This window comes from Streptomyces sioyaensis, assembly GCF_004122735.1.
Lineage (GTDB): Bacteria > Actinomycetota > Actinomycetes > Streptomycetales > Streptomycetaceae > Streptomyces > Streptomyces sioyaensis.
Genome location: NZ_SDIF01000057.1, coordinates 1 through 41,476 on the forward strand (window position 1 = coordinate 1; position 41,476 = coordinate 41,476).

34 protein-coding genes and 1 pseudogene are annotated in these 41,476 nt (G+C 71.7%); 21 read left to right on the forward strand and 14 right to left on the reverse strand.

The features are described from left to right. Positions 1-120: 120 nt before the first annotated feature. From EST54_RS19875 to EST54_RS19895, 5 genes are all read left to right on the forward strand, one after another. Positions 121-1,089, forward strand: coding sequence for an LLM class F420-dependent oxidoreductase (locus tag EST54_RS19875; RefSeq protein WP_129248985.1), 969 nt, complete (start codon positions 121-123; stop codon positions 1,087-1,089). 143 nt (positions 1,090-1,232) lie between these two features. Beyond that, positions 1,233-2,018: an SDR family NAD(P)-dependent oxidoreductase gene (locus tag EST54_RS19880; RefSeq protein WP_129248986.1), complete on the forward strand. Its 786-nt coding sequence runs from the start codon at positions 1,233-1,235 to the stop codon at positions 2,016-2,018. A 114-nt stretch (positions 2,019-2,132) separates the two neighbouring features. Then, the gene (locus tag EST54_RS19885; protein ID WP_129248987.1) at positions 2,133-3,257 is read left to right on the forward strand and encodes an LLM class flavin-dependent oxidoreductase; all 1,125 of its coding nucleotides are present in this window, start codon (positions 2,133-2,135) and stop codon (positions 3,255-3,257) included. 97 nt (positions 3,258-3,354) lie between these two features. Beyond that, the gene (locus EST54_RS19890; RefSeq protein WP_129249011.1) at positions 3,355-5,094 is read left to right on the forward strand and encodes an N-acyl-D-amino-acid deacylase family protein; all 1,740 of its coding nucleotides are present in this window, start codon (positions 3,355-3,357) and stop codon (positions 5,092-5,094) included. Further along, positions 5,091-6,581 carry an aldehyde dehydrogenase family protein gene (locus EST54_RS19895; RefSeq protein WP_244942566.1) on the forward strand — a complete coding sequence of 497 codons (1,491 nt, stop codon included), beginning with the start codon at positions 5,091-5,093 and terminating at the stop codon, positions 6,579-6,581. Before EST54_RS19890 ends, EST54_RS19895 begins: the two co-directional genes overlap by 4 nt. Positions 6,582-6,768: 187 nt before the next feature. On the opposite strand, the gene EST54_RS19900 is transcribed toward EST54_RS19895, so the two are convergent. Beyond that, a complete protein-coding gene (locus EST54_RS19900; RefSeq protein ID WP_174857472.1) occupies positions 6,769-8,289 on the reverse strand; it encodes a CehA/McbA family metallohydrolase in 1,521 nt (506 codons plus the stop codon). A gap of 172 nt (positions 8,290-8,461) precedes the next feature. On the opposite strand from EST54_RS19900, the gene EST54_RS19905 reads away from it, so the two are divergent. The 3 genes from EST54_RS19905 (at position 8,462) to EST54_RS19915 (ending at position 12,896) form a co-directional block, all read left to right on the forward strand. Continuing rightward, a complete protein-coding gene (locus tag EST54_RS19905) occupies positions 8,462-9,286 on the forward strand; it encodes a TIGR03619 family F420-dependent LLM class oxidoreductase (protein ID WP_129248989.1) in 825 nt (274 codons plus the stop codon). A 426-nt stretch (positions 9,287-9,712) separates the two neighbouring features. Beyond that, positions 9,713-10,114: a VOC family protein gene (locus tag EST54_RS19910; RefSeq protein WP_129248990.1), complete on the forward strand. Its 402-nt coding sequence runs from the start codon at positions 9,713-9,715 to the stop codon at positions 10,112-10,114. Positions 10,115-10,247: 133 nt separating this feature from the next. Continuing rightward, positions 10,248-12,896, forward strand: coding sequence for a bifunctional FO biosynthesis protein CofGH (locus EST54_RS19915; protein WP_129248991.1), 2,649 nt, complete (start codon positions 10,248-10,250; stop codon positions 12,894-12,896). Positions 12,897-12,923: 27 nt separating this feature from the next. On the opposite strand, the gene EST54_RS19920 is transcribed toward EST54_RS19915, so the two are convergent. Continuing rightward, positions 12,924-13,181 (reverse strand): hypothetical protein, encoded by a 258-nt coding sequence (locus EST54_RS19920; RefSeq protein ID WP_040900550.1) that lies wholly within the window; start codon positions 13,179-13,181, stop codon positions 12,924-12,926. Positions 13,182-13,293: 112 nt separating this feature from the next. Beyond that, positions 13,294-13,488: pseudogene (locus tag EST54_RS36245) on the reverse strand (NAD(P)-dependent oxidoreductase); the annotation flags it as partial. 26 nt (positions 13,489-13,514) lie between these two features. Between EST54_RS36245 and EST54_RS36250 the strand changes: the two are divergent. Continuing rightward, positions 13,515-13,664 carry a hypothetical protein gene (locus EST54_RS36250; protein WP_167511575.1) on the forward strand — a complete coding sequence of 50 codons (150 nt, stop codon included), beginning with the start codon at positions 13,515-13,517 and terminating at the stop codon, positions 13,662-13,664. A gap of 229 nt (positions 13,665-13,893) precedes the next feature. Then, positions 13,894-15,012, forward strand: a complete 1,119-nt coding sequence (locus EST54_RS19930; protein ID WP_129248992.1) for an ADP-ribosylglycohydrolase family protein — start codon at positions 13,894-13,896, stop codon at positions 15,010-15,012. Between the two features lie 24 nt (positions 15,013-15,036). Here EST54_RS19930 and EST54_RS19935 read toward each other — a convergent pair whose 3' ends face one another. Further along, positions 15,037-15,822, reverse strand: a complete 786-nt coding sequence (locus EST54_RS19935) for an SDR family oxidoreductase (RefSeq protein ID WP_129249013.1) — start codon at positions 15,820-15,822, stop codon at positions 15,037-15,039. A gap of 166 nt (positions 15,823-15,988) precedes the next feature. On the opposite strand from EST54_RS19935, the gene EST54_RS19940 reads away from it, so the two are divergent. After that, positions 15,989-16,828 (forward strand): hypothetical protein, encoded by an 840-nt coding sequence (locus EST54_RS19940; RefSeq protein WP_129248993.1) that lies wholly within the window; start codon positions 15,989-15,991, stop codon positions 16,826-16,828. A 124-nt stretch (positions 16,829-16,952) separates the two neighbouring features. Here EST54_RS19940 and EST54_RS19945 read toward each other — a convergent pair whose 3' ends face one another. The 3 genes from EST54_RS19945 to EST54_RS19955 all read right to left on the reverse strand — a co-directional run bounded on the left by EST54_RS19945 (position 16,953) and on the right by EST54_RS19955 (position 19,273). Further along, positions 16,953-17,162, reverse strand: coding sequence for a DUF397 domain-containing protein (locus EST54_RS19945; RefSeq protein ID WP_129248994.1), 210 nt, complete (start codon positions 17,160-17,162; stop codon positions 16,953-16,955). Positions 17,163-17,330: 168 nt separating this feature from the next. After that, entirely contained in the window at positions 17,331-18,194 is an 864-nt protein-coding gene (locus tag EST54_RS19950) for a helix-turn-helix domain-containing protein (RefSeq protein ID WP_129248995.1), read from the reverse strand. A gap of 314 nt (positions 18,195-18,508) precedes the next feature. Continuing rightward, positions 18,509-19,273 carry a GOLPH3/VPS74 family protein gene (locus EST54_RS19955; RefSeq protein ID WP_129248996.1) on the reverse strand — a complete coding sequence of 255 codons (765 nt, stop codon included), beginning with the start codon at positions 19,271-19,273 and terminating at the stop codon, positions 18,509-18,511. Between the two features lie 240 nt (positions 19,274-19,513). On the opposite strand from EST54_RS19955, the gene EST54_RS19960 reads away from it, so the two are divergent. The 3 genes from EST54_RS19960 to EST54_RS19970 all read left to right on the forward strand — a co-directional run bounded on the left by EST54_RS19960 (position 19,514) and on the right by EST54_RS19970 (position 25,228). Further along, complete coding sequence (locus tag EST54_RS19960) at positions 19,514-22,456, forward strand: serine hydrolase (RefSeq protein WP_129248997.1); 2,943 nt, start codon at positions 19,514-19,516, stop codon at positions 22,454-22,456. Positions 22,457-22,710: 254 nt separating this feature from the next. Further along, positions 22,711-24,144: a glycosyltransferase family 39 protein gene (locus tag EST54_RS19965; RefSeq protein ID WP_239013495.1), complete on the forward strand. Its 1,434-nt coding sequence runs from the start codon at positions 22,711-22,713 to the stop codon at positions 24,142-24,144. Positions 24,145-24,400: 256 nt separating this feature from the next. Then, positions 24,401-25,228, forward strand: coding sequence for an isocitrate lyase/PEP mutase family protein (locus EST54_RS19970; protein ID WP_129248999.1), 828 nt, complete (start codon positions 24,401-24,403; stop codon positions 25,226-25,228). An 81-nt stretch (positions 25,229-25,309) separates the two neighbouring features. Here the strand turns inward: EST54_RS19970 and EST54_RS19975 are convergent, their stop codons facing one another. After that, positions 25,310-25,594, reverse strand: coding sequence for a hypothetical protein (locus tag EST54_RS19975; RefSeq protein ID WP_129249000.1), 285 nt, complete (start codon positions 25,592-25,594; stop codon positions 25,310-25,312). 407 nt (positions 25,595-26,001) lie between these two features. Between EST54_RS19975 and EST54_RS19980 the strand changes: the two genes are divergently transcribed. Further along, the gene (locus tag EST54_RS19980; protein WP_239013224.1) at positions 26,002-26,655 is read left to right on the forward strand and encodes a hypothetical protein; all 654 of its coding nucleotides are present in this window, start codon (positions 26,002-26,004) and stop codon (positions 26,653-26,655) included. Next, positions 26,652-27,923: a sensor histidine kinase gene (locus EST54_RS19985; RefSeq protein ID WP_129249002.1), complete on the forward strand. Its 1,272-nt coding sequence runs from the start codon at positions 26,652-26,654 to the stop codon at positions 27,921-27,923. The genes EST54_RS19980 and EST54_RS19985 overlap by 4 nt, the downstream gene beginning before the upstream one ends. Positions 27,924-27,960: 37 nt before the next feature. Here the strand turns inward: EST54_RS19985 and recQ are convergent, their stop codons facing one another. Further along, positions 27,961-29,994, reverse strand: coding sequence for a DNA helicase RecQ (gene recQ, locus EST54_RS19990; protein ID WP_174857473.1), 2,034 nt, complete (start codon positions 29,992-29,994; stop codon positions 27,961-27,963). A 474-nt stretch (positions 29,995-30,468) separates the two neighbouring features. On the opposite strand from recQ, the gene EST54_RS19995 reads away from it, so the two are divergent. Further along, a complete protein-coding gene (locus EST54_RS19995; protein WP_275543276.1) occupies positions 30,469-31,317 on the forward strand; it encodes a LysR family transcriptional regulator in 849 nt (282 codons plus the stop codon). A gap of 108 nt (positions 31,318-31,425) precedes the next feature. Here the strand turns inward: EST54_RS19995 and EST54_RS20000 are convergent, their stop codons facing one another. From EST54_RS20000 to EST54_RS20015, 4 genes are read right to left on the reverse strand one after another with little or no spacing between them, the layout of a single operon-like run. Next, on the reverse strand, positions 31,426-32,664 hold the full coding sequence (locus EST54_RS20000; RefSeq protein WP_129249004.1) for an FAD-dependent monooxygenase: 1,239 nt from the start codon (positions 32,662-32,664) through the stop codon (positions 31,426-31,428). Continuing rightward, positions 32,661-32,915 carry a hypothetical protein gene (locus EST54_RS20005; protein WP_129249005.1) on the reverse strand — a complete coding sequence of 85 codons (255 nt, stop codon included), beginning with the start codon at positions 32,913-32,915 and terminating at the stop codon, positions 32,661-32,663. The genes EST54_RS20000 and EST54_RS20005 overlap by 4 nt, the downstream gene beginning before the upstream one ends. Continuing rightward, entirely contained in the window at positions 32,912-33,556 is a 645-nt protein-coding gene (locus EST54_RS20010) for a VOC family protein (RefSeq protein ID WP_174857474.1), read from the reverse strand. The genes EST54_RS20005 and EST54_RS20010 overlap by 4 nt, the downstream gene beginning before the upstream one ends. 49 nt (positions 33,557-33,605) lie before the next feature. Further along, a complete protein-coding gene (locus tag EST54_RS20015) occupies positions 33,606-35,027 on the reverse strand; it encodes an MFS transporter (RefSeq protein WP_203525461.1) in 1,422 nt (473 codons plus the stop codon). Between the two features lie 167 nt (positions 35,028-35,194). On the opposite strand from EST54_RS20015, the gene EST54_RS20020 reads away from it, so the two are divergent. Beyond that, a complete protein-coding gene (locus tag EST54_RS20020) occupies positions 35,195-36,070 on the forward strand; it encodes a LysR family transcriptional regulator (RefSeq protein ID WP_129249007.1) in 876 nt (291 codons plus the stop codon). A 17-nt stretch (positions 36,071-36,087) separates the two neighbouring features. Here the strand turns inward: EST54_RS20020 and EST54_RS20025 are convergent, their stop codons facing one another. After that, positions 36,088-37,893 (reverse strand): class I adenylate-forming enzyme family protein, encoded by a 1,806-nt coding sequence (locus tag EST54_RS20025; RefSeq protein WP_161989312.1) that lies wholly within the window; start codon positions 37,891-37,893, stop codon positions 36,088-36,090. A gap of 714 nt (positions 37,894-38,607) precedes the next feature. Here EST54_RS20025 and EST54_RS20030 point away from each other — a divergent pair. From EST54_RS20030 to EST54_RS20040, 3 genes are all read left to right on the forward strand, one after another. Further along, on the forward strand, positions 38,608-39,372 hold the full coding sequence (locus tag EST54_RS20030) for a hypothetical protein (protein ID WP_129249009.1): 765 nt from the start codon (positions 38,608-38,610) through the stop codon (positions 39,370-39,372). 42 nt (positions 39,373-39,414) lie between these two features. Further along, complete coding sequence (locus EST54_RS20035; protein WP_129249010.1) at positions 39,415-40,116, forward strand: O-methyltransferase; 702 nt, start codon at positions 39,415-39,417, stop codon at positions 40,114-40,116. 112 nt (positions 40,117-40,228) lie between these two features. Next, positions 40,229-41,476: 3-deoxy-7-phosphoheptulonate synthase (locus EST54_RS20040; protein WP_244942568.1), on the forward strand; the 1,248-nt coding region annotated here is incomplete at its 3' end.

Here is a 41,476-nt window from a genome sequence, read left to right on the forward strand (position 1 = left end):
GGTCTGGTGGGATGAGAGTTATATAAGGGAGGGGGGGGCGGGGGTGGGGGGTTGAGACGTCAAGAACGATGTCCCGCGCACGACATATGACGCACCGTCGGATAGGGCTCGGGAGGGCGTATGGACAGCGCGTACGAGGCGGTGTGGCGGCCCGGGGCGGGGCGGCTGGCGTACGGGATGCAGCTTCCGGTGCAGGCGCAGAGCACGCTCTTCGCGGAGAGCTGGGAGCCGGCCGCGGGGCCCGGAGATCTGGTCGCCGTCGCGCGGGCCGCCGACCACCACGGGTTCGCCTACCTCGCCTGCTGTGAGCACATCGCGATCCCGCGGCGGCTGGCCGAGGCGATGAGCACCGTCTGGTACGACCCGGTCGCCACCCTCGCGCATCTGGCCGCCGTCACCGAGCGGGTGCGGCTGCTCAGTCATGTGGCGGTGGTCGGGCTGAAGCATCCGCTGGTCACGGCCAAGCAGTACGCGACGCTGGACCGGCTCTCCGGGGGGCGGCTGATTCTCGGGGTCGGGGCCGGGCACGTCCGGGAGGAATTCGAGGCGCTCGGGGTGGACTTCGAGCGGCGTGGCGCGGTGCTGGACGAGACGGTCGACGCGCTGAAGGCGGTGCTGGGGCCGGAGGAGTTCCCCGCGTTCGCGGGGGAGCGGTTCGCGTTCGAGGGGCTGGGGCAGGCGCCGCGCCCCGTGCAGACGCCGCGGCCGCCGGTCTGGGTGGGCGGCTCCTCGCCCGCCGCCGTACGCCGGGCCGCGGTGCGCGGCGACGGGTGGTTGCCGCAGGGCGACCGGCGGGACGCACTGCCCGGCCAGATCGCGACGCTGCGGCGGCTGAGGGAGGCGGCGGGGATCGAGACGCCCCTCGTGATCGGCGCCCTCGCCGAGCCGCTGTATGTGGGCAGGCCGGGGTGGGTGGTCGGCCGGCGGACGCTGTCCGGCGCGCCGGAGCGGATCGCGGACTCGCTGCGGGAGTACCGGGCGATGGGCGTGGATCAGGTCCAGGTGCGGTTCCGCAGCCGCAGCCGTAGCGAACTGACGGACCAGATGGCGGCGTTCGGGACGGACGTGGCGCCGCTGCTGGGCGGTTGACGGGCCGCCGCCCCGGGACCTGCACGCCGGTGGGGCCACGTACCCCGCCGGCAGGAGCGCACGTACCCCAGGCGTGCCCACCAGCGGAAACGGACGTACGCACCAGCAGGCACAGACGTACTCACCAGCAGAGGAGTGCAGGTATGGGCAAGCTCGACGGGCGGGTCGTCATCGTGACGGGTGCGGCGCGTGGGCAGGGTGAGCAGGAGGCGCGGCTGTTCGTCGCGGAGGGGGCGCGGGTGCTGCTCGGGGACGTGCTCGACGAGCGGGGGAAGGCGCTCGCCGGGGAGCTCGGTGAGCATGCCGCGCGGTACGTGCACCTGGATGTGACGCGGGAGGCGGACTGGCAGGCCGCTGTCGTCGCCGCCAAGGACACCTTCGGGAAGATCGACGGGCTGGTCAACAACGCCGGGATCCTGCGCTTCAACGAGTTGGTGTCGACGCCCTTGGCGGAGTTCCAGGAGGTGGTGCAGGTCAACCAGATGGGGTGCTTCCTGGGGATCCGTACGGTGGCGCCGGAGATCGAGGCGGCGGGCGGCGGCACCATCGTCAACACGGCTTCCTACACGGCGCTGACGGGCATGGCGTTCGTCGGGGCGTATGCCGCGACCAAGCATGCGGTCCTCGGGCTGACCCGGGTCGCCGCGATGGAGCTGGCGGCCAGGAAGATCCGGGTCAATGCGGTGTGTCCGGGGGCGGTGGACACCCCGATGACCAACCCGGCCGCGCTCGACCCGGCCGTCGACCCCGCCGAGTCGAAGCGGGCCGTCGACGAGCTCTACCAGAAGCTGGTGCCGCTGGGGCGGATCGGGCAGCCGGAGGAGGTCGCCAAGCTGGCGCTCTTCCTGTCGTGCGCGGACTCGTCGTACATCACCGGGCAGCCGTTCGTCATCGACGGGGGCTGGCTGGCGGGGGTCAGCATCATCTGATGTGACGTCAGATCATGCGGTGGTGGCCCTTGACGCTCCATGCGCGCGCTGGAACAGTCGGCACATCGAATCTGACGATGCGTCAGAAATAGTCCCAGGGGACGGTGAACCTCCGTGGAATTCGGGCTCTTTGTACAGGGGTACGTGGGCAAGCGGGCCGAGACCGATCCGCTCGCGGAGCACAAGGCGCTGATGGAGGAGACCGAGTACGTCATCCAGGCGGACACGTCCGGCTTCAAGTACGCCTGGGCGTCCGAGCACCACTTCCTGGAGGAGTATTCGCACCTCTCCGCCAATGACGTCTTCCTCGGCTATCTGGCCCACGCGACCGAGCGGATCCACCTGGGGTCCGGGATCTTCAACCCGCTCGCCCAGGTCAACCACCCGGTGAAGGTCGCCGAGAAGGTCGCCATGCTCGACCACCTCAGCGAAGGGCGCTTCGAATTCGGCAGCGGGCGGGGCGCCGGCAGCCACGAGATCCTGGGGTTCCTGCCGGGCATCACCGATATGAACCACACCAAGGAGATCTGGGAAGAGACCATCGCCGAGTTCCCGAAGATGTGGCTCCAGGAGGAGTACCCCGGGTTCCAGGGCAAGCACTGGCAGCTGCCGCCGCGGAAGATCTTCCCCAAGCCGTACGGGGCCTCGCACCCGGCGATGTGGTACGCGGCCGGCTCGCCGTCCTCGTACGCCATGGCCGCGAAGAAGGGCCTGGGCGTCCTCGGCTTCAGCGTGCAGAAGGTCTCCGACATGGAGTGGGTGCTGGAGCAGTACAAGACGGCGATCCGGGACGCCGAGCCGATCGGTGACTTCGTCAACGACAACGTGATGGTGACGTCCACGGCGATCTGCGCCGAGACGCACGACAAGGCGGTGGAGATCGCGGTCAACGGAGGGCTCAACTACCTCCAGTCGCTGGTCTTCCGCTACCACGACACCTTCCCGCGGCCCGACGGCATCCCCGAGTGGCCCGAGCTGCTGCCCGACTACACCGCCGAGGTCATCGAGCTGCTGATCGCCGAGGAGCTGATGATCTGCGGCGACCCGGACGAGGTGCTCGGGCAGTGCCGGCGGTGGGAGCGGGCCGGCGCCGACCAGCTGAGCTTCGGTCTGCCGATCGGGATCTCGTACGAGGACACCATGAACACGATCCGGCTGATCGGGGAGCACGTGATCCCGGAGATCGACACGGATCCGGTGCACCGGACCAGCCGGTTCCGGAAGGCCGCGGGCAGCTGAGGTCCGGCGGCAGGCCCGGGGGCCGATTTCCGCCGAGGAGCGGCCGAATTCCGCCGAGGAGAAGTCGATTTCCGCCGAGGAGAAGGGGATGTCGCCCGTGCTCGACCACCTGATCAGGGGCGCGACCGTAGTGGACGGAACGGGCGCGCCCTCGTACACCGCCGACGTCGGTATCCAGGCCGGCCGGATCGCCGTCGTCGCGCCGGCCGGCACCGTCACCCAGGACGCGACGACCAGCGAGGACGCCACCGGGCTGATCCTCGCTCCCGGCTTCGTCGACCCGCACACCCACTACGACGCCCAGCTCTTCTGGGACCCGTATGCGACCCCCTCGCTCAACCACGGGGTGACGACCGTGGCGGGCGGCAACTGCGGATTCACCCTGGCACCGCTCCACCCCGGGCGGCCCGCGGACGCCGACTACACCCGCCGGATGATGTCCAAGGTCGAGGGCATGTCTCTGGTGGCGCTGGAGCAGGGCGCGCCCTGGTCGTGGAGCTCGTTCGGCGAGTATCTGGACGCCCTGGAGGGGCGGATCGCGGTCAACGCGGGCTTCATGGTGGGGCATTGCGCGCTGCGCCGCTACGTCATGGGGGAGGACGCCGTCGGCGGGCAGCCCACGCCCGCGCAGCTGGAGCAGATGCTGACGCTCTTCCACGAGGCGATGGACGCCGGGGCGTGGGGCTTCTCCACCACCCAGTCCGCCACCCACTCCGACGGCGACGGGCGGCCGGTCGCCTCCCGGTACGCCGAGCCCGCGGAACTGCTCGCGCTGGCGCGGGCCGTCGCCGCGCACGAGGGCACCCAGATCGAGGCCATCGTGGCCGGCTGTCTCGACCGCTTCAGCGACGCCGAGATCGAGCTGCTGGTCGAGCTGAGCGCCACGGCCGGACGCCCGCTGAACTGGAACGTGCTGACGATCGACGCGGCCGTCCCCGGGCGGGTGCCGCGGCAGCTGGTCGCCAGCGAACGGGCCCGGCAGGCCGGCGGCCGGATCGTGGCCCTGACGATGCCGATCCTCACGCCCATGAACATGTCGCTCGGCACCTTCTGCGCCCTGAACCTGATACCCGGGTGGGGCGACGTCCTCGGCCTGCCCGTGCCCGAGCGGATCGAGCGGCTCCGGGACCCCGGCGTCCGGGCAGAGTTGCTGCGGCGGGCGAACAGCAAGGAGGCGGGTGTCTTCCGCCGGCTCGCCCACTTCGGCCGGTATGTCATCGGGGACACCTACTCCACGGCGAACGAGGGCCTGACCGGGCGCGTCGTCGAGGACATCGCGGCCGAACGCGGCCAGGAACCGTTCGCGTGCCTGGTCGAGATCTGCGCCAACGACCAGCTGCGGACGGTGCTGTGGCCGATGCCCAGCGACAACGACCCGGCCTCCTGGGCCCTGCGCGCCGAGACCTGGCAGCACGAGGACGTGCTGCTGGGCGGGTCGGACGCGGGCGCCCATCTGGACCGGATGTGCGGGGCGCCGTATACGACGCGCTTCCTCGGTGACTGCCTGCGGGGCAGGAAGCTGATGGGGCTCGAACAGGCCGTGAAGATGCTCACCGACGACCCGGCGCAGCTCTTCGGCCTGCGGGAGCGGGGCCGCATCGAGGAGGGCTGGCACGCGGACCTCGTTCTCTTCGACCCCGAACGGATCGACGCGGACAAGGCCACGCTGGTGCACGACCTTCCCGGCGACAGCCCGCGCCTGGACTCCCGGGCGATCGGCATCAACGCGGTGTGGGTCAACGGCGTCGAGGTGATCCGCGAGGACGTGGTGACCGGCGCGGTGCCGGGGACGGTGCTGCGCTCGGGGCGGGACACGAGAACGGTGAGTACCAAGTGACGGCCGTGGAACGGCGTGCGCACCAACGGGACGCAGCAGAACGGCTGTTCATCGGCGGAGAGTGGGTCGAGCCCGACGGCGGCCACTACGAGGTCGTCGACCCGGCGACGGAGGCGGTCGTCGGGCTCGCACCGGAGGCGAGTCGGGCGCAGGTGCACGAGGCGGCGTCCGCGGCGCGCGCGGCGTTCTGGGCCTGGTCGCGTACGTCGCCGGAGCACCGCGCCGCGATACTCGACCGGGCCGCGGACCTGATGCAGCGGGACTTCGCCGCGCATGCCGAGCTCGCGCAGGCCGAGAGCGGCGCGACGACCGCCACCGCGCGCGGGATGCAGGTCGCGGTGGGGGTGGCGCGCTTCCGGCGGTATGCGAAGGGGGCGCTGGAGCCCGTCGAGCAGGGGTTGCCGCCGCAGATCAACGAGGCCGGGCCGATGGGCAGGGCGGGGGTGCTGGGCGCGCTGGCCGTACGGCAGCCGGTCGGCGTCGTCACCTGCATCACCTCGTACAACAACCCCTGGGCGAACCCCGCGGGGAAGATCGCGCCGGCTCTGGCGATGGGCAACACCGTCGTGGTGAAGCCGGCTCCGCAGGACCCGCTCTCGGTCTACCGGATGGCGGCGGCGCTGGCGGAGGCGGGAGTGCCGCCGGGGGTCGTGAACGTCGTCGGCGGGGCCTCGGCGGCGGTCGGGGCGGCGGCCGTCGACTCGCCCGACGTGGACATGGTGAGCTTCACGGGCTCCACGGCCGTCGGACAGCAGATCGCCGAGGTCTGCGGACGCGGGATGAAGCGCCAGCTCATGGAGTTGGGAGGCAAGGGCGCCGCGGTGGTCTTCGACGATGCGGACCTGGACGCGGCGGCGGCCGGCATCGGCACCACGTACTCCTTCTACAGCGGGCAGATCTGTACGGCGCCGACCCGGGTGCTCGCGCAACGGCGGGTGTACGAGGCGCTGGTGGAGCGGCTGGCGCGGTACCTCGCACGGCTGCCGGTCGGCGATCCCCGGGCGCGCGGGACGGTGGTCGGGCCAGTGATCTCGGCCGAACACCGTGACCGGGTCGAGTCGTACGTCGAGCTGGGCCGCAAGGAGGGCGCGCGGGTCGTGGCGGGCGGTGAACGGCCGTCCGCTCCGGAGCGCGGTTTCTATGTCGCGCCGACGTTGCTGGCCGACTGCACCCCCGAGATGCGCGTCGTACGGGAGGAGATCTTCGGCCCGGTCGTCGTGGTCGTGCCCTTCGACGAGGAGGACGAAGGGGTGGCGCTGGCCAACGACAGCGACTACGGCCTCATCGACTACGTGTGGTCCGGCGATGTCGCCCGCGCCTTCCGGGTGGCCCGGCAGCTGCGGGCCGGCGGGGTCGGGGTGAACACCGTCGGCCGGAACATGGAAGCGCCGTTCGGCGGCTTCAAGAGGAGCGGAGTGGGGCGGGACGTGGGCTCGTACGCCCTGCATGCGTACAGCGAGCTACAGGCGATCGTCTGGGCGGGGTGAGGCGGGCCGGGCGGTGTCGGGGTGAGGCCGTCGAGTGGGGCGGGCCGACCGCGGGCCGGGCCGGCGGCGTCCTGCTCGCGGCCGTCTTCCGGACCAGGACCTGTTCCCTGGGGCGGGGCAGGAGAGGGCCTGGCCGCCGGGCGCCTGGCGCGCGTTGTTTTGTCCGGCGGGTGTGCCGGGCCCGGACTCAGCCCCAGCGGCCCACGAAGACCGGGTTGGTCATCGCCGCCATCGGGCCCGGGAGACCGGGCGTGGTGGAGGGATGGCGGACCTCCGCGCGTATGTAGGCGGCGTAGTCGGCGGTGGTCTGCCAGGTGAGGGTGCCGTCGCCCGACGGCGGCAGCGGGGCCGCGTACAGCCGCCCCTGGTCCGTGACGAAGGAAGCCGTGCAGCCCGGGGCGCCGGTGACCTTCAGCTGGGCGGTGACCTTGGAGGTACCTGGGACCTCCAGGCGCTCGGCGATCCCGGCGTGTTCGCCGTGCTCGCCGGTGACGGAGAAGGCCAGGTCGATCTTGCCGGACTCGGCGATCCAGACGCGGCCCGCCCGGATGCCGTCCTGCAGGGCGCGGCGCGAGAGGTCGTCGGCGAGCACCACGGTCTGCGGCAGGCCGACGACATCCGGATCGCGGTGGGCGTCGCTGTGGCCGACGGCCGGCAGCCAGTCGGCGCGGCCCTGGACGTGCGCGACCAGGGTGTTGTCCCATTCGGCGAGGGTGACCTCGTCATCGGGGGTGTACGGGCCGTTCCAGACCTCCACCGCATCGGCGTCGTTCAGCCCGAACTTCCAGTTGCAGCCGATGCAGGTGGCGTGCGGATGCGCCGGGATGACCAGACCGCCGGCCCGTCGGACGGCGCGGGCGTACTTGCCGAAGGCGTTGTCGCGGGCCCGGTAGCGCCAGTCGATGAAGACCCCGGGGTCGGTGCCCATCGCCACCACGTGGCCGTTGCGGGTGGTGACTTCCTCGCCGGTGAGGATCAGCAGGTCGTGGCCCCACAGCCCCTCCCAGGCGCGGTGGGAGGAGGTGGTGTTGTGCTCGGTGGTGGTGAGGAAGTCCAGCCCGGCGGCGCGGGCCAGCGCGGCGATCTCCGCGGGCGTGCGCCGGCCGTCGGAGTGGACGGAGTGCAGATGACTGTCGCCCCGGTACCAGGCGCGGCCGCGGCCCCGGGCGCGCTCGGGCGGATACCCGGGAGCCGGGGTGTGGCCCCGCGGGCCGTACCGCACGGTGACCGTGACCTCGTAGGACAGCCCCTGCGGCGCGACCGTGTACGGGCCGAGGGCGATGTGCCAGGTGCCGGCGTTGACGGGGCCCGGGAGGTAGCCGGGGGTGGCCTCGTCGGCACGCAGGAAGAATTCCGTACGCGCCCCGCCCGACCAGCCGCGGAAGCCGGCGCCGCCGAGGTCGGTGCCCCGTTCGTCGAAGATGCCGATGTCGCAGGCATTGCCGGCCGTGCCCTCGGGGACGGGGGGCTTGTCATAGGTGTAGGAGACGGCGATCTCACGGACCCCATGGGGCACTTCGACGGGCAGATACACGAAGTCCGGTGCACCCGTGGGCAGATGGCCGGTGATCCGCCGGGTCCGCTCACCCGGCCCGCCGCCGGGCCGCCCCTCAGCGGGCGCTGCGTCGGCGAAGCTCACACGTCCGAGCGTAAGCGCGCCCGTCGCGCCCGCAACCGCGGAAAGTCTCAGAACCTCGCGTCGTTCCATCCCCGCCCCCCGTGCCGTATGGAGTCCGTTCCGTGTCGCTGCGCGGCCGGCTCGTTGCGCCGCGTGAAAACTGTTGTACGCGGGTGCGACACGGAGCGAAAGGGCTGTGGATAACCGTTGGCCGGTGAGGCACCATGCGGTCACCCACACGTCTGACGGAGGTTTCCCCACCATGCGGATCGCGACCACGATCTTCCTGACGGACGAGACGATCCGGCCGGACCGGCTGGGCCGTGAGCTGGAGCAGCGCGGATTCGCCGGGCTCTATCTCCCCGAGCACACCCACATCCCCGTCAGCCGCGACTCTCCCGCCCCCATGGGCGAACCCCTGCCCCGCGAATACGGCCGCACCCTCGACCCGTTCGTCGCGCTCTCCCAGGCCGCCGCGGTCACCGAGCGGCTCGCCCTGGGCACCGGCATCACGCTCGTCGGCCAGCACGATCCGGTCGCCCTCGCCAAGCAGATCGCCACCCTCGACTTCCTCTCCGGGGGCCGCTTCACCCTCGGCATCGGCTACGGATGGAACGTCGAGGAGGCCGCCGACCACGGGGTGGAGTGGTCGACCCGGCGGGAGCTGACCCGTGACCGGGTGGCGCTGATGCGCGCCCTGTGGGCCGAGGAACCCACCGCGTACCAGGGTGAATTCGGCTCCGTGCGGGCGTCCTTCGCCCACCCCAAGCCGGTGCACGGCGCGCCGCGCATCCTGCTCGGCGGCGCGGCCGGGCCCAAGTTCTTCGGGCAGATCGCGGACTACGCGGACGGGTGGCTGCCGATCGGCGGGCGGGGGCTGGCCGAGACCGTGCCGGCGCTGCGGCAGGCGTGGACGGACGCCGGGCGCACCGGTGAGCCGGTGGTGGTGCCGTACGCGGTCCGCCCCTCGCCCGGGAAGCTGGCGCACTATCGCGAGCTGGGCCTCGGGGAAGTGGTCCTGCAACTGCCGCCGGCCGGCGAGGCGGAAGTACTGCGGACGCTCGACGATTTCGCGCAGTATCTGTGAGGCCGCAGCACCTGTGACGTAGCAGTACCTGTGAGGCAGCAGAACCTGTGACGCAGGGGAGCGAGCCGTAAGGGAGGGGTGACGGCCGGGGCGGCACGGCGCAGGGGACGGCGGCGTGAGGGGCGGCTGCGGGGCGACGGGGACAGGAGCGCGAGGGGCGCCCACCGGACCGACAGGGACCGCGCGGTCACGTCCTAGGACCATCGGCGTACGGTCCCCCGCCCAGGTCGATACCGAAGGCTGTTCCGGGCTCGCCCCTCCGGTCGTAGCGTCGAAGGTGAGGACCCCGCCGACCGGCGACGCGGCGGATCGGCGGGCCGAAGGAGACCGGTCAGCGGCCCCGGAAGAGCAGCGGTCCGACCTGATCCGGCGGCGGATCGGGGGTGGCCTCGCCGCTCGCGGGACCCGAGAGATCAAGGAGATCCCATGCCCCGCCTCGACCACACCATCGTGCACAGCACCGACCGGTTCGCCTCCGCCGGGTTCCTGGCCGATCTTCTCGGCGCACCCGAACCGAAGGCGTACGGCCCCTTCGCCGCTCTCAAACTGGACAACGGGGTGACCCTCGATTACGCCGAGCACGTCGCCGGCGGCAGCGAGTTCGTCCCCACGCACTACGCGTTCCTGGTGACCGAGGAGGAGTTCGACGCGATCTTCGCGCGCATACAGGAGCGCGAACTGCCTTACTGGGCCGACCCCATGCACAACAGGCCGCAGGTGATCAACACCCTGGACGGCGGCCGGGGTCTCTACCTCAACGACCCCGACGGTCACAACATGGAGTTCCTGACCCGGACGTACTCCGAAGAGCTGCTGACCAGCATGTAGGCGTGCGGCGAGCCGCCGCCGGGAAATGCCCCTTGGGGGCTCGGACGGAACCTCCGACCGTAGTGATCAGCGGCACACGGACGGCCGGTTCTTCCGCGGCGGCGCTGTCGGTGGGCGCTCGTATCCTCGGAGAATGACTTCCAGCGCGCAGGGACCTGACCAGGCATATGACCGAGGGACCGACCGCGAAACGACCTCCGGACCCGCCCGGCCGGGCGGGCCCACGGCGAACGCGATGCGCCGCGCGCTCAAGCGGGCCCGCGACGGAGTGGCGCTGGACGCCGGCGAGGCCGCGGTGCTGCTGCAGGCCCGCGGCGAGGACCTGAGGGACCTGTGCGCCTCCGCGGCCCGGGTACGGGACGCCGGCCTGGAGGCCGCGGGCCGCCCGGGAGTCATCACGTATTCGCGCGGTGTCTTCATCCCCCTGACGCGACTGTGCCGGGACACCTGCCACTACTGCACCTTCGTCACCGTCCCCGGAAAGCTGCGCCGGGACGGCCACGGGATGTTCCTGTCGCCCGACGAGGTGCTGGACATCGCCCGTCGCGGCGCCGAAATGGGCTGCAAGGAGGCCCTCTTCACGCTCGGCGACAAGCCGGAGGACCGCTGGCCCGAGGCCCGCGAGTGGCTGGCGGCGCACGGCTACGACGACACCCTCTCCTATGTCCGCGCCATGGCCATCCGCGTCCTGGAGGAGACCGGTCTGCTGCCGCACCTCAACCCCGGGGTGCTGTCCTGGACGGACTTCCAGCGGCTCAAGCCCGTGGCCCCCTCCCTGGGGATGATGCTGGAGACGACCGCCGAGCGCCTGTGGAGCGAGCCCGGCGGTCCGCACCATGGATCGCCCGACAAGGAACCGGCCGTCCGGCTGCGCGTCCTGGAGGACGCCGGCCGCTCCAACGTCCCCTTCACCACGGGGCTGCTCATCGGCATCGGCGAGACGTACGAGGAGCGCGCCGAGTCCCTCTTCGCGCTGCGCCGCATCCAGCGCGCGTACCACGGCATCCAGGAACTCATCATGCAGAACTTCCGCGCCAAGCCGGACACGGCGATGCGCGGAATGCCGGACGCCGAACTGGACGAACTGGCCGCGACGATCGCGGTGGCCCGGCACATCATGGGCCCCTCGACCCGCATCCAGGCACCGCCCAACCTCGTCGACGGCGAGTACGCGCTGCTCATCGGGGCCGGGATCGACGACTGGGGCGGCGTCTCCCCGCTGACCCTCGACCACGTCAACCCCGAGCGCCCCTGGCCGCAGATCGAGGAGCTGGCCGAGCGCTGCGCCACCGCCGGCTTCGAGCTGCGCGAACGGCTCCCCATCTACCCGGAGTTCCTCCAGCGCGGCGAACCCTGGCTGGACCCCCGCCTGCTGCCGCACGTCCGCGCCCTCGCCGACCCGGAGACGGGCCTGGCCATGGAGGACGCCCCCGTGGTGGGCCGTCCCTGGCAGGAGCCCGACGAGGGCTTCACGAGGAACTCCACGGGCCGTACGGACCTACACCACACCATCGACACCGAGGGCCGCACCGCCGACCGCCGCGACGACTTCGACGAGGTCTACGGCGACTGGGAGGCGCTGCGCGAGGCCGCCGCCCCCGGGATGGTGCCCGAACGCCTCGACGCCGACGTACGACAGGCGCTGTCCCAGGCCGCCGACGACCCCACCAAGCTCACCGACGCCGAAGCGCTGGCACTGCTGCACGCCGACGGGCCCGCGCTGGACGCCCTCTGCACGATCGCCGACGAGCTGCGCCGTGCCACGGTGGGCGACGACGTCACCTACATCGTCACCAGGAACATCAACTTCACCAACGTCTGCTACACCGGCTGCCGCTTCTGCGCGTTCGCCCAGCGCCGCACCGACGCCGACGCCTACACCCTCTCCCTCTCCCAGGTCGCCGACCGTGCCCAGCAGGCCTGGGACGTGGGCGCGGTGGAGGTGTGCATGCAGGGCGGCATCCACCCCGATCTGCCCGGCACCGCGTACTTCGACATCGCGCGCGCCGTCAAAGAACGCGTCCCCGGGATTCATGTGCACGCCTTCTCGCCCATGGAGGTCGTCAACGGCGCCACGCGTACCGGGCTGTCGATCCGCGAGTGGCTGACCGAGGCCAGGGCCGCCGGCCTGGACACCCTTCCCGGCACCGCCGCCGAGATCCTCGACGACGAGGTCCGCTGGATCCTCACCAAGGGCAAGCTGCCCACCGCCACCTGGGTCGAGGTCATCAAGACCGCCCATGAGCTGGGCATCCGCTCGTCCTCGACGATGATGTACGGCCATGTCGACCAGCCGCGCCACTGGCTGGGGCATCTGCGTCTGCTGGCGCGGATCCAGCAGGAGACCGGCGGCTTCACGGAGTTCGTCACCCTCCCCTTCATCCACACCAACGCCCCCGTCTATCTCGCCGGCATCGCCCGCCCCGGCCCCACCACACGGGACAACCGCGCGGTGACGGCCATGGCCCGGGTGCTGCTGCATCCGCACATCACCAACATCCAGACCAGCTGGGTCAAGCTCGGCACGGAGGGCGCCGCCGAGATGCTCCGCTCCGGCGCCAACGACCTGGGCGGCACCCTGATGGAGGAGACCATCTCCCGTATGGCGGGTTCGAGTTACGGCTCCTACCGCTCCATCCAGGACCTCATCGCCATCGCCGACCTGGCCGGCCGCCCAGCCCGCCCGCGCACCACGACGTACGGCCCGGTCACCGAGGAACGCCGGACGGCCGCCCTCGCGTCGGACGGCCATCTGCCGGAGCTGCTGCCGGTCGTGGAGTAGTGGGGGGGCGGCCCGGCCGCCCCCCCACTACTCGCCGCCCTCGTACTCGGCCTCGTGCTGCAGGATGCACTGCTGCCACTGCGACAGTGCCTCCTCGCGGTCCCCTCCGCTGTCCTGGGCGGCGACGATCAGTGCGTCGGCGGCCATCGCGGCAAGCCGTACCGCGATATGGCAGACATCGCTCTGAGGGAGCGGACGAAGGAGTTCCACCGCGCCGTCGCTGTCTCCGGAGAGCGCGGAGGCGACAACGGCCATGGTGGTGCGATCCCACTCGTACTCGGACATGGGGACAGCATGCCCAGCGGGCACGGCCGCCATGATCGAACGGTTGACCCCTCTGCTGGGGCGGGACGGGCCGGAGGGACGGGTGGGGCGTCCGCCCGCCCCTCCGGCCCCCTCAGCCCAGTTCGCGGATCGGGCTGCCCGCCAGAAAGGCGGTGATGTCCTCGACGGCCTGCTGGAAGTAGCCCTCGTAGTTGCGGCGGGTGACATAGCCGAGGTGGGGGAGGGCGAGCACGTTCGGGAGGGTGCGCAGCGGGTGGCCGGCGGGCAGCGGCTCCTGGTCGAAGACGTCCAGGCCGGCGCCGGCGATCCTCCAGGAGCGAGGCGGGGAACGGGGTGCGCTCGCGCATCGCGACGACGATCTCGCAGTCGCCGATCGCCGCGGCCACCTCGTCCTCGGAGCCGAAGGGCCGCCGCAGCGTACGGACGTCCACGTCGCCCGCCACTACGGACCAGTCGGCCATCGAGCGGGCGATGTCCTGGTAGTCGTCGAGTACGGCGCAGCGCCAGGTCATGCGGATTCTCCTGGGAAGGAGGGGCGGACGGCCAGGGTGGCCGGATGGTGCTCATCGGGACCGTACCGGCCAAAAGCCTCCTTGCGAGTGACTATTCGCATTACTCTCCTGCGCAAAAATTGATCAATCCTGAACGATTACAGTGCTCCCCCGGGGGGCCTGTGCTAGGCCCCGGAACGCAGTGAGCTTCGGGAGGCGCAGTGAGCGCAGCGGGCGGCGGCGCCATCTGGGGGCGCGCGGAACAGCAGGACTTCCGCAGCCGGGTACGCGGCTGTCTGCTCGGCGGCGCCATCGGCGACGCGCTCGGCGCCGGAATCGAATTCGACTCGCTGGACGCGATCCGTGCGGCGCACGGCCAGGAGGGCGTCACGGATCTCGTGCCCGCCTTCGGGCGGCGCGGCGCGGTCACCGACGACACCCAGATGACGTTGTTCACCGTGGACGGACTCATCCGGGCCCAGGTCCGCCGCGACACCGGCGCCTGGCATCCGCCCACCGACGTCCACCGCGCCTATCTGCGCTGGGCCGCCACCCAGCGCGACTGGGGCCCGGACGAGCGCAAGAAGGAGGACGGCTGGCTCGCCCGCGAGGAGTGGCTCTACTCCCGCCGCGCGCCCGGCCGGGCCTGCCTGAGCGGACTCGGCGACGAGGTGATGGGCACGCTGGAGGCGCCCAAGAACCCGGACTCGAAGGGCTGCGGGGCGGTGATGCGCTCCGCGCCGTTCGGGCTGCTGGTCGGCTGGGAGCCGCAGCTGGTCTTCCAGCTCGCCGTCGAGTGTGCCGCCCAGACGCACGGCCATCCCACCGGCTATCTGGCGGCCGGCGCCTTCGCGGTCATCAGCCACTCGCTGGCCCGCGGCGAGGTGCTCGACGGCGCCGTGCAGAAGGCACTGGCGCATCTGGCCACCCGCCCGGGCCACGAGGAGACCTCCGACGCCCTCAAGCGCGCGCTCGGCGCCGTACGGCAGGGGATGCCGACGCCCGCCCGGGTGGAGTCGCTGGGCGAGGGCTGGACGGCCGAGGAGGCGCTGGCGATCGGGGTGTACTGCGCACTGGTCGCCGAGGACCTCCGGCACGGGCTGCTGCTCGCCGTCAATCACGGCGGGGACAGCGACTCCACCGGCGCCATCTGCGGCAATCTGCTGGGCACCCTGCACGGCGAGACGGCGCTGCCGCCGGACTGGCTGGTCGAGCTGGAGGGCCGGGAGACGATCTTGCAGATGGCCGACGACTTCTCGATGGAGATGACGCAGGGAGCCGCGCTGCACGGCCCGGCCGGATCGGCGCCGGGCTGGCTGGCCCGGTACCCCAGGGCGTAGCGCGCACCCCGGTGGGCCGGCCGCCTACCGCATCAGCTCCCCCGCGTTGACCAGCAGCGACTGCCCCGTGATGGCGCGCGCCCGGTCGGAGGCCAGAAAGACCGCGGTCTCGGCCACATCCGCGTCCGTCGCCAGGTCGGGCAGCGCCATCCGCGCGGTGAGCCGGCCGCGCACCTCGGACTCCGGGACGCCCTCGGTGTGCGCCTGGAACCGTACGTACGCCTCCACCGGCGGGCCCCACATCCACCCCGGCTGCACGGTGTTGACCCGGATCCGGTCCGGTCCCAGCTCGCGCGCCAGTGAGTACATCGCCGAGACCAGCCCGCCCTTGGACGCCGCGTACGCCGCCTGCTGCACCTGCGAGGGCGCGGCGACCGACGACTGGGTGCCGATCATCACCACCGACCCGCCACCGCGCGCCGTGAGCGACGGCAAGCAGGCGCGGGTCATCCGCAGCGTGCCGAAGAGATTGACGTCCACGACGCGGCGCCAGGAGTCGAAGTCGGCGTCCCGCAGGCCCCCGAAGAGCGAGTCCAGCGCCGCGACATGGATCACCGCGTCGATCCCGCCGAACCGCGCGACCGCCAGCGCGGCCAGCTCCGCGCACTGCTCCTCGTCAGCGATATCGGTCGCCCGCCAGGCCGTCCTCCCGCCCGAAGGGTCCAGCTGGGCCGCCGACGTGGCGAGGTTCGCCGCCGTACGGGCGCCCAGCACCACCGAGGCACCGTCCCGCAGGCAGGCCGCCACGACCTGATGCCCGAGCCCGGCCCCTACGCCCGAGACGACGACGGTCTTGTTCCGCAGCAGCATGCGCGCCTCCCGGCCGGGCCGCCCGAGCTTTCCTGATGGGGCGTCAGAATAGGCGCGGGGGTGCGGGAAGGCCAGGGCGAAGCCGCCGCGCATCCCCTGGCGCACTGTCTGACTGAGCGTCAAACTGGCGCCCCTGTCCTGTCCGCGATGCACCAGGAGGACCGTCATGAGTGAGGCCACGGACCTGGAGACCTACGCGCGGCTGGCCGGCACGGGCCCGTACGGCGTCCGTCCGGGGCATGCGCTCATCACGATGGTGGAGCCGCATGCCGGCCAGGAGCGCGCCTACAACCGCTGGTACGAGGACGATCACTTCATCGCCGGGGCCATGGCCATGCCGTGGATGTATGCGGGGCGCCGATGGGTGGCGACGCGCGACCTCCAGCTCCTCCGGTATCCGGCGGAGTCGGCGGTCGCCCGGCCCGTCACCAGTGGGTGTTATATCTCCACATACTGGGTCACGGAGGGGCGCTATTCCGAGCACCTGAAGTGGAGCGTGGGAATCAATCAGCGCCTCCATCGCGATGGCCGCGTCCATCACGACCGGACCCATGTCTTTACGGCGTTCCACGGGCACCTGGCCACGGTGTATCGCGACGGGAGCGACGGCCCGCGTGATTTTCATGCCCTGAATTACCCCTACGACGGTTTGGTCGTGGAGGTTATCGATACCGCCGGCCCGGTTCAGCGCGCGAAACTTCTGGAGTGGCTGTGTGCGCGGCACCTCGGGGCGCGGCTGTCGGGATCACCCGCGGCCATGGTGCTGGTCTTTCGTCCCCACCCATTGCCGGTCGACCGAATGTCATACGTCGAGCAGGTGGCCGGGGTGGATACCAGGCTGACGCTTCTCTGGTTCCTGGAACAGGATCCGCGGATGTGCTGGGACGACCACTTCACGGGGCTCGATTCCCTGGTGGCGGAACACGGTCTCGGCTCCGTCGAATTCGTTGCGCCGTTCATTCCCACGGTTCCGGGAACCGATCGCCATGTCGATGAACTCCGCTGACGCGGGGCGCTCCGTTCCCGGGGGGAGCCGGGCGGGAGCCGGGCGGCGGGCGAGGCTGAGCCCCCTCGGCCAGGACGGCGGACCAGTCGAGAGGGCTCGTATCGCGGTGCGGGTGACGATCGAGTCAGGCGCTGCCAAGGCTTCCGCGGTCGATATCCGAAAGCAAGGCGGTCCACGCCTGTGCCGAGAAGGAGAGGACCGGTCCACGGGGGTCCTTGCTGTCGCGGACTCCGACAACTGAGTCGTCCACGCGGGCGACCTCGACGCAATTTCCGTCCTTACCCGAGTATGTCGACTTCCGCCACATCAGATCGGTACTGAGATTCCTCGTCATTGTGCACTCCCGTGCGTTCAGGTGGGCGAGAAGTGGTGACTTCTCGGGGTGCTGATGACGCTACGCTCCAACATCGCTAACAGGAGGAGCCGCTCACTCGACCGGATGACATATTTCGGAGGGCTCTTCCTTCGGTTGCGGTGGTGGTGTACTTTCCGGCCCGCCGGATCAGGCGGCGTACTCCTTGGCCACATCTGAGATGAATTTGCGCGTCTCGTCCGCATTCAGTGCTTGGGCCCGGAGATGCTCGTACATGATCCCGTACTTGTGGACGTCCCCGTGCTTCTCCAAGTAGAGGTCGCTGGTGACGCCTTCCAAATAGACCGTGGTCGAGTCCGAGGGGTCGTCGAACTCCAGGATGGAGAACGTCCCGGTCATTCCGGGGTGGGACCCCACGGAGTACGGCACCACCTGGAGCGTGACATGGGGGAGCCGGCTCAACTCGACGAGGCGCTCCAGCTGTTCGCGCATCGTCCGGCGGTCCCCGACGACCCGGCGGGTGGCCGACTCGTCGATCACGGCCCAGAAGCGGAGCGGGGCCTCGGCGGCATGCAGCCGCTGCTGCCGCTTGAGGCGTACGCCGACGCGGCTGTCGACGTCTTCCGGGGTGGCCTCGGGCCACATTCCGCGGATCACTGCCTCCGCGTACTCGGGGGTCTGCAGGAGACCGGGCACCAGAAGCGACTCGTAATTCCGCACCGAGAGCGCGTCGGCTTCCAGTCCGATGTAGACGCTGTAGCTCGGGGAGAGGCTCCCGAATGCGTGCCACCAGCCCTGCTGACGGGATTCCTTCGCCATTTGCATCAGAGATTCGACCATGTGCTGGTCGGCCACCTCGTAGACCCCGCAGAGATCGCGCACATCTCGCTGGCTGATGCTGCGACGGCCGTTCTCCAGGCGGCTGATCTTCGATTGGGAGACCAGCAGCCGGTCCGCCACCTCTTCTGCCGTCATGCCTTTGGCCTCTCGAAGCCTGCGCAGCTCCTGGCCCAATCGGCGTCGCCTGACGGTGGGATTGACATTGGACGCCACGCTAAGTGCACCTCCGGCTCCGTACTGCTGTTTTCTGTTCAGCAGACTGCCACCAACGGTCCACATCGCGCTGGCAAATGGCTGGACAAGGTGCTCAGGCTGGAAATTTGGGGCCGGAACCGATAAAGCGCGGCAGAGCAGAAGCGCGGGGTGGCGGGCCGGCCGTCGTCCAAAACGGCCGGCCCGCCACCCCGCGCTGGGTGCTGCGGCTCCCGAACGGGTCTGTGGGTCGGTGGTGCGGTTGCTCCACCGATGCTCTATCGATGTGGGTGCTTGTAGCGGTGGTGCGGGACGTCGTACGGCGTCCGCCGGCGTCAGCGGGCGCCCACCCGGGCCGCCATCCTGCCGTGGCCGTGCCGCGACTGGCTCGGCGCGCCGGCCGGCTCCGCGGTGGCCCGGGCCGCCGGTTGCCGTACGGGTCCCGCGGCGGGGGCCTGCGGCCGCCGGGGCTGGGCCCCCACGCCGTTCTGCACATCCATGACGGCGTGTGCGACCAGCCCGCCCATCGGGTCGTGGCGGATCAGATCCCGGAGACGGGAGCGCGATGACCGCCCTTCGTTGCCGGGGTACAGATGCTTGCCGAGCCCGACCGCATGGGCCAGCGCGGCCAGCGCCGCGGTCCGCGGGTCCGGCGGTACGCCGGTGCGGATCGCGTTGTCCAGCCGGGCCCTGATTTCCCGGCTGATGGCCGTCTCCGTCGCCTGGTAGCGCGTCGTCGGCAGTACCCCGCACATCTGGCCCGCCACGGCATGCACCATGCCGCACCGTTCGAGATGCGTGAGGTAGGTCTGGCGCAGCCCGAGTCGGGGCCCGCCGATCCAGTGGACCGCGCGCACCGGACTGCCGCGTCGGCGCAGCAGTTCGAGCGCGGAGTCCAGTGTTGGATCTCCTGTCGGCCGTGCCATCACCACGGCGATACGATCCCCGTCTGGGGCTATCCGTCCTGCCAGAGCCAGCTCTACTAGCTGGGCCCCGGCCAGGCCGAGGTCGAGCGACTGCGGCTGCGCTGTGGTTCCCGTCGTCGGGTCCAAAGCGAGCAGCAGAAGCTCCTCCGGAATTGTTCTGCGGCTCCTGCCCATCCATGCCTCCCCGCGTGGATGAATGACAGGGTGACCCCTCTCACATTCATCTGTCGAGAGTGCATGGGGGATTCGATAGGGAACCGGTAGGTATGTCGTTCTCGTCTTGCACGTCGGCGACATCTTTCTGTGGGGTGCGGGGCGTCCTGATACGCGTGGCGGCGGGACGGTGCTGTGCAGACACAGGACACTTGGAAACACTGGGTCAGGCAGGCAGTGCGACAAATGAAGGAGACATCGGTGGCGGGCGAGTCCCCCGACAAGTCGGACAAGAAGCAGTCGTCGGGGGAGACGGCGCGGAGCGAACGCGATCCGCGCCAGTCCGCCTTCCGCCGCGAGCCGGACGAGCCGGCGAAGAAGCAGGAAGCGGGGGCGGGGAAGGACGCGCGCCCGCAGGCCGATCCGGAGTCCGCGGACGGGACGAAGTCCGCGGCGAAGCCCGGGACGAAGCCTTCGGCGAAGCCGAAGGCGAAGGCCGACACGGGTGCGAAGCCCGGGGCGAAGTCGAAGGCCGCGGTGACGTCGGGTGCCGCGGCCGGGGCGAAGGTCGTGGATCCGTCCGAGGAGGAGGCTGCGGAGCCGTCCGAGGCGTCCGAGGGGGGCAAAGCGTCCGGCAACGCGTCCGAGGGCGCTGAGGCGTCTCAGCGGGCCGCTGAGGGCGACGGGGGCGAGGGGGGCGGCGACGACCGCCTCCGTGCCGCTGTGGCCGCCTGGGTCGCGTCGACGGACGGCGACGGGGCCGAGGGCGGCAGCGACGAGGGCAGTGCGGGCGGCGGCGACGGTGACGCGGCCGCGGACAAGGGTGCTGAGGCAGCCGAGGGTGCCGCCGCAAAGCCGGAAGCAAAGTCGACGGCTAAGGGTGCCGCCCGGTCGGACGTAAAGGCCGGTGAGAAGGCGGACGGGAAGACGGACGGGAAGGCCGCGGGCGCGGGGGAGCCCGCGACCACGGCGGACGGGAAGGGCGCGGCGAAGGCCGGAGCCGTCTCGGAGGGCGAGGCCGAGGGCGACGCCGAGCCGGCGTCCGCCTCGCTGCCGCAGCAGGCCAAGGCCGTCGATCAAGCGACCGCTGTGTTCAAGACCGTCGGGCCGCAGAAGGGCAAGCCCTCGGGTGCGGCAGGCGCTGCGGGCGAGGGCAAGGGCGACGGCAAGGGTGCGGGCCACGGCGGCGGCGAGAGTGACGCCGACGAGGCGCCGGCCGATGACGCGACCCGAGTGTTTGCTGTGGCGAAGCTGAAGGGGAAGGGGGCGGAAGCCGAGGCCGTCGACCAGGCGACCACCGCCTTCAAGATCAACCCGCCCGCCAAGGGCAAGGACGGGGCCAAGGGCAAGCCCGGCAGCGACAGCAAGGCCGACGCCAAGGACAAGGCCGACGCCAAGGAGAAGGCCGAGGTCGACGCCAAGGACAAGGCCGGCAGCGACGGCAAGACCGACGCCGCGAAGGACGGCGAGGCCAAGAAGGACGGCGACGCCAAGGCGAAGGGCGCCCCCGAGCGTGACTCGGAGCGGACCAGCCAGTTCGTGGCGCTGAAGTCGACGGACGACGGTACGGCGGGCAAGTCGCTGGGCAAGACGGCGCCCAGGACTCCGGCCCGTACGCCCGACAAGGCCGCGGACAAGGCGGCGGACAAGTCCTCGGACAAGGCGGCCGGGAAGTCCGCCGGCGGTGCGGCCGACGACGTGGCCGAGAAGCCGGCGCAGAAGTCGTCCGAGAAGTCGTCGGAGAAGCCGGCGGCCAAGGCTCCCGGCGCGCTGCCTGCCGCCGAGCCCGCCAAGCCGGCCGCGTCGCCCAAGCAGGCCGGCCGGACGGGTGCGGCGCCGGCCGCCGCGGAAGCCACCGGCGCCGCGGCTCCTGCCGCGCTGCCCGAGTCGGAGCGGACCAAGCAGGAACCGCTGCCGCCGCTCGACCTCCTGGCGCAGCTCACCAACACCCCGCCGCCGCCCGAGACCCCGCTGCGCACGGTCGTCCGCCGCTTCAAGATCTGGACCCCGCTGGCGGTGCTGCTGGCGATCGTCTTCGTGGTCGTCCAGGCGGTGCGCCCGCTGCCCGCCCCCAAGCTCACCGTCGGTGCGTCGACCGCGTTCACGTTCAAGGGCGGCAAGCTCTCGATGCCGTGGCCCGACCAGGGTCAGGCCGCCGCCGAGGTCGTCGGCGTCGGCAGCCTGGGCACGTCCGGCCAGGAGAAGCCCGTACCGACCGCGAGCGTCGCCAAGGTGATGACGGCGTACGTGCTGCTGCGCGACCACCCGCTCAAGAAGGGCCAGAAGGGCGAGACGATCACGGTGGACGCCCAGGGTGAGGCGGACTCGAACAAGGGGGACGAGTCGCGCGTTCCGCTCAAGAAGGATCAGCAGTTCAACCAGTACCAGATGATGCAGATGCTGATGATCCCGTCGGGCAACAACGTCGCCCGGCAGCTGGCCCGTTGGGACGCCGGGTCCGAGGCGGCGTTCGTGAAGAAGATGAACGACGCGGCCAAGAAGCTGGGGATGAAGAAGACGCACTACACCGACCCCAGCGGCCTTCTCCAGTCGACCGTGAGCACCGCCGTCGACCAGCTCAAGCTCGCCGAACAGGTCGTCAAGAACGACGTGTTCCGTGAGGTCGTGCGCACCGAGAACGCCCAGATCTCCGGTCTGCCGGACCGGATCTACAACAACAACTCCCTGCTCACGACGATGGCGGGCAAGGTCAGCGGCATCAAGACGGGGTCGAGCACGCCGGCCGGCGGCACGTTCATGTGGTCCGGCTACCGCACCGTCGGCGGCAAGGACCAGATGCTGCTCGGTGTGACGATGGACCAGCACACCAACAGCCCGGACCCCAACGCCCAGCTCGGGCTGGTCCTGCGCAACACCGAGAAGGTGATCACGGCGGCCCGTGACGCGCTGGTCTCGGACACCGTGGTGAAGAAGGGTCAGGTCGTCGGCTACGTGGACGACGGCCTCGGCGGTGAGACGCCGGTCGTGGCGACCAAGGACCTGTCGGCGGTCGGCTGGCCCGGGATGAAGGCGACGTTCTCCATGAGCGACGGCGGCAAGAGCATCCCGCACGCCGCGAAGGCCGGTACGGAGGTCGGTGAGCTGACGGTCGGCAACGGCGAGAGCACGCAGAAGGTGCCGGTCGCCCTGCAGAAGGACCTCGTCGAGCCGACCTTCGGGTCGAAGCTGGTCCGCATCGGGTGAGTGGTGCCGGGGGTTCCGGGCGGTCGGCCCGGGGCCCCCGCACCACCGTCCGGGGCCCGGCTCCCCGTGCCCGCCGGGCCCCCGGACACTCAAGTTCCCCGGCCACCATGCACGTTCCTCTGCTCTTCCTGATGTCTGTCCTTCCGTCCCGTGCGTGACCGGAGTCCGTCATCGATGTAGCGCAAGCACAGAAGACATACGCGTCCGCCGTAGCGGCCCGCGGTGCGTGGGCGGCACAGGGCGCGGTGGTGCTGATGCCCTCCGGGCTGATGCTGTTCCTCGGCGCCTGGGGGATCCGCCGGCAGGACGCCGTATGGCGGGATGAAGCGGTCACCTATGACATGGCGCACCGCAGCCTGGCCGATCTGTGGCCCACGCTCCAGCACGTCGATGTCGTCCACGGCCTGTACTACGTGCTGATGCACTGCTGGTTCCTCGTCTACGACGCCACCCTCGGCGATGTTCTCGGCGCGGTCATCGGCCTGCGGCTGCCGTCCGTGGCCGCGATGACGGCCGCCGCCGCGGGGGTCGCCCTGCTGGGGCAGCGTCTGGTCGGGCGGCGGGCGGGGCTGCTCGCGGGCCTCACCTTCGCGCTGGTCCCCGTCGTCCAGCAGTACGCGCAGGAGGGACGCTCGTACGCGACGGTCTGCGCGCTGATCGTCTGGGCCAGCTATCTGCTGGTCCTGGCCGCCGCCCGCCCGCGCCGCAAGCTGTGGCTCGGCTATACGGCGCTGATGCTGTGCGCCTGTCTGCTGCACGAGTTCGCCTCGCTGGCGCTGCCCGCGCACGGCGCGGCGGTGGTCCTGGCGCGACTGCCCCGCCGCGTACTGCGCGCCTGGCTGCTCTCCGCGGCGACCGTCCTCGCCGGTCTGGCCCCGCTCGCGGTCTTCAGCACCCGGCAGTCGGCGCAGATCAGCTGGCTCATGTGGCCGGACCCCGTCCAGCTGCTGACCTTCGCCGTGCTGGCGGTCCTCGGCATCGCCTGCTCCCGCGTCCGGGTGCGCTCCCGCGGCCCGATCGGCCTGCGCGCCCTCGGCCTCCCCCTGCTCCTGCTGCCCACCCTCCTGCTGCTGCTCCTGTCCCACGTGGAACCGGCGTACGTGGACCGCTATGTCCTCTACTACGTCGTCGGGTTCGCGCTGCTGGCGGGCGCCGCACTGGCGCGGCTGCTGCGGCCGGCCGGTGAGCTGGGCCAGACCCGTGGCCGGCGGTTGCGGTGGACGCTGGCGGTGGTGCTGGTCCTGGCGGTGCTGCTGCCCGTCGACGGTCATCTGCGCAGCCCGGACAGCCGGGTCGACGACGTCACCGCGGTCGCCCACGCGGTCCGTGCGATGTCCGAGCCCGGCGACGGCCTGCTGTTCACGCCCGCCCGGCGGCGGATCTGGCGCGCGACCCTGCCGCACGAGTTCCGCGGGCTGCACGACCTCGCGCTGGCGAAGAGCCCGGCGGCCTCGCACACCCTCTACGGCACCGAGCGGTCGGGCGACGCGATCCGCGCGCGGATGCTGGCCGCCCGCCGGATCGTCGTCGCGGGCGACCCGGACGGCGCGCCGGCCGACGACAACGACCAGGAGATCGCCAAACGCGCCACGCTGCACGATGCCTTCACGGTCTGCCGCAGCACGGTGGTACGGGGCGCCCGGATCACGCTGTACGCGCGGCCGGGGGCGTGCCGTGGGGGCTGGTAGCGGAGCCGGGCGGGGGCTGGTCGTGGCGGTGCGGGGGCGGGGCGCGGCGTCCGGTGCGCGGGCCGGGCGGATCGGGGCCCGGGGCGCCGGTGAGCCCGTGCCGCGGAGGCGGTCCGGGAGCGGGGCGCGGCCGGCGGTGTGAGCGCGGCGCGGTCGGCCTCGCGGGTGCGGCGCTGTACGCCGGAGTGGTCATCACTCCGTTGTCCGCCGCGAGTCTTCGATGCCTACCTGAGGGAGTCCGGCCTACGGTGCCCGTATGAGCACCTCCCCGGAGTACGCCACCTTCCACTTCCATGCGCTGCACCACGCCGATCAGCCGCTGCTGCTGCCCAACGCCTGGGATGTCCCCTCGGCCCTCGCGCTCGCCGGGGCCGGGTATGCGGCGATCGGCACCACGAGCCTGGGCATCGCCGCGGCTCAGGGCTGTCCGGACGGGCACGGTCGCCCCGAGGTCCGGGACGCGACGCTGGCCCTGGCGCGGCGGCTCGCGGGCCGTCTGCCCTGCCCGTACACGGTCGACATCGAAGGGGGGTTCGGCGGTGACATCGGTCAAGTGCGGGATCTGGTGGCGGAGTTGGCGGATGCCGGCGCCGCGGGGCTGAATCTGGAGGACGGGCTGCCCGGCGGCCAGGGGCTGCAGGATCCGGTCCGTCAGGCAGAGTTGATCAGCGCGGTGAAGGAGCGTGCGCCGAGCCTGTTCCTCAATGCCCGGGTCGACACCCACTGGCTGGAGGACGCCCCGCCGCCGCTGTCGGTGACGCTGTCCCGCGCCGAGACCTATCTGGCGGCGGGTGCGGACGGCATCTTCGTGCCGGGCGTCACCGCCGACGAGGACGTGTCGGTCCTGGCCGCCGAGATCCCCGCCCCGCTGAACATTCTCTTCGCGCCCGGGCGGCACACCGTCAGCCGTCTGGCGGAGCTCGGCGTGCGCCGCGTCAGCACCGGCTCGCTGCTCTTCCGTACGGCACTGGAGGCCACCCTCACGGCGGCGGACGCCATCCGTACGGCCCAGCGCCCGGCGGACGCGGCGGGCGGCGAGGTGATGGGGTACGAGGAGGTGCAGCGCCTGGTGGGGGAGGAATAGCGCGTGGACGCGCCGCTTCGGTGCGGCGGCGGCTCAGGCCTGCTGGGCCGGGCCTGCCGGTTCAGGGCTGCCGGCCCCGGCTCAGGCCTGTCGGCCCCGGGTTGCGTTGCGCCGGCGGTGCACGGCGGTGGCGGCACCGGCCACGCCCAGCGCACCCACACCGGCGACCAGTCCCGCCTTGGGCAGGTGGCCGGCCTTCTCGGCCAGTCCGGCCAGCCCGTTGTCGGGCAGCATGATCGATGTCCGGCTCTCCGTGGGCGCGGTGGAGTCGGCGGCGAAGGCGGCGCCCGCGGGAAGCAGCAGGACGGCCAGCGCGCCGGTCGCGACGGCGGCGGTACGGATCACGGAGCGGTGCTGGGCCCGCATGGGTACTCCTCGTCATGGGCGGCTCGGGCCGCCCTAGGGGCAGGTACGGGAGGCACGTTACGGAGCGTCCTTAACGGCAATCCGTACGTTGTGTAACAGTCGTCGGGATCTCTGGGATCGGTCCTGTGACGGCATCGCCCACATGGCCCAGTCGACGGCCGTAAAAGCCCTGAGGAACCACGTAATGGTCGAGCAGGAGGTTCCGACCTTTGCTGTCTTGGATAGCGTGATCTAGAGCTACGTCCGCATATCCGATGAATTGCCGAATTGCTCGTGCGGCGATCGGCCGGGCAACTGCCCTGTGCGGCAGGGCGGCGACGCGGCGAGACGGCAAAGGCGGTGGCGAGGAGATGCGACGGCGGCGACCACGCACGGCAGCGACCCCGCGCTCCGGCACCGCCCCTACCTTGCGCTCCGGCACCGCCCCGATCCCGCGCTCCGGCACCGTCCGGACCTCGCTCGCCGCCCTCGCCCTCGCCGCACTCGTCCTCCTCACCGGATGTACGAACCTGGAGGGCCTGCAGGACGAGGGGCGTGCCAGGGACGTGGACGCGCCGCTGGTGCTGTGGCCCGGCTCTTCGCCCGCCCCGCCGAGCCGGAACGAGAATCCGGCGGTGCTGGTGCCCGTACCGGGCGTCCCGCGGATCCCCGGCGGCAGCATGGCCGACGCGAACCCGCTCGCCGTCCTCGATGCGGACGTCACCGCGCAGGGCGGGACCCCGCCCGCGCCGCGGGCCGTACGCCGTCCCGTGCTGCACGACCTCACGGACGACGGGAAGCCGGACCTGCTGATGGCCGTCGACCTCGGCCCCCGCAGCAGCGAACTGCGGGTCTACAGCGTCCAGAACACGGTGGTGACCCGGGTGCTCGTGCTGCGCGGGGTGCTGGCCGGGGTCGAGCTGGCGGCGGGTCATCTCGCCATCCGCGAGCCCACCAAGGACCCGCGCTACGTCAGCGTCACCGACTACGTCTGGGACGGCCGGGCGATGGACCTGTGGAACCTCACCCTCGACGACGCCCGCACCCCGCAGACCCCGCGGGCGGTCGGCGGCAGCCCATGAGGCCGCCGGCGGTCTCCCTCCGCTGGAAGATCGCGCTGACCGTGATGGCGGTGAGCTGCGCGGTCGCCGCGGTCCTCGGCGTCCTCGTCCACAATGCGGTGGCCCGTCAGACCGTCGGCCAGGTCCGCAAGGAGGCCCGCGCGAACCTGGAGACCGCCCTGGACCTGTTCGAGTACGGCACCTCCCGCGAGGGCCTCAACTCCCTCCTCGACCCGCCCGAACTCCCCGCGGACCTACGCCGGTTGGCGCGCTCCGGTCAGCGCGGCACCATGGTCGGGACCTACCACGGCCGCTCCGTCATGTGGGCCGCGGCGCCGGCCGACGGCCAGGTCATGGCCGCCTGGCGGCCGTACGGCAGCGTCCACCGCTCCCTGGACCACTTCGACACCGCCATCCTCGGCTCGGCCGTGCTCGCCGCCGCGACCGTCGCCCTCGCCGGACTGTTCCTGGCGCACCGCATCAGCCGCCGGCTGGCCACCACCGCGGCGGTCGCCCGCCGTATCACCGCCGGAGATCTGGATGCCCGGGTCGGCGACGGGCCGGGGCAGGGGCCGGGTGGTGGCGCGGCGGGGCAGGACGAGGTGGCGGCGGTGGCCGCGGCGCTGGACTCGGTGGCCGGCTCGCTGCAGAGCCGCCTCCAGGCCGAACAGCGCTTCACCGCCGATGTCGCACATGAGCTCCGTACGCCGCTGACCGGCATCCTCGCCTCGGCCGAGCTGCTGCCGGAGGGCCGCCCCAAGGAGATGATCAACGACCGGCTGCGGGCGCTGCGCCGTCTCACCGAGGATCTGCTGGAGATCTCCCGGCTCGACTCCGGCACCGAGCGCGCCGATCTCGCCGCGCACGACCTCGGGGAGCTGGTCCGGCGCTGCGTCGCCGCCACCGGCCTCGACACCGAGGTACGGATCACCGCCGACGCGGTCGTCGAGACCGACCGGCGCCGCCTCGACCGCATCCTCACCAACCTCGTCACCAACGCGCACCGGCACGGACGGGCCCCGGTCGTCGTCACCGTCGACGCCGCGGCCGCCCGGCGGCCGACCATCGAGGTGCGCGACCACGGCCCCGGCTATCCGGCCGACCTGCTGCACCACGGCCCGCAGCGCTTCAGCACCGACGCCCCCGGCCGCGGCAAGGGCCACGGGCTGGGCCTGACCATCGCCGTCGGCCAGTCCGCCGTCCTGGGCATCGACGTCCGCTTCACCAACGCCCCCGACGGCGGCGCCCGCACCCTGCTGCGACTGCCTCAGGGGGCGGTCGTCGGATGAGGCGGCGGTACGCGGGCGTCACCGCCGCTGGTTGACCTCACCAGTCGATGTCGTCGGGCGGCTCCGGGAGTGCCTCGTCCTCGGGCTCCGGTGCCATGGGACCGTCGTCGAACGCGGTGCCCGGGGCGGCTGCGGAGGGCCGGGCGGTCCCGGACGCCATGGCCGGGGCCGCGGGTGCGCCCTCCGTCCCCTCCTGGGTATCCCGTCCCGCCAGCACGTCCAGGATCTGCGTGCCGTACTTGGCGAGTTTGTTCTCGCCGACTCCGTTGACCGTGCCCAGCTCGGCCGTCGTCGAGGGCCGGAGGGTGGCGATCTCCCGCAGCGTCGCGTCGTGGAAGATCACGTATGCGGGGACGCCCTGCTCCTTGGCCGTTCGGCCCCGCCAGCCGCGCAGCGCCTCGAAGGCCGGCTGCGCCTCCGCCGGCAGATCGGCCGGCGCCGCGCGCTTGCCCTTCGACTTCGCCCTGGCCGCCCGCGCCGGCTTCTCCGGCTCCCGCCGCATCGGCACCTCGCGCCGGCCGCCCAGCACCTCGCCGCTCGTCTCCGTGAGCACCAGCGTGCCGTAATCACCCTCGACGGCGAGCAGCCCCTGGGCCAGCAACTGCCGTACGACGCCCCGCCATTCGGCTTCCTTGAGGTCGTCGCCCACGCCGAAGACGCTCAGGCCGTCGTGGTCGAACTGAATGACCTTGGCGGTCTTCTTCCCCAGCAGAATGTCGATGATCTGGCCCGCGCCGAACTTCTGCCCGCGCTCCCGCTTCAGCCGGACGACCGTGGACAGCAGCTTCTGCGCGGACACCGTGCCGTCCCAGGTCTGCGGCGGGGCCAGGCACGTATCGCAGTTGCCGCAGGCGGTGCTCTCCTGCCCGAAGTAGGCCAGCAGTCGTACCCGCCGGCACTCCACCGTCTCGCACAGCGCCAGCATCGAGTCGAGATGGGCCGACAGCCGCCGCCGGTGCGCCTCGTCCCCCTCGGACCCGTCGATCATCTTCCGTTGTTGCACCACGTCCTGCAGCCCGTACGCCAGCCAGGCCGTCGACGGCGCTCCGTCCCGCCCGGCGCGCCCGGTCTCCTGGTAGTAGCCCTCCACCGACTTCGGCAGGTCCAGATGCGCCACGAACCGCACGTCCGGCTTGTCGATGCCCATCCCGAACGCGATCGTGGCGACCACGACCAGCCCGTCCTCGCGCAGGAAGCGGGACTGGTGCGCGGCACGGGTCCGGGCATCGAGCCCCGCGTGATACGGCACCGCGGCGATGCCGTTGTCCACCAGGAACTGTGCGGTCTTCTCGACCGAGGCCCGCGACAGGCAGTAGACGATCCCCGCGTCCCCCGCATGCTCGCTCCGCAGCAGCTCCAGCAGCTGCTTCTTGGGCTCGCTCTTCGCCGCGATCCGGTACTGGATGTTCGGCCGGTCGAAGCTCGCCACGAAATGGCGGGCCTGCGCCATCTGCAGCCGTGAGGTGATCTCCGCGTGGGTGGCCTCGGTCGCGGTGGCGGTCAGCGCGATCCGCGGGACGTCGGGCCAGCGCTCGTGCAGCATCGACAGCGCCAGATAGTCCGGCCGGAAGTCGTGGCCCCACTGGGCGACGCAGTGTGCCTCGTCGATGGCGAAGAGCGAGATCTTGCCCCGGTCCAGGAGGTTGAGCGTCTGCTCGACCCGCAGCCGCTCGGGCGCCAGATACAGCAGGTCCAGCTCCCCGGCCAGGAACTCCGCCTCGACGAGCCGGCGCTCCTCCAGATCCTGGGTCGAGTTGAGGAACCCGGCCCGCACGCCGAGCGCGCGCAGGGCGTCGACCTGGTCCTGCATCAAGGCGATCAGTGGTGAGATCACCACTCCCACACCGCCCCTGACCAGCGAGGGGATCTGGTAGCACAGCGATTTGCCGCCACCGGTCGGCATCAGGACGACCGCGTCCCCGCCCCCTATGACGTGCTCGATGATCTCCTGCTGACTGCCGCGGAACGCCTCATAGCCGAACACACGGCGCAGCACCTGCACCGCCTCGCTTGCCTCCGAAGCGCCTTCCACATCCATGTCCACGACCACTTCCACGTCCGCCTGAGCCATTCCGAAAGCCTACGAGCTTCGCGGGGGTCGCTGGCGACCCTGTGGACAACTCGGCTCTCATGGCCCGCGCCGCCTCGTCCCGCGCCCGGCATGGCCCGGCCCGCGCCCGGCCGGGAGGGCGGCAGTGGCCCGAGTGCCGGCGAGCGCGACCGCCGGAAGCACCGGGTCGGTATGGGAATGGTCAAGTCCGGCGAACAAAAGGGGCATTACGCCCGTGTGTTCATGTCACCCTTCCTTCCGTATCCGACCGATCGTGCAAATGCGTGTAAGTATTGATCCGCTCAACCGACCGGAGTGAAGGCTTCGGCATCCGGAGTCGATCTTTCCGGGTGCCTCGCCGGAGGTCCGTCGACACCCCGCACAATCACGCGCACCCCCAACGCTCCCATTCCCCCCACACCCGCAGCCCCTTCCACAGTCACGACTACCGGGACCAGGTGTGAGACAGTGTTGATTTTGCAGCGTGATATCGAAGTGAAACTCCTGCGCACTTTCATTGCCGTGGTCGACGAGAATGGATTTGCCCGCGCCGCGCAGGCACTTCACGTGACGCAGCCGACCGTGAGTCAGCAGATCAAGCGCTTGGAGACCATTGTCCAGGCGCCGCTGTTCCAGCGCACCAAGCGTCCCTTACAGCTCACCCCCGCAGGTCGCGAGGTAATGGCGCACGCCCGCCGCGTCATCCTGCTCAACAATGAGGTACTCAGCAAGATATCGGCGTTCAGCAGCCAGGAATTATTCAGCATGGGCTGCTCGGTCCATTTCGCCGACGGGCTGCGGACCATGCTCGCCCAACTCGCGGTGGAGCGGCCACGGCTCCGCTGCGCCATGGCGACCGGCCTCAGCGCCGTGCTCGCCGACAAGCTCGCCCAGGGCGAACTGGAGGCGGCGATTCTCCTGGGGACACAGACTCCGCGCAGCGAGATCCTGGGGCGGCTGCGCCTGGCCTGGTTCGGACAGGCACTGCCCGCTCCCGGGGAGCGGCTGCCGGTGGCGCTGGTCAGTGAGCGCTCGGCTTTGAGCGACCGGATCATCGAAACGCTCGCCGAGCGCGACGTCGCCTGGCACTCCGTCCCGCGGTGCTCGGACCCGCTGGCGGTCCGGGCCTCCATCCAGGCGGGACTGGCATATACGGCGCTGCCCGCCAACGCCCACCACAACCACCCCTCGCTGCGCCCCGCGCCGCTCGGCGCCCTCGGCCCCGCACCGGAGCCGCTGCCCGTCTATCTGGCCTTCTCGCCCTCGGTGCGCGAACCCGTCGTCGACGCGGCGCGCGCGGCGGCCCGCGCGATGCTCAAGGACGTACCGCTGTCGCCTCCTTGATCGCCGCGCCGGCCGACCGCCACGCCCGGCTCAGCCGGGGTCGCAGGTGAGCCCGATCGGCCCGGTCGGCCCCTCGGCCCGGTCGGCCCACCAGCCCCGTCAGCCCCCTCAGTACGAGCTCCGGGCCGCCCTCGGTGCCGCCAGTTTCGGGCCGTACGGCGCGGAGTCCAGCCAGGCTCCCGCCTTGCGACCGGTGCTGGCCACGGCCGCGGCGGCCCGGCGGCGCAGCCAGACCGACGGGCGGTGGGCCAGCATGTGCTCCAAGGCGGCGCCGGCGCAGGCGCGGTTGTACGTGGCGGCCTCCTTCCGCTCGTCGGCGAACCGGACGATTTCGGCCTCGGCCGCCCCGGACGTACCGGCCGACAGCGCCGCCTGCGCGGCCCGCACCGCCCTGATCGCGTCCGGGATGCTGGAGTTCATGCCGCGGGCGCCGAAGGGGGCGAACAGGTGCGAGGCCTCACCGGTGAGCAGCACCCTGTGGTGGGCGTCGGTGAATTCGGCGGCCACCTGCTGGGCGAACCGGTAGGTCGACACCCAGCGCACCCGCTCGCCGTACGAGGCGGGCAGCACCCGGGGGATCCAGCGGCGCAGCCCCTCCGGTGAGGTGAACCGGTCCGGGTCGTCGTGCACAAGGAGGTTGAGGTCGACCCGCCAGCCGCCCGCGAACGGGACGAGGAGGACGTTGCGGCCGCCGACCCTCGGGTGCTTGTAGTGGAAGACCCGTTCCAGGAGCAGCGGGTGGGCGGGATCGTCGTCGAGGTCCACCACTACGAAGGTGTTGCGGGAGCGTGGTCCCTCCAGGGGGATGCCGGCGGCGGACCGCAGCACCGACCGCGATCCGTCCGCCGCGATCACGTAATCCGCCGCCCACTCGCCGCCCGCGGAGTCCACGAGCCGTACCCCCTCCGGGGTGCTCTCGGCGGTCCGCACCTCCACTCCCCAGTGGAACTCCACCCCGGCCTCCCGGCAGGCGGCGGCCATCAGGTCCTCGGTGTGCACCTGCGGAAGGCTGGTGAACGGCGGCAGTCCGTCGCGGCCGGCCGGCGGGTAGGTCCGGGCGTAGATCTCCTCGCCCGCCCAGTACGACCTCTTGGTGGCCCACATCAGACCCCGGCCGGCGATCTCGTGCCCGAGGCCGGGGCTGAGCCGCTCCAGTGCGCGCAGCGACGTGCCGTGCAGATAGGCGGCGCGGCTGCCCGGACGGACCGCGTCCCGGGTGCGCTTCTCCAGGACCACCGCGGGCAGGCCGGCCGCGCGCAGGGCCAGCGCGGCGCTCAGCCCGGCCGGACCGGCGCCGACGACGAGTACGGGACGGCGGGAAGCCGGGCCGGCTGTGGTTGCGCTCATGCGTCCTCCCTCACGAGGTGCAGCGTGTCCGGGGTGAAGGAGACGATGCGGCCCACGAGGCCGCCGGTCAGCGCGGCGTGCCAGACCGCGGTGCGCATCCCGGTCACCTCCCGGCGCAGCACCACCTCGTGCGCCGTGGTGGTCAGCTCCAGGTAGTCGCCGGCCGCGCGGACGTCCATCCCGGCGGCCTCGGCGGACCGCACCACCGGGGCGAACTCCGGCACGGCGAGCACATACAGGGCGAGCGTCACGACCCTGCCACCTCCGTGTCGTTCCGTATCAGCGCGGCCTTCCGTACCGGCTCCGCCTTCCGCACCAACTCCGCCTTCCGCTGCCACAGCGCCTGCGCGGACGGACGGGGCGACGCGGCGACGTCGGCGAGCGCCCGGAGCGTCAACTCCGCGTCCCGGGCGTCGGCCCCCGACATCGCCCGCAGCGGCCTGGTGATCTCCAGCTGGATGCCGTTGGGGTCGTCGAAGTAGATCGACTCGATCAGCTCGTGCGGCAGCGGCGGGGTGACCCGTACCCCGTGCGCCTTCAGCCGGTCCCGCCAGGCCAGGAGCTCCTCCTCGGTGTCCACATGGAAGGCGACGTGCCGGGAGCGGTGCATGAGGTCGCTCGGCGGCTCCTCCTCCTGCAGGCCGAAGTAGTAGAAGAACGCGATCCGGTTCCCCTTGCCCATGTCGAAGAAGAAGTGCACGAAGTCCGGATAGTCCTCGGTGACCCAGCCGGTCGCGGTGATCGCGTGCACCAGCGGCATGCCCAGCACCTGGGTGTAGAACTCGCAGGTCGCACGCGGCTGCCAGGTGACGAAGGCCAAGTGGTCGACCCCGTCCACACGCGGGCCGGGCGGGCCGGCCTGCGGGCGGGCGGACGGTGAGGTGAGGGTCAATGCTCCTCCTAAGGGCAGGGCGGCACGCGGCCGCGCCGTCGGGAAGGGGTCAGCGAGCCGTGGCGGGAGACCGGCCACGCAGCCCCGAGCCGGCGATGAGCGCACCCACGAGCAGGCTCAGACCGCCGACGACCAGCGCCCAGCGGGTACCGGTCGCGTGGGACGAGGACAGGTTGAGGATCACGCCGAGCACGGCGACCCCGAGTGAGGCGCCCACCTGGCGGGCGGAGTTGAGCGCTCCGGCACCGATGCCGGCCAGCTCGGCCGGTACGGAGCCGGCGACCCCGGCGACCAGGGCGGGCAGGGCGAAGGAGACACCGAATCCGAAGGCCAGCAGGCCCACCACGGTGGCGACGAGCGCTCCGGCGGAGTTCCCGGTGAACGGTGCCTGGATCAGCGCTCCGGTACCCATGAGGACGAAGCCGAGCGTCGCCGGGCGCCGCGGCCCGATCCGGCCGACCAGCCGCCCGGTGTAGATCGGGTTGAAGGCGGTGGGCAGGGTCAGCGGCAGGAAGGCGAGACCCGCGGCGAACGACGAGTATCCGCGGCCTTCCTGGAAGAACAGCGACAGCGCGAACAGCAGCCCGGACAGCCCGAAGTTGGCGAGCAGGCCGGCCACCAGCGCGGACGAGAAGCTGCGGCTGCGGAACATCCGCAGCGGCAGCATCGCCGCGTCGCCGGAGCGCAGTTCGGCGACGAGGAAGACCGCCGCCGCGACCACCGCCAGCGCGAAGCCGCCGAGCACCCCGCCGCCCGTCCAGCCCTTGTCCGGGCCCTCGATCAGCGCGTACACCAGCGCGGCCAGCGCGACGACGGCGCTGAGCTGCCCGGTCAGGTCCAGGCCGCTGCGCTGCTTGCGCGCGGTCTCCGGGGCCAGCCGTGCGGTGATGACCAGACTGACCAGCGCCAGCGGCACGTTGATCAGGAAGATGGCGCGCCAGCCGACGGTGTCGGTGAGCACCCCGCCCACCAGCGGACCGGCGGCGAGCGCCGCACCCGTGATCGCCGCCCAGGCTCCCACCGCGCGGGCGCGCTCGGCGGGGTCGGTGTACGAGTGGACGATCAGGGCCAGTGAGGACGGCAGCAGCAGCGCGCCCGCGACGCCCAGGGCCAGCCGCAGGACGACCAGCATGCCGAGCGTGGTCGCGACGGCCGAGACGCCGGACAGCACCCCGAACGCCACCAGACCCCAGAGGAAGACCCGGCGGCCGCCGAAGCGGTCGGACAGCCAGCCCGCGGTGAGCAGCAGGGCGGCGAAGGTGATGGTGTACCCGTTGGTGACCCACTGGAGCCCGCTCAGGCCGATGTGCAGGTCACCGGCGATCGCGGGCAGCGCCACCGAGACGATCGTCATGTCGAGCAGCACCATGAAGTAACCGAGGGAAAGCCCGATCAATAAGGTGCGCGAGGGCTTACCGGTTCTCTTTGGTGCGGCAACGGAATCCCGCTCCCTTTCCGCCTGCGTCGTCATAGGATTTCTGCTCCCTTTCGGAATCTCTCCATTCGCTGCCCCCGCAGTTGAGGGCGGCACAATCCATTCAACCGGAACCAGAAGGGGAATTGCGGGTGGTGACGACGGGGATGCCCTATGGGTACGATCGGCCCAGCCGATGGGTCAGCTAGGGGGGCGGCAAAGTCGTGGAGCTTCGGCATCTTCGGACATTCGAAACGGTGGCCAGGACACTCAGCGTCACCCAAGCGGCCAAGGAGCTGCACTACGCACAGTCCAGCGTCAGCGATCAAATTCAGGCGCTGGAACGCGATCTGGGTGTCGAGCTGCTCGACCGGTCGCAGCGCCGGGTGCGGCTGACGCCGCAGGGCGTGGCGCTGTCGGAGTACACGGACAGGATTCTCAAGCTGTTGGAGGAGGCGCGCTGGGCGGTCGCCCGGCCCGGCGCGGAACTCGCCGTCGGCGCACTGGAAACCGTCTGCCAGCACCTGCTGCCGGAGGTGCTCTCGCACTACCGCTCGCTGCATCCGCACGCGCGGGTGCGGGTCGCGCAGGACAACCGCGGTGAGCTCTACAAGGCGGTGCGCCGCGGCGACTTGGACCTGTGCCTGACCTTCGGCGCCCCGCCGGCCGACGCGAGCCTGCGCGCCGAAACGCTGGCCGAGGAGCCGCTGGCCGTCATCGTGCCGCCGGGGCACCATCTCGCCGAGCGCGGTGAGGCCGGTCTGGAGGAGCTCGCCAGGGAACCCTTCCTGGCCACCGAGCGGGGATGCGGCTTCCGGGAGATGTTCGACAGCGCCTTCGGCGCGGTGGCCGCGAAGGAGCCGGTCGCGGAGGTGTCCAGCATCGGCACCCTCGGCGCGTGCGTGGCGGCCGGGATGGGCTGCGCGCTGCTGCCGCTGGTGGCGGTGCGCGATCAGGCGAGCCGCGGCGAAGTGGCCGTCGTGAAGGCCGGAGACACCACACTGCATACGACCGTGACCATGACCTGGCTGGACCGCAACTCCGCGAACCCGAACCTCCTCGCCTTCCAGGCGGTGCTGCGCCAGCAACTGGGTGGCTGACAGGGGCGGTTCACCGTTCATCGTTCACCGGTCCGCTTCTTCGCGTACCGGTCCGCCTCTTCGCGTACCGGCGCGTGCCGGGGCGCGGGAACGGGCTGTGATGCGGGACCGGGCCGTGACGCGGGCGCCAACGGCCTCGGCGGGCCAAGGGGCGGCAGCGGGATCGTCTTCAGCCGGCTGCGGGCGATCTTGCCGGTGACCGTGGTCGGCAGCCGGTCCACGAGCACCAGCTCCTCGGGCAGCTTGTACGTGGCCAGCCCCTTGCGGGACAGATGCCCGGTCACCTCGTCCAGCGTCAGGCCGGCGCCGTCGCGGAGCGCGGCCAGCAGACACGCGCGCTGGCCCAGGCGCGGATCGGGCCGCGCCACGACGGCGTGCTGGGCCAACTGCGGCAGATCGTCCAGCAGTTCCTCCACTTCGAGGGCGCTGAACTTCAGCCCGCCGCGGTTGATGAGCGCGTCGGCGCGGCCCCGGTAGCTGACCGAGCCGTCCGGGGCGAGCGCGGCCAGGTCGCCGGTGCGCAGCCAGCCGTCGGCGGTGAGCGCGGCCCGGGTCAGCTCCGGCGCGCCGTGATAGCCGCGGAACATATAGGGGCTGCGGTACTGGAGTTCCCCGGTCTCGCCCGGCCCGGCGCGGTGGCCCTCGGGGCCCACCACCCGCACCCTTCCGCCGGACACCGGCCGTCCGATGGTGGACGCCGCCTCGGGCGGGTCGCCGGGACGGGTGAAGGTGCCCGCGCCGATCTCCGTCATCCCCCACTGGACGACGAGCCGCGCGCCCAGTGTCCGCCGCACGTCCTCGGTCAGCTCGCGGGGCACCGGAGCGCCGCCGGTGCGTACCTCCCGCAGGACGACGGGCGGACCGCCGGCCTCCGTGTCGTCCGCCAACAGGGCGACCACATCGCGCAGTTGGGCCGGAACCAGGAAGGCTGTGGTGGCCGAAGCGCCCCGCAGGGCGTCGAGGAACCGCCGCGCCTCCCACCCGTCGAACAGCCCGACCCGGCCGCCGACGACCAGGGCCAGGTGGACCGAGAGCAGCCCGAAGGCGTGGCTGAGCGGGCTCGCGGAGACGATCGTGTCCGCGGGGCCCAGCCCACCGTCCGCCGCGACGGCGGCCGCGTTGCCGAGCAGGCCACCGTGGCTGTGCACACACAGTTTCGGGCGCTGGGAGGTGGTCCCGGAGGAGGCGAGCAGCATCAGGGGTGCGCCCGGGTCCCGCGGCGGCTCCGGCAGCTCCCCGGCCGGTCCCGGCGCCTCGTCCAGCAACTCCCCGGCGCTCGGCAGCGGCTCGGCGCCCGCCGCGCGTGCCGCATCGGCGCCCGCACCCGTCCCCGAAGTCCCGCCGCCCACGACCCATACCTGCCGCAGGGACGTGCACCGATCGCGCACAGTGCGGATCTCCCCGACGCGGTCCCGGCCACGGTAGGAACCCTGCGCCACCAGCACGACCGCCCCGGCCTGTGTGACCAGCGACTGCACCTCGTGGGCACCGTAAGCGCAGTGCAGCGGCAGCAGCAGCACGCCGAGCCGGGCGGTGGCCGCATGCAGCACCACCAGCTCCCAGGAGTTCGGCAGCTGGGCCGCCAGTACGTCACCGGACCGCAGCCCCCGCCGGAGCAGCGCGCCGGCGGTCCGTTCTGCCTGGAGCAGAAGGTCGTGCCACGTCCGCCGGCGGGTGCCGTCCCATACGGCGGGATCCGCACGGAGGGCCGCGGCACGCTCAAGGGCTTCGGTGAACGTGAACGGGGACGTGAACGGGGGCGCGGACGGGGACGCAACCGGGGCTTGGGCCGGAGACGGGGTCGGGTCCGTGCCCGGGGCCACGGCCAGGGAAGTGGAAATGCACCTCAAAGAATCCGGCGTCGATTCCGTGGGGAGAGCGTTCACGAAGAATCCTCCGTTCCGGGCAGAACCCACAGTCCTTCCTTGCCTTTCCTTGCCGGACGGATTCTGGGCGGCCGTCGAGCTGAACGTCCAGGGGAAAGCCGATAAGAACTCCTGATCCGGTGCACCGGGCAGGCCGCTATAACGAAATCCCTGCCCCTTGATCACCTGGGCGGTGAAGCGCGACCGAAGATAGGTGGTGACGGCCGCTGTTGATTGATTTTTCCGCCGTCGTTCGGTCGCGCCGATGGATGCCAACCGCACGTACAAGGCCCGGCCGGGCGCCACTGCACGGCCGGTCCCCCAGGGTCGTACCGCCACGCCGGGAATCCATAAGGAAACTCAATAGCGGCGCCCCGACTTCCGGTTGAAAGTGCTGCCGCGAAAGGTTTTGGCAGGAGCATTCGGTAACTCCGATGAAAGTCATCGAGAAGGCCGAACCCGCGACGTCTCCCCTGGTCAACCGCCATGCCAGCCGAAATCCAGCCGGGCGGACCCCGCCAGGTGGCCGCACCCGGCCACCTCGGGGCTTGCCGGGCGCCGGAAAAGCACCACAGAATTCCGACGGCCCCGATACAGGAGGTATCGATGTCCGTAGTCCGCGCTTCTCACGCAACAAATGAAAGAGTGCGCTCCGTCGGTGAATTACCGTCCGTGGACAGCGAATTGTCGGTGGGCAGCGCATTCTCCGGCACCGATCTGCGGCGGCTCGACGACGCGATCCACGACGCCCGCAGCGCTTCGACGGCCGCGGTGTCGTCGCTTCTCGAACCGGCCGTGGCGGAGGGCGAGGCCACGTCCCTGACCGAGCAGAACTGCGTGTTCGACCACTGCGCCGTACTGCTGTTTCCGCTGACCCTCACCGCGGGGCTCCGTCATCTGGAACAGCGTGGCCTGGCACCACTCCCCACCGTGCCCAGCACGGTGGTGCGCCGCAGGCTGAGCGAACGCCACGGGCTCGACCCGGCACGCTGCGACGTCCACCTCACGCGGCTCCGGCTGGAATTGCCGGACGGACGGCGCCATCCGGCGGTCGAGGTGTTCCTCTTCCCCCGCGACAGCAGCACGTTCGACCGGTCGATCGCCGCCTCCGAAGCCGCGCACGGCTTCGAGGACCACACCGCGTTCGTGGTGGACCGGCCGAGTCCGCCGCTGCTGGCGCGCCTCGTCACGGCCTGGCGTTCCGAGGCCGGCCTGCTGTGGGAGGGCGGCGGACACAACCCCCACGAGGGCGGCCCCGAGGGCTCGACCGTCCTGTACTTCGTCCGGGAGCACGGGCAGCCGTCCCGGCGACGCCGCTTCGAGCTGCACTGCGCCGGCGACCTCCGGTCCTTCATCGACCGGGCCCCCGTGGACACCGAGGCCGTACGCCACGCCTACCGCGCATGGCGGCGCCCCGGCCGAGACCTGCCCGCCTGAGACCTGCGCCCGCCGTCCAGCCGCTACCCACCGGGAGAACCCATGCTGCGGAACGACACGCTGACCCCCAGGAACCTGACGCTCACCCCCGAGCTGCACGGCTATCTGCTCGACCAGGGCAGGATGACCCCCGACCCGCTCCTGGCCGAGGTGATCGAGCGCACCGGTGCCGCGATCCCCGACCAGGCACACATGGTGGTCGCGCCCGAGGAGGGCGCCCTGCTGACCTTTCTGGTGCGCCTCCTGGGCGCCCGCCGCATCGTCGAGGTCGGGACCTTCACCGGCTACTCCTCGCTCTGCCTGGCCCGCGGCCTGCCCGCCGACGGCTCGCTGATCACCTGTGACGTCTCCGCCGAATGGACCGCTCTCGCCCAAGACTTCTGGGCCCGCGACGGGGTCGGCGACCGCATCGAGCTACGGCTCGGCCCCGCCCTGGACACCCTCCGCGCGCTGCCCGCCGAGCCGCACCTGGACCTGGCGTTCATCGACGCCGACAAGCCCGGCTACATCGGCTACTGGGAGGAACTGGTGCCACGGCTGCGCCCCGGCGCGCTGCTCCTCGTCGACAACACCCTCTTCAGCGGCGAGGTGATCGCGGAACAACCCGGCGAAAAGGCCGCGGCCATCCGCGAGTTCAACGCGCACGCCCGCCGCGACCCGCGCGTCGAGCTGGTCATGCTGCCGATCGCGGACGGCCTGACACTGGCCCGCCGCCTGCCGTCCGGGGAGTCACCGGTCCGATGAAGCGAGCCAGAACGCACCGCACGAGTACGCACATCACGAGTACGCACATCACGAGTACGAACCGCACGAGTACGAACCGCGTGAGTACGCACCGCACTGAAGGAGGACGCATATGACCCGGGTGCCCCTCTCACCCGGCGCCGCACAGCCCGCGCTCCTCCCCGCCGAAGGGGCCTTCGTGGGACGCGGCGAGCCCGGCCCCTGGGACATCGGCTCGGCCGAACAACAGCCGGACTGGCCCGATCCCGTCCGGGCCGCGGCCGTCGGCGCCGAACTGGCCCGGCTGCCCGGCCTGGTCACCTGGGAGGAGGTCCGGCTGCTGCGGACCCTGCTCGCCGGGGCCGCGGCCGGTCACTACCAGGTGATCCAGGCGGGCGACTGTGCCGAGGACCCGGCCGAGTGCGCACCGCCGGCGGTCCGGCGCAAGGCGGGACTGCTCGACGCCCTCGCCGGGGTGATGGAGGCCGGCACCGGCAAGCCGGTGGTGCGCATCGGACGTATCGCCGGCCAGTTCGCCAAACCGCGCAGCGCCACGACCGAAACCGTCGCCGGCCTGACCCTGCCGGTCTACCGCGGCCACCTGGTCAACGCCCCCGAACCCACCCCACCGGCGCGCCAGGCCGACCCGCAGCGGATGCTGGACTGCTACCACGCGGCGGCCCGCGCCCTCACCTGCCTACGGCAGCGCACCAGCGCCGGGACGCCGTCCACCGCCGCGCCGGTGTGGACCAGCCACGAGGCACTCGTCTTCGATTACGAGCTGCCGCTGCTGCGCCGCACCCCGACCGGCCAGACCCTGTTGGCCTCCACCCACCTTCCCTGGATCGGCGAGCGGACCCGGCAGCCGGACGGCCCGCACGCCATGATGCTGGCCCACGTGGCCAACCCCGTCGCCTGCAAGGTCGGCCCGACGACCCGGCCGGACGAACTGCTCGCCCTGTGCTCCCGCCTCGACCCGGGGCGCGAGCCCGGCCGGCTGACGCTCATCGCCCGCATGGGCGCCCGGACGGCCGCCGCGGCACTCCCGCCCCTGGTCTCCGCCGTGCACCGCGCCGGCCACCCCGTCGTGTGGCTGTGCGACCCGATGCACGGCAACACCGTCAAGTCACCGACCGGCGCGAAGGTCCGGTCGGTCCGCTCACTCCTCACCGAGGTCCGAGCCTTCCTGACGGCCGTCACCGAAGCCGGCGGCACCCCCGCCGGCCTCCACCTCGAAACCACCCCGTACGACGTAACGGAATGCGTCTGGGACGACTCCACGGAGTTCGACTCCACGGAGCTCGACTGCACCGAACTCGGCTCTGCAGAACGTGACTTCGCCGACCACGAGCCCGCCGCACCCCAGCCCCCTCCCCACACC

Bases quoted from the DNA above. Each gene is read 5' to 3' on its own strand.
- EST54_RS19875 (WP_129248985.1), top strand. From the start codon at position 121: ATGGACAGCGCGTACGAGGCGGTGTGGCGGCCCGGGGCGGGGCGGCTG.
- EST54_RS19880 (WP_129248986.1), top strand. From the start codon at position 1,233: ATGGGCAAGCTCGACGGGCGGGTCGTCATCGTGACGGGTGCGGCGCGT.
- EST54_RS19900 (WP_174857472.1), bottom strand. From the start codon at position 8,289: ATGGAACGACGCGAGGTTCTGAGACTTTCCGCGGTTGCGGGCGCGACG.
- EST54_RS19905 (WP_129248989.1), top strand. From the start codon at position 8,462: ATGCGGATCGCGACCACGATCTTCCTGACGGACGAGACGATCCGGCCG.
- EST54_RS19910 (WP_129248990.1), top strand. From the start codon at position 9,713: ATGCCCCGCCTCGACCACACCATCGTGCACAGCACCGACCGGTTCGCC.
- EST54_RS19915 (WP_129248991.1), top strand. From the start codon at position 10,248: ATGACTTCCAGCGCGCAGGGACCTGACCAGGCATATGACCGAGGGACC.
- EST54_RS19920 (WP_040900550.1), bottom strand. From the start codon at position 13,181: ATGTCCGAGTACGAGTGGGATCGCACCACCATGGCCGTTGTCGCCTCC.
- EST54_RS19935 (WP_129249013.1), bottom strand. From the start codon at position 15,822: ATGCTGCTGCGGAACAAGACCGTCGTCGTCTCGGGCGTAGGGGCCGGG.
- EST54_RS19940 (WP_129248993.1), top strand. From the start codon at position 15,989: ATGAGTGAGGCCACGGACCTGGAGACCTACGCGCGGCTGGCCGGCACG.
- EST54_RS19945 (WP_129248994.1), bottom strand. From the start codon at position 17,162: ATGACGAGGAATCTCAGTACCGATCTGATGTGGCGGAAGTCGACATAC.
- EST54_RS19955 (WP_129248996.1), bottom strand. From the start codon at position 19,273: ATGGGCAGGAGCCGCAGAACAATTCCGGAGGAGCTTCTGCTGCTCGCT.
- EST54_RS19965 (WP_239013495.1), top strand. From the start codon at position 22,711: ATGCCCTCCGGGCTGATGCTGTTCCTCGGCGCCTGGGGGATCCGCCGG.
- EST54_RS19970 (WP_129248999.1), top strand. From the start codon at position 24,401: ATGAGCACCTCCCCGGAGTACGCCACCTTCCACTTCCATGCGCTGCAC.
- EST54_RS19975 (WP_129249000.1), bottom strand. From the start codon at position 25,594: ATGCGGGCCCAGCACCGCTCCGTGATCCGTACCGCCGCCGTCGCGACC.
- EST54_RS19985 (WP_129249002.1), top strand. From the start codon at position 26,652: ATGAGGCCGCCGGCGGTCTCCCTCCGCTGGAAGATCGCGCTGACCGTG.
- recQ (WP_174857473.1), bottom strand. From the start codon at position 29,994: ATGGCTCAGGCGGACGTGGAAGTGGTCGTGGACATGGATGTGGAAGGC.
- EST54_RS20000 (WP_129249004.1), bottom strand. From the start codon at position 32,664: ATGAGCGCAACCACAGCCGGCCCGGCTTCCCGCCGTCCCGTACTCGTC.
- EST54_RS20015 (WP_203525461.1), bottom strand. From the start codon at position 35,027: ATGACGACGCAGGCGGAAAGGGAGCGGGATTCCGTTGCCGCACCAAAG.
- EST54_RS20035 (WP_129249010.1), top strand. From the start codon at position 39,415: ATGCTGCGGAACGACACGCTGACCCCCAGGAACCTGACGCTCACCCCC.